Source organism: Rhizobium sp. M10, assembly GCF_002531955.1.
Taxonomy (GTDB): Bacteria; Pseudomonadota; Alphaproteobacteria; order Rhizobiales; family Rhizobiaceae; genus Rhizobium; species Rhizobium etli_C.
This window is the reverse complement of sequence record NZ_NWTA01000024.1, coordinates 1-55373: the sequence shown is the minus strand read 5'-3', so window position 1 is coordinate 55373 and position 55373 is coordinate 1. Positions and strand designations below refer to the sequence as shown.

Sequence of the window (55373 nt, the reverse complement as noted above, 5' to 3'; positions counted from 1 at the left end):
GCGGTCATCGGCGCCCGCTCCTTCGGCCCGGATCCCGATGTCATCGCCGCTCTCGGCCGCGAGGTGGTCGACGGCCTGCTCGAGACCGGCAACATGCCTGTGATGAAGCATATTCCCGGCCATGGCCGGGCGACGCTCGACTCGCACAAGGAGCGTCCGGTGGTCGACGCCAGCCGCGAGACGCTCGCTGCCACCGATTTCAAGCCCTTCGTCGCATTGAAGGATACGCCCTGGGCCATGGTCGCCCATGTCGTCTACCCCGCCTACGATAGGGAATTGCCGGCCTCCGTCTCGCCAATCATGCACGACGTGATCCGTAACGATCTTGGCTATGACGGCGTGCTGATCTCCGACTGCATCTTCATGGAATCGCTCTCGGGCACGCTGCCGGAGCGCGTGAGCCAAGTTCTCGATGCGGGCTTCGACATCGCGCTCCACAGCCATGGCGACGTCAGGGAAAGCGAAGCCGCCGCCAGAACCGCCCGGCCGCTGACGGACGCCGCGCTCAAACGCATCGCCGCCGGCAAGGCCCGCCTCGGCAATCTCAAGGTCGACGTCCGCGCCGCCCACCGCCAAGTCGAAGACATGTTTGCCAGCGCCTCGGTCTCCTGACCGGCGCGCCATCTCTCACCGCATAAGAAAAAGGGGAATAGAACATGAAAAAATATCTTCTCGCAGCCGCCGCCCTGACACTGCTTTCGGGCTCCGCCATGGCGCAAACGATCCTGACGGCCAATATCGAACCGGCGACGACCTGGGTGCGCAACTTCAATCCGTTCAACCAGACCTCGGCGCGCCAATCGACGCTCGATTTCATCTACGAGCCGCTGGTCATCTTCAATCGCTTCGACAGCAACAAGCCGGTCTATCGCCTGGCCGAAAGCTTCAAACTCTCCGACGATCTGAAGAGCATCGATTTCAAGCTGCGCCCGAACCTGAAATGGTCGGACGGCAAGCCGCTGACCGCAGCCGACGTCAAGTTCACCTATGACTACTTGAAGAAATTCCCGGCGCTCGATTTCGTCAGCATCTGGACCTTCGTCACCGACGTCCAAGCCGTCGACGGAGAGACGGTGCGCTTCACGCTCGCCAATCCGAGCTCGCTTGCCGCCGAGCAGATCTCGCAGCTGCCGATCGTTCCCGAACATGTCTGGAAGGACGTCGCCGATCCCGTCACCTTTGCCAACGAGAACCCGGTCGGCAGCGGCCCGCTGACCGAGGTACCGCGCTTTACCGGCCAGACCTATGACCAGTGCCGCAACCCGCACTATTGGGACAACGACCATCTGAAGGTCGATTGCATTCGCTTCCCACAGCTTGCCGACAACAATCAGATCCTGACGGCAACGGCCGACGGCACGCTCGACTGGGGCGTCTCCTTCATTCCGGATATCGACAATGTTTATGTCTCCAAGGACCCGGCGCATTTCCACTACTGGTATTCGCCGAGCAGCATGGTCGCCTTTCTGTTCAACCTGGAAACCGCGAACGAGAACAACAAGAAGGCCTTCAACGACCTGAAATTCCGCCGTGCCGTGTCGATGGCGCTCGACCGCAAGACGATGATCGACGTCGCCGGCTACGGCTATCCGACGCTGAACGAAGATCCCGGCCTGATGGGCGAGCTTTACAAGAGCTGGGCGGATCCGTCGGTCAAGGCCGACTTCGGCAAGTTCGCTACCTATGACGCCGACGCCGCCAAGGCGCTGCTCGACGAGACCGGCTACAAGGACAAGGACGGCGACGGCTTCCGCGACAATCCCGACGGCAGCAAGATCTCCTTCTCGATCATTGTCCCGAACTCCTGGACCGACTGGGTCGACACCGTCAACATCGCCGTCGAAGGCATGCAAGCGGTCGGCATCGACGCCAAGATCGAAACGCCCGAGGAAGCGGTCTGGACCGGCAACCTCATCAACGGCAGCTTCGATGCGGCGATCAACAGCCTGCCGGCCTCGGCCTCGCCCTACTACCCCTACAAGCGCGCCTTCAGCGCTTCGGACAAGGGCAAGACGCGCTTTACCGCGCAGCGCTGGTTCAATCCTGAGGTCGAGAAACTCGTCACCGAGTTCACCCATACCGCCGATCTCGCCAAGCAGAAGGAAGCGATGAACAAGGCACAGCGCATCGTCGCCGAAAACATGCCTGTCATTCCGGTCTTCAACAATCCGAACTGGTATCAGTACAACACCAAGCGCTTCACCGGCTGGTCGACCAAGGAGAACCCCTTCGTCAATCCGTCGATCTCGCGGACGAACCCGGCACGCCTCTTGAACCTGCTCGCGCTGGAGCCGACCAAGTAAAGGCATTGACCCGGGAGCGGCGATTCCAACGCCGCTCCCGTTACGACGGAGTTCCCATGGCTTTTCTGCTTCGCCGCCTCGTCTTCTACATGGCAGCCTTCATCGCGGCAGCGACGATCAATTTCTTCCTGCCGCGGCTGATGCCGGGCGATCCGGTGCAGATCATGTTTTCGAGCGCCGGCACCGAATTGCCGCCGGAAAGCCTGCAGGCGCTGAAGCTGACCTTCGGCTTCGTCGATGGGCCGCTCTGGCAGCAATATCTCACCTATCTCGGCAGCATCTTCACGGGCGATCTCGGCCGCTCGATCAAGTATTTCCCGCTGCCGGTCACCTCGGTGCTCGGCCATGCCCTGGTCTGGACCGTCGCCCTGATGGGGACGGCGACGATCGTCAGCTTTGCGCTCGGCACCTTGCTCGGCATCCTCGCCGCCTGGCGCCGCGGCAGCAGGTTCGATGTCGTCGTCTCCGTCGGCGCGATCTTCGCCACCTCGGTGCCGGCCGTCGTCACCTCGCTGATCGTTCTCTTCATCTTCGGCTTCACGCTCGGCTGGTTCCCGAACGGCTATGCCGCCGACCCGTCGCTCGATCCGGCCTTCAGCCTGCAGTATCTCGGCAGCGTCGCCTATCACGGCATCCTGCCGATGGTGACGCTCTGCACCGTGCTGATCGGCGGCTTCACCGTCACCATGCGCAACAACATGATCAACCTGCTCGGCGAGGACTATATCGTCATGGCCCGCGCCAAGGGCCTGTCCGACCGGCATGTGATGCTCTGGTATGCGGCGCGCAACGCCCTGCTGCCGACCGTCTCCAGCCTTGCCATCGCCATCGGCACCATTCTCGGCGGCTCGCTGGTGACGGAGGTCGTCTACAACTATCCCGGCCTCGGCAACATTCTCTACCAGGCGATCCTCGCCCGCGACTATCCCGTCATCCAGGGCCAGCTGCTGATCATGACGGCGACCATGCTGATCGCCAATTTCATCGTCGACGTCAGCTACGTCATGCTCGACCCGCGGCTGAAGGGAGCGTGAGATGAAGACCCTGCTTCGAAACCGCAAGGCGCTCACCGGCCTCGTCATCATCGCCTTCATCGTCATCGTCGCGATCGCAGCGCCGCTGCTGACCCAATACGACCCCGCCGCCCGCACCGGGCGGCCGCACCAGCCGCCGTCCTTCGACCATATTCTCGGCACCACCCGCATCGGCCAGGATGTTTTTGCCCGGCTGATCTACGGCGCCCGCACCTCGCTGGCCGTCGGCTTCGGCGCCGGCTTGTTGATCACCCTTGCCGGCACCGCGCTCGGCATCATCTCCGGCTATCGCGGCGGCAAGACCGACGAGGTCATCAGCTTCTTCACCAATATGGTGCTGGTCGTTCCCAACCTGCCGCTGCTGCTGGTGCTCGCCGCCTTCATCGGCCAGGCAAGCCCCGTCGTCATCGCCCTGATCCTCGGCGCCACCTCCTGGGCCTGGGGCGCCCGCGTCACCCGCGCCGAGACGCTCTCGGTCAAGCAGAAGGATTTCGTCAAATCCGCCGAGATGATGGGCGAGCCGCAATGGCGGATCATGACATTCGAGATCTTCCCCAATGTGATCTCCATCGTCGGCATCAATTTCATCGGCAGCGTCATCTTCGCGATCATCACCGAGGCGACGCTGGAATTCCTCGGCCTCGGCGATCCCCGGGCGATCTCCTGGGGCACCATGCTCTACAACGCGCAGAAGGTTTCGGCCCTTTCGGTCGGCGCCTGGTGGGATATTCTCACCCCCTGCTTCGCGCTCGCCCTCCTCGGCATCGGCATGTCGCTCCTGAATTTCGCCGTCGACGAGATCGCCAATCCGCGGCTGCGCACCGGCAATCATCTGAAGCGCTGGTCGCTGCTCGTCCGTTCCGGGGAGGGCCGCCTATGACGCAACCGCTGCTTTCGGTGAGGAACCTCACCATCGATTATATCGGCGAAGAGAAGGATTTCCGCGCCGTCGACGACGTCAATTTCGACGTCGCGCCCGGCGAGGTCTTCGGGCTTGCCGGCGAATCCGGCTGCGGCAAGAGCACCATCGCCTTCGCCATCAGCCGCCTGCACAAGCCGCCGGCGCTGATCCGCCAGGAGAGCCGCATCCTGCTCGACGGCCGCGACGTACTCGATCTCGACCAGCGGGCGCTTGCCGCCTTCCGCTGGCGCGAGGTCGCGATGGTTTTCCAGAGCGCCATGAATTCGCTGAACCCGGTGCTGCGCATCGAGGCGCAATTCTACGACCTGCTGCGCACCCATAAAGGCATGAGCCGCACGCAAGCGCGCGAGCGCACCGCCGAGATGCTGACGCTCGTTGACATCGCGCCGGATCGCATGCGCGATTATCCGCATCAGTTTTCCGGCGGCATGCGCCAGCGCATCGTCATCGCCATCTGCATGGCGCTCGATCCGAAACTCGTCGTCATGGACGAGCCGACGACCGCGCTCGACGTCGTCGTCCAGCGCGAAATCCTGCAGCGGATCAACGAGCTGCGCCGCAGCTTCGGCTTCTCCGTGCTGTTCATCACCCATGATCTCGGGCTGATGGTGCAGTTCTGCGATCGCATCGGCATCATGCTGTCTGGCAGGCTGGTGGAGCAGAACAGCGCCGAGGCGATCTACCGGACGCCTGAGCATGATTACACGAAGAAGCTCTGGGCCTCCTTCCCCTCACTTCATGGAGGCGTACGGCTATGAGCGAGGCCATCCTTGCGCTCGACACGGTGACAAAGACCTTCGGCCACGGCGCGTCCGCCGTTCATGCTGCCCGCTCGATCTCCTTTTCGCTGCGCGCTGGCCGGGCGCTGGCGCTCGTCGGCGAATCCGGCAGCGGCAAGACCACTTGCGCCCGCATGGCGATGCGCGAATATCTGCCGACATCTGGCCGCATCCTCTACAAAGGCCGGCCGGTCGAAACGGCGAATTCCGCCGAAATCGCCCGCTACCGCCGCTCGGTGCAGATGATCTTCCAGGATCCGTTCGCCTCGCTGAATCCCGCCCACACCATCGCTCACCATCTTCGACGCCCGCTGAAGCTGCATCGCCCTGATATCAAGGGGACTGATATCGACGCCACCATCCGCGAACTGTTGGAGCGCGTCAGGCTCGATCCCGATCTCGTCGCGCCGAAATATCCGCATGAACTCTCCGGCGGCCAGCGCCAGCGCGTCAACATCGCCCGCGCCCTTGCCGTCAAGCCGGAGGTGATCGTCGCGGACGAACCGACCTCGATGCTCGACGTCTCGGTGCGCCTCGGCGTGCTCAACCTTTTGAACGAGATGAAGCGGGAGATGAATCTCGGCCTGCTCTACATCACCCATGATATCGCCACCGCCCGTTATGTCGCCGAGGACATCGCCGTGATGTATGCCGGCCAGATCGTCGAATGGGGCAGCACCGCCCGAGTGATCGACAATCCGCTGCATCCCTATACCAGGCTGCTGCTCTCGGCCGTGCCCGATCCAGACGTCCGTTTCGAAGATCCGAAGGCGCGGCTGAGGCCCGACGAGGTCGAGGATATCCGCCGCCGTTCGGCCGCCCCGCAGGACGATGTCGTCGAAGCGGAGCCGGGTCATTTCATGCGAATGATCTGACGCCGGTTTGCTGGTTTCGCTCGTCTGCCTGTGCTAGGGGACGGCTCTTTGATGTGAGGCGAAACTGTCATGCTGCCCTGGATTCAACTCGATTCCGCGACCATTCCCGGCGAAGGCGGCGAGTTGCGCCTGAAGCAGCGCGGCAGCGAGTTCTCGATCATGCTCGGCGCCAACGAGCTGATGAACAGCCGCCTCAGCGGCTCGGAAGAGGCGCTGGCGACCCTCTCCTGGGAGCGGATCAAAACGCATGCGAAGCCGAGGGTGCTGATCGGCGGGCTCGGCATGGGTTTCACCCTGCGCGCCGCTCTTACCGTCCTTCCCGATGATGCCGGCGTCACCGTCGCCGAACTGGTGCCGGCCGTCGTCACCTGGGCGCGCGGGCCGATGGCCGAGGTGTTCAAGGGCTGCCTCGACGATTCCCGCGTCGGCATCCATCAGGGCGATGTCGGCGAGGCGATCCGCGCCGGCAAGAGCGCCTATGACGCGATCCTGCTCGATGTCGACAATGGACCGGATGGGCTGACCCGCAAATCCAACGACCGGCTCTACGATTTCGCCGGCCTGCGCGCCGCCCGCGACGCGCTTCGCCCCGGCGGCGTGCTTGCCGTCTGGTCATCCGGGCCGGATCCTGATTTCACCCGCCGCCTCAGGGACAGCGGCTTTTCCGTCGAAGCGGTCAACACCCGCGCCAACGGCAAACGCGGCGGCGCCCGCCACGTCATCTGGCTGGCGATCAAGCCGGCCCGCTGACGAAGATCAGCTGCCCGAAGCGATCCTGCGGGCGGCATTGATGGCGCGGCGGGCGCCGGCGCGCAGCTGTATGGTCTCGGCGCCGGCGATGACCAGATCAAAGCCGAACTTCAACAGCTCGCCGGCCCGCTCGCCATCGCCGGCATAGGCACAGGCGAATTTGCCGTGGGCGCGGCAGCGCGCAACCGCGTGCTGCATGGCGCTGTCGATCTCGGCCGCATTCGGCGCCACCTGATCGCCGTTCGACAGGGCGATCGAAAGGTCGGCGGGGCCGACGAAAATACCGTCGATACCGGTTACGCCAAGAATGCCGTCGATAGCATCGAGCGCGGCGCGGGTCTCGATCATGGCGATGGCGACGGTGAGCTCGTTGGCAGTCTTCAGATAGGCGTCCGGCGACAAGCCGCTATGGTTCAACGCCAGGGACGGTCCCCAGCTGCGCTCGCCGAGGGGCGGATATTTCGTCGTCCGGACCAGGGCTCGCGCATCCTCGGCGGAATTGATCATCGGCGCGATGATGCCGGAGGCCCCAGCATCGAGCAGCCGCGAGGCGGAGGCGAAATCGCCGACCGGAATGCGCGCGATGGCCGGTTTGCCGGCAAGACGGGCCTGAGCAACGGCATTTGCCGCCGACTGCATATCCCACATGCCATGCTGCATATCGAGCACGACGGCGTCGAAAGCTTCCTGCGCCAGATGATTGACGAGCATCGCGTCGGGGATGCCGACCCAGGCCGAGATCATACCGGCCTGGTGCTTCCTGATACGGTCGGCAAAACCGTCGATTTCAGCTGCGCTCATGCCATTCTCCTCATTTCGACAGGCCGCCAGCGGCCGGGTTGCCGCCAATCGGCAGCAGCAATTCATCCTCTGCGGCGAAGCCGCGAGATGCTGACCATCACGACGATGCCCGCCGCCGCCAGAATGGCGCCCCAGAGCATCCAGATCTTTTGGGCAATCATGAAACTCGATGCCGGATAGGGAAAATAGCCGCTTCCCTGCCCGATCCAGATCAAGCCGAACACGACCATAAGCAGGCCGACGACATATCCGATGGTTCGCATGCTTCAGTCACCTCCGCTATGGATTCGGCCCACAATGTCGATCGCCATCGCCGATGACAAGGCTTCTTCCGAGGAGAAATGCAACCGCTGCTAATCATTCTTCTCCACCTCATCCGACAGCCAGGTGCTGAGCCTCTCGCTGTGAACGTTCGGAGATCGCGGAGGCACCAGCCAGTAACCGCGGTCTCGCGCCTCCAGCGACGGGCCGGCTTCCAGCAGCATGCCCGCCGAAAGGAGCGTGTCGACGAGCCCCATCCAGCCGAGCGCCACGCCCTGCTCGCTCAGCGCCGCCTGAACGACCAACGAATAGGTGTTGAAGCTGATATCACCGCGGTCGGCGTGGGCGCCGCGCAGGACGGAGAATTCACCAAAATATGTGCGCCAGTCGAACCAGGGCGATGGCAGCGGCGCGTCGAGATGGATCAGCCTCGCTCCGGCCAATTGTCCTGGATCGTCGAAGGGTCCGTTGCGATCGAGGAACCCCCGCGTGCAGACGGGCACGACCCTCTCCGGCAGCAGAAGCGTGCCCACGGCACCGAATTCCGCCCGCGTCCCGAACACGACCGCGACGTCGGCCTCGTCGCGAAACCCGACCGCAAGCCTCTGCGTCGCGACGATCTGTATGTCCGTTTCCGGGTGCAGCAGGCGAAAGCCATCCATGCGCGGGATCAGCCAAAGCGCCGAGAACGCATAGTCGGTTCTGAGCCTGACGATCGGCCTCTGGGCTTCGAGGCGAAAACTGCGGGCGAGCGCATCGATATCGCCGACCGCCCTGGCGGCGATGTCCAGAAGCCGCTCGCCTTCGGCGGTCAATTCGACGCCACGATGCTGGCGGCGCAGCAGGCTGACGCCGAACTGCTGTTCCAGCCGGCGGATCTGGTAGCTGACGGCCGGCTGGGTCAGCCCGAGAAGCGTTGCAGCCGCCGAAAAGCTCCCGAGCCGCGCAACCTCGACGAACAGCCGCATCCATCCAAGCTCAGGTGGGTGATCTGACATAAAAATACCTTTGAGCAGCCATCGAAAAAAGCTGTCTTTACAGCCGTCATATTAGGCGCTTGAATAAAATCTTCAAATAGCAAAAGGGGAAACGACATGGCGCGCCCGAACATCCTCATCCTGATGGTGGACCAATTGAACGGAACCTTCTTTCCCGATGGTCCCGCCGATTTTCTTCACGCGCCGCATCTGAAATCACTGGCAAGCCGCTCTGTGCGTTTCGCCAATAGCTATACGGCAAGCCCGCTCTGCGCGCCGGCACGGGCGTCCTTCATGTCGGGACAGTTGCCGAGCCGGACGCGCGTCTATGACAACGCGGCTGAATTTGCCTCCGACATTCCGACCTATGCGCATCATCTGCGCGCGGCCGGATACCAGACGGCGCTGTCGGGCAAGATGCATTTCGTCGGCCCCGACCAGCTTCACGGTTTCGAGGAACGCCTGACGACGGACATCTATCCGGCCGATTTCGGCTGGACACCTGATTATACCAAGCCCGGCGAGCGCATCGACTGGTGGTATCACAATCTCGGTTCGGTGACCGGCGCCGGCATTGCCGAGATCACCAATCAGATGGAATATGACGACGAGGTCGCCTATCACGCCACCCGCAAGCTCTTCGACCTCTCGCGCGGTCATGATGAGCGCCCCTGGTGCCTGACCGTCAGCTTCACCCATCCGCACGACCCCTATGTCGCGCGCCGCAAATTCTGGGATCTCTATGAGGACTGCCCGGCACTCGACCCGGCGGTCGCGGCGATCCCTTTCGAGCGGCAGGATCCTCATTCTCAGCGCCTGATGAAAGCCTGCGAGCACGATGCGTTCGACATCAGCCAAGAGCAGATCAGGCGGGCAAGACGCGGCTATTTCGCCAATATCTCCTATGTCGACGAAAAGATCGGCGAGCTTCTCGGCGCCCTGGAACGCAGCCGCACGGCGGAGAACACCATCATCCTCTTCGTGTCCGACCACGGCGACATGCTTGGCGATCGCGGCCTCTGGTTCAAGATGAACTTCTTCGAAGGTTCGGCGCGGGTGCCGCTGATGATCGCAGCCCCCGGCTGGACGCCGAAGCGCATCGATCAGCCCGTCTCCACGCTTGACGTAACGCCGACGCTTGCCGGGCTTGCCGGAATCGATATCGCGTCATTGAAGCCATGGACCGAAGGCCAAGATCTCGCAGCCCTTGCGAAGGGCACCGGCAGCCGTGGCCCGGTACCGATGGAATATGCCGCGGAAGGCTCGGAAGCGCCGCTCGTCTGCCTCAGGGACGGGCGCTACAAGCTCTCGCTCTGCGAGAAGGACCCGCCGATGCTGTTCGATCTTGAGGCCGATCCGCAGGAGCTCGACGATCTCACGGGAAATCCGGCGCATGCCGAGACGCTGGCGCGGCTCATCGAACAGGCGGGCCGGCGCTGGAACCTTGCCGCTTTCGACGCGGCCGTGCGCGAAAGCCAGGCCCGCCGCTGGGTGGTCTACGCGGCGCTGCGCAACGGCGCCTATTATCCATGGGACTATCAGCCGCTGCAGAAAGCATCGGAGCGCTATATGCGCAACCACATGGATCTGAACGTGCTGGAGGAAAGCCAGCGGTTCCCGCGCCAGGAATAGCAGACGGTTCTAGGCCGTCCGGCGGGCCGGAGCCTCGCGCAGGAAATCCTCGATGAAGGTCTTTTGCAGCAGGATGCCGTCCCATTCGTCGGCGAAGAAGGGCGAATCATAGATCAGCGTTAAGGGACCGGCGTAACCGGCCCTTTCGCACATCTCCAGGCACTTGCGGTAATCCTTCGCATCGAGGCCGCCGGCATTGTAATCGGCTTTGGCGTGGCAGATTTCCGCCCGCCGCATGATATCGGCCAGACCGTCATATTTGGCGGGGGCTGACCAGTTGCCGAGGTCGCCGTTGAGACCGACCTTGCCATCCAGCCGGTCGAGCAGCCAGTTCATTTCGACCGGCGACGGTAAGAGGTCGAACCAGTTCTCGACGACGATGCGCACGCCGCTGCCTTCCGCCTTCTCGGCCAGCCAGTTGAGGTGGCGGGCCGCACGGCCGTGATTTTCCTCGCTCGGCTTCTGCTTGCCGGCGATGACGCGCATTCTCTGCGCCCCGAGTGCCGCCGCGATGCCGATCCACTCCGCCATCCAGCCGATGTCGCGCTCGGCCGTCCCGGCATGGCTCGGATCGCCGTCCTCGACAAGCAGCGTCTGGAACAGCACGTTCGAGGCCGCCATCGCATCGCTGAGTTCGCCGATATAGGCGGCATCGAGGCTCGGCAGATGGAAGGAGCAGATCTCCAGCCGGTGGACGCCGCGCGCCGCCAGCATCGCCGGCACGTCGATCAGCGCCGCGCCGCCGGGGCCGTAGGGTTCCTTCGGCGCCGCGCTCTTGTCGGGGTCGGGGCTATAGGCGTGGACCGCGCCGAGCAAGCGATGCAGCGACCATGTCGAAACCGCGAAACGTCCGTTTTGCAAATGCTGCATGTTCCCTCCTCCAATTCCTCTCGCGCCAGTCAGTGGCACAAAATCGAAATCAATCGCGAACTCAGTCAAAATCGCCGCGGATGACTGCCTCCGCGGCAAGCGCCGTTCCCAGCAATGCCTCGTCGCGACGGGCGGTGGCCGAAAGCAGCAGGCCGACGGGCATGCCCGCCTCGCCCGTGCCGCAAGGCACCGACACACCGCACCAGTCGAGAAAATTGCCGAACATCGTATTGCGCAACGTCTTGTTGTTCGTGGCGAAGAAGAGCTCGTCATCCTGTTCCAGCGGCGCGATCGGCGGCGCCACATGGGCGACGGTCGGAAAGGCGATCAGGCGGTCGCCGACGAAGCGGTCGACATCGGCAATGAGGCGGCGGCGGGCTTCGAGAAGGGCCATGTAATGCGGCGCCGTCGTCCTCGCTCCCAAGCGGGTGCGCATGACGACGCGATGATCCATGCGGTCCGCTTCCGGCCCCGCCAGCCGGTCCTGATGAAGGGCATAGGCTTGCGCAGTCACCAGCGGGCCGTACGTCGTCAGCAGATCGATGATCCCATCGAAAGCGGGGATAGTGATGCGTGAAATCCGGACACCTGCCCGTTGAAGGCGCTCCAGGGCTGCCTCGAAGGCGACGACGACACCCGGTTCGGCCCCATCGAAGACGATGTTTTCAGGCACGAGCAATTCCAGCCCCTGCAAGGAACGCTCAGCGACATCTGGCGCCGTCAGGCCGCACATCGCCGCATCGATCCAGACCGCATCCTTGACGGTGCGGCAGAGCGGTCCCAACGAATCCAGGCTTTTCGCCAGCGGATAGACACCGTCCATGGCATGGCGGCCGCGTGTCGCCTTGTAGCCGACGATGCCGTTGAGGGCGGCGGGAATACGCACCGACCCGCCGGTATCCGTGCCCATCGCGACCGGGACCAGTCCAGCGGCGACGGCCACACCGGCGCCGGAGGAGGAGCCGCCGGGGATGCGCGGGCGGTCGGCGCTTCGCGGATTGACCGGCGTGCCGTAATGCGGATTGATGCCGAGGCCGGAGAAGGCGAACTCGCTCATATTGGTGCAGCCGATGGCGATCATGCCGGCATTCCTCAGCAAAGCGACGACGGCCGCATCCCGCTCGGCCGGCGCATCCCCTGCCAGGACGCGCGAACCCGCTGTCGTCGTCCGGCCTTCGATGTCGAAAAGATCTTTCCAGGCGATCGGAATACCGTCCAGCAGTCCGAGCGAGCGCCCTTGCCGCAGCCGTTCGGAAGACGCGCGCGCTTCTTCCATCGCCCGGTCTTCAAGCAGCATGGTGAAGACGGCCTTGTCGGCGTAATTCGCGATGGCGTCGAAGACGGCCTCGGCCACATCGACCGGATCGGCTGCGCCGCCCTGAATGAGGACGGAAAGCTGGGCGACCGACATGGCGCCGAAGGATTTGCTCATGGGACCATCCAGACGAAATATCCCTCCGGATTACCGCGGATCATTTCGATGAGCCAGAGCTTCACGATATTTTGCATGCATTAGTTCGATTTTTTGAACACTGCGTTTGCAGATCGCCCCTTCAATTGCCGCGATTGAAGACACACATGATGCTCGCATTTGGAGTAGGATTCGGCACGAGGGTGAGGGTTTACCCTCGGGACGCGACTCTGCATGTGTTGCAGGAGTAATTAGAATGACAGATTGTGAAACTTTAAGCCGTCACCGGGATATGGTGACCGTCCACGTGAAAGAGGACGAAACGGCCGGCGCCGGTGAGCGCGATTATGCGGAACATGTCAGTGCCCAGAAACTGTCGGGCTTTGAGCGCGTTGTCATTGTCGGCGCATTGCTTGTCTTGAGCTTTGCGGGTTTTGCCGCATATTCTTCCGGCAATACCGATCCGATGACGACATCGGCTATTGCCGCCCCCGCCGGCGATAATCCGCCGCATCATCCGGCTTACGGCCATTGCCGCGACAGCAGCCCCTACGCTGAAAGGGTCTGCTGACAGCCCGGCCCCTTCGCCGGGCAGATAAGTTCGCCGGGCATGGAGCCCCTTGGCCCAGGCTGCAAAGACAGCAGGAAAAGGGAAAGAACCATGGCCGGTGATATCGACTTTAACCTCGACCGTTTCGTCGAAGCCCAGAACGGCATCTACCAACAGGCGCTCTCCGAGCTGCAGGCCGGGCGCAAGACGTCCCACTGGATGTGGTTCATCTTCCCGCAGATATCAGGTCTCGGCACGTCGGCGATGGCGGAAAAATATGCGATCCGTTCGGCCGAGGAAGCCGCCGCCTATCTCGCCCACCCCATTCTTTCAGGCCGGCTGCTGCGCTGCGTCGAGGCGATTTTATCGGTCGAGGGCCGATCGGCGCACGACATCCTCGGCTCGCCCGATGACTTCAAGCTGCGCTCATCGATGACGCTGTTTGCTGCGATCAGCGATCACGGCTCGCCCTTCCACCGGGCGATCGCGCGTTTTTATGACGGACAATTCGACGAGCGGACGATGGAGATCCTCAGCGCCAGGGAGTAGCCGCTCTGTTCTCCAGGGCGGCGATCTCGTCGGAGACCTCGCTCAATCGCTGACGCAGATCGCTGTCGGTGCCGTCATCGACCTCTTCCTCGCCGAAACAATAGCGCGCATCGTGAAGCTCCAGCTTGGCTTCAAGCTCGGCGCGTTTGGCATATAGGCGCTTGAGATAGACGTAGTTCATCTCTGCCTCCACATCGCCTTCCGGTGATGGAAAAACGGCATGGAGGCGGTAAGGTTCCCCGGAGGGTCAGGTGAAAGAGGCGATCGCCGCCCTGCAGGCCTTGGCGAAATGACCACAACAGCTGGCAGCACCCATCGCCTGGCGGCTGACGCGCGCGCCTTCGAGCAGCAGCGTCAGCGTATCGGCAAGAAGTTGAGGTTCGCGCGCACCGGCTGCGGAACAGAGCGCAGCCAGACGATCGCGCTGTTCGGCCTTGTGCCTCTCGATCATCTCGTGGGCAGGATGGCCCTCGCCCTTGAGTTCTATGGCGGCATTGGCGAGATCGCAGCCGGCGGGCTCGCCGTTCAGACACTGCGCCCGCATCTCGACCCAGGCGTCCAGCTGGGCGCCGGGATCGCCGGGATGGGCCGCCTCCAGATCCCGCCAGATGGCATCCGCCTTTTCGGAGGCGCGGCGCAGCGTCTCGCAGACGAGCTCGTCCTTCGAGCCGAAATGCCGGTAAAGCGTCATCTTGTTGGTCGATGCCGCATCGGCGATGGCATCGACGCCGATGCCGCGAATGCCGTGTTCGCGGAAAAGCTCCGAGGCGGTCGAGACGATGCGCTCCCGCGGAGGGATGCGATCTTCTAGAACGGCGGAGATTTCACTCGAAGTTTCTGATTTTTTTGCGGACGAAGTCCTTGACATCAATGTGACCGATCGGTAACAACTGTATTGTTACTTACCGGTAACACCACAGACCGCCAAAGTCAATGCCGAGGGCTTGGCGGCGCAAAGTGGAACACGGGCGACCGCCCACGAAAGGAGGACAAGCCATGAGAAAGACCAGAGACGACCTGACGATATCCGAAGCCCTCCGCGACCCCCTGATCGCCATGGTATTGCGCGCCGACGGCGTGAAGCTTGAAGATTTCAAGCAACTCCTGGAGACGGCCGCCGGCAACCGCGAACCGCGCCCGACGCCGGTCGGCAAAATGATCGGAGCACTCGCAAGCCGCGCCAACCTGCCGGCGATGCCCTGCTTCGGCTGAAACAACTTTCTGAATACCGGGGGATCTCTCCCTGCCCCCGACAAGGGCTGTCGTCATAAAGAGGCGGCGGCCCTTGCTGCTTGGTCGTAGTGGCCGGAAAGCGCCCTGAGCGTCGCCGCCACTGCCGATGTCGCCGCCGGATCGAGCCCGGAACCGCCAATTCCGTCCGACCTGCATCACAGGATCGGCTTGCCGCCGGTGACCGCGATTGTCGTGCCGGAGACATAGCTGGACAAAGGATCGGCCAGCATCACGTAGGCTGTTGCGAGCTCGGCCGGCTGGCCCGGCCGTTTCATCGGCACCTGCTTGCCGAAATTGCTGACGCTTTCCTCAGGAAGCGTTGAGGGAATGAGCGGCGTCCAGATCGGCCCCGGCGCCACGGCGTTGGCGCGAATGCCTTTCTCGGCCAGCAGCTGGGCGAGGCCGGCGGTGAAATTCTGGATCGCCCCCTTGGTCGTCGCATAGGCGAGCAATGTCGGATTCGGACTGTCGGAGTTGATCGAGGCCGTATTGATGATGGCGCTGCCGGGCTTCATATGGGGGACGGCAGCCTTGGTCAGGTAGAACATCGCGTGGATGTTGACCTTGAAGGTCAGTTCCCACTCCTCGTCGCTGATCTCGTCGATGCTCTTGAAGCTTGCCTGATGCGCGGCATTGTTGACGAGAATGTCGATACCGCCGAGCTCCTTGACCGCCGTGTCGACGATCTGCCGGCAATGAGCCGGATCCTGGATATCGCCGCTGACGAGCACGGCCTTGCGTCCGGCCTGTTCGACGAGCCGCTTCGTCTCGTCGGCATCCTCATCCTCGTCCAGGTAGGAAATCACCAAGTCGGCGCCCTCCCTGGCATAGGCGATCGCCACCGCCCGGCCGATGCCGCTATCGCCGCCGGTGATGATCGCCCGCTTACCCTTCAACCGGTCGGAACCGCGATAGCTTTTCTCGCCATGATCGGGAACGGGATCCATCTGTGCGGTAAAACCGGGCATGGGCTGTTTCTGGGACGGGAAAGGCGGTGTCGGATAATTCGTCATCATGACCTCCTGGGTTCGGGGTCAAACTCAGGCTGCGGCTTGTTGTTCCAAGCGGGATTACGACTGCATCGTTTTCGGATTCAAATGACCTCACGTCGAGACATCAGTTCTCGTCGCCATCGGGACGGCGTCCGATTTCGAGCGCCATCGCGCCCGAATTCAGAATCCTCCTCGACAGACCTCAAGCATGGTTGTAATGGCGAGGAATTACACGCATCACCCAATGAGACACCGAAATGACAACTGACGGATCAGTGCAGCCTCATGGCTTATGGCCACGTGTCAGGGACAGAGAGAGCGCTATTTATGTGACCAGAATGGCCGGGTTACCCACTTTTCTGCTGGGCATTTCCTATGTTCTGGGCCCCTATTTAGAATCCCAAATTTTTGATTTGCGCTCTGGCATCGAAATCTCGTCGGAGCTTTGTTAATCTTGACGGGCCTGCGCATACGCAGCGGCAAGCTGGGGTTGTTGCCATTTTCGGTTGCGATGGTTTTGCTGCATGCCTTGGGTAGGGTTTTGTGGGCCTGGATGTTCGTGCGAAACGGATACGAACCTGAAATGACTGCGGCATTTCTAACAATGTCGCTGATGCAAGTGCTGACGAGTCTTCTTATGATCAGTGGGCTGCGGGGATGGCGGTGGCTGAAGAATAATCCTTGAGTTTCCCTAGGGCTTCCATCGCTGGCGCACCCGCCCGAACGATCAACCTACAAGATGTTGCGATTTGCCACAGCGACCGCTATGCCATAGTAATGTAACATAATCGCAGTGTTAACGAGGTGCATGAATTGGACGGAAAGACATCACCCGCAGTTTACTCCGAAGATGAGGGCCATGCCGACGAAGCCGCCGGCAAGGGTGCGCGCCGCGCGCGCGTCAGCGGCATCGACCGGGCGCTTCAGGTGATCGATCATCTCTATGAGACGGGATCGCCGGCCGGCGTCTATGCCATCGCCAAGGCGGTGAAGGCGCCGCTGTCGACCGTTTACGTCATCGTCGACGATCTGGTCGAGAAGAACATGCTGACACGTCAGGCTGATGGTTCGATCTGGCTCGGTGCGCGGCTTTATCACTATGGCCTCGCCTATGCCCGGTCGCTGGACTTCATGAGCATCGCCACCCACGAGATGCACGACCTCTGCCGCCAGGCCGGCGAAACCGTGCAGGTCTGCGGCCGCGACGGCGATTATATGCTGGTGCTTGCCATGGCCGATGGCCCGAGCCACTTCCAGGTGGCATCGCGCGTCGGCACCCGGGTGCCGCTGAACTGGACGGCGTCCGGCCGCCTGCTCGTCGGCCATCTGCCGGAGCAGGAGCGCATCGAGCTCTTCAAGCGCTGCGCCCGCTCGTCCCCAACCGGCCGCGCCGAGATCGATCCGGGTACGCTGTCGGAAGCCGCCGCCAAGGCCTTTGAGGCCCGCCTGTCGATCCAGGCAGGGGAATCGGATTATGCGGTTGCCTGCATCGCCTCGCCGATCTGCGACCGCGACGGCCACTGCGTCGCCACCATTTCCATCGTGCTGCCGGAGCAGAAAGCCTTCTCCGACGAGAACCACTATACCGCGCATGTGCGCAATGCGGCGGAACGGATCGAAAAGCTGATGGGCTGGCGCAACCGCTGAGCACCTATACCTCGAGATCTGACGGCGTGGGCGCTATGTTGTCCCGCGTCTGAAGGAGTTCAAATATGGTCGTTCTGACAGTTCGAAATGTGCCCGATGAAATGCATCGTGCCTTGCGTCTGCGCGCGGCGATGAACGGCCGCAGTACCGAAGCGGAAGTTCGTGAAATCCTGGAAAATGTGGTGAAGCCCGAGCAGCGCATCCGCATGGGGGATGCGCTGGCTGAGCGCGGTCGGCAGTCCGGGCTGACCAATGATGATTTCACTGTGGTTAGCCAGCGACGGGCACCGGCGGAGCCGTTGAAGTTTGAATGATCGTCCACCAGCCCCTTTGGGGCCGCAGGGACTTACTGTCGATCAAACCGAGCCCCGCAGAGTAGATCCTACCGGTAGGAATACCCGTGGCTGTGACGCACCAGCTTACGCGCCCGCGGCACATAGCGGCTGGCGGCGAAGGCATCGGCGCCGATTACCGCGTAACGCGGCTCGAACAGCTTGTTGAGAACCGACACATCGCCATTGGAATCCGTCGCTTCGAGCTCGGAATCGACGAGATCGAAAATGGTGAATTCCGCCTGCGCGCCGACGGAAAGCCGGTTCTGCATCGGCAGCTTGATGACGGATGCCGGCGCATGGGTGACGGCCTCCACCACCTTGCCGAAGGGCATGCCGACGCTGAGCAGCTTCGACATCGTCGTCGCCAGGTCCCAGACCGGAAAATTCATCGAATGGCCGTGCAGATCGGTCGAGATCGAAAACGGCAGCAGCCCGCGGGCGATCGCCGCCTCGGCGACCTTGAAGGAGAAGGAGGCGCCGCCATGGCCGATGTCGAGGCGGATGCCCTCCGAAGCGCAGCGCTCGGCGAGACTGAAGAGATCCTCGTCCTCCATGATGCTCGAACCGGCCTTGCCGTTGAAGCAGTGGGTGACGACGTCGCCCGGGCCGAGAATCTCCAGCACTTCATCGTAGAGCGCCGGCGGCTCGCCGACATGCACCATCATCGGCACTTTGAGGATCTTGGCGATCTTCTTGCCGAGCTTGACGGGGGTCGCACCCCAGGAGCCGGTGATGACATGGCTGGCGCGCACCTTGATGCCGACGATGTGTTCGCTGTTTTCGGCATAGACTTCGAGGATGCGGTCGAGGTCGATATCTCTGATATCCCTGAGTTCGGCGACACGGTTGCAGGCGACAAGGCCGATCGAGCCGAGGTTCAGGAAGGCCCTGATGCGCTCGCGCGAGGGCTCGATGATATATTCGCGGAAACCGTGGAAATTCGCCTCGCCGGCCGATCCGGCATCGACAAGCGTCGTCACACCGCGCCCGAGACCGCATTCGGAGGGACGGATCGAAATGTCGGTGCCGCCATGCCAGATATGCACATGCAGGTCGATCCAGCCGGGCGAGACGAAGGCACCCTTGCCGTCGATGCGGGTGACATCCGGGGAGACCGCGAGCGACGGCCCGATCTCGGTGATCCTGCCTTCGGCATCGACGAGAATGTCGATCACCCCCTCGCCTGCGCCGGCACCGAAAGCCACCGGTTTGACATTGGTGAGGAGAAGCGGCTTCTTCGCCTGGTCGCCGGACATGATATGCTTTCCTTTCGAGGTCTCGAAACCTGTCTGCAGGTCACGATGAGAGGCAAATGGGGAGGGTGGGAGACGGCGCCATCTGCATCACATCGCGGCAATTACATAATTATGATACATGAGGCCTTATAATAGAATAAAGCCGGAGGCATCGCTGTCAAGAAAAATGACGCCCCGCTCGCGGTCAGCAATCGGACGTGGCGCGCCTCTTCCGAAGCGCGCGGGTTTCAAAGAACCGCGTTTTGTTCAATCCCGCAGGATCGAAAAGTCGAGCCGCTCCAACTGATCCGGGTCGGCGACGGCATCGATCGCGACGATGCTGTTCTCGTCGATCGTCAGCGTCACCGCGACGCGGATCTGGCCGTCAATGTGCACGACAAAGCCGAGCTCGCCGTCGACGATGGCCATTTCCGCCGCCTGCGCCCGGCCCTTGAAGGCCGCAGCGACGTCGGTCGCGCCGCGCATGGCGCCGATACCGTATCGGGCGGCCGTCGCATCCGGCCGGAAGACGACGTCGGGGGCAAGCACTGCAAGCAGCGCCTCAAGATCGCTGTTGCGGGACGCCGTCAGAAAGGCCTCGGCGATCGCCCGCTTGCGGCCAAGATCGACATCCGGCGCTTCGTCCATGCCCTGGACGCGGCGGCGGGCGCGGCTTGCGAGCTGCCGGGTGGCGGCGGAGGAACGGCCGATGATCGGCGCGATCTCGTCGAACGGCAGATCGAACATGTCGTGCAGCACGAAGGCGACACGTTCGGCAGGCGCCAGCGTCTGCAGCACCACGAGCAGCGCCAGACCGACGGAATCGGCGAAGGCTGCGTCGCGTTCGGGGTCCCCGCCCGGATCGGCGACCGCCGCATGCCCAGGCATCTCCAGCGGCTCCTCGCGCCGGCTCCTGCGGGCGCGCAGCATGTCGAGGCAGATGCGCGCCACGACCGTCGTCAGCCAACCGCCGAGATTGCCGATCCCGGTCGCATCGGTGCGGCTCAGCCGCAGCCAGGCCTCCTGAACGGCATCCTCCGCCTCGCTGCGCGAACCGAGCATCCGATAGGCCGCAGCCCTGAGATGCCCCCGGTTCGCCTCGAATTCATCGGCCAGCCATTTTTTCTCGTCCATGTGTCACATTCCTCCGCTGCGTTGCGTCAAGGCCATGACGAATGAAACCTGGCCGGTGTGACAGTGCCGGCGGATCGTCGAAGAGCAAACACAGCAAGGAGACATATCATGCAGGAGAGAATGGGAAATCCCGCCCTCGTCCTTCCCGCGGCCATGCAGGCGCTGACGGCGCTCGGCAAAGTGCCGGCGGAGGCCGGCCTTTCAGCGAAGCTGCTCGAACTCGTCAATCTGCGCGCCAGCCAGATCAATGGCTGCAGCGTTTGCATCGACGGGCATCCCAGGATCGCAAAGAAGCTCGGCGAGACCGATGAGCGGCTCTTTGCCGTCAGCGCCTGGCGCGACACGCCCTATTTCAGCGATGCCGAGCGGGCGGCCCTCGCGCTGACCGAGGCGGTGACGCGCACCAGCGACCGCGCCGATCCAGTGCCCGACGAGATCTGGGACGAGGCGACCCGGCATTACGACGGCAGGAGCCTTGCGGCCCTCGTCATCGCCATCGCCAACATCAATGTCTGGAACCGGCTGAACATCGCCACCCGCCAGATCGCCGGCGCCTGGAAGCCGTAAACGGCAATGACCCGGCAGCGCGTCATCCGCGCTGCCGGCCATCCTTTTATTTTCAGCTTTGCAATTCAGATGATACCGCCGCCGCCGGCAACGGAAGCCGGACGCTCGGCCGCCACCTTGTTGCGGTAGCCGCTGGCGCGGTAGGCGGCGATCGGGTCGATGGCGCCGCCGGCCCGGCGCCGGGCTTCGGCGAGGATCGGCTCGACATCGGCGCGATAGGCACGCTTCAGCGTTTCCGACGCCATCAGCGCGTCATTGTCCTGCTGGTAACCCTCGAGCGCCTTGCGGTCGACGATCAGCGCCTGCGCATAGGCGCGGCGGATTTCGTTGGCGCTGTTGATCAGGCTCTCGATCGGATCGGTGACATTGTGCGATTGGTCGATCATATGGGCCGGGTTGAAGTCGTTGACGCCGCGCTGTTCGGCATCGACCAGCTCGTTGAAAACGAGGAACAGCCGGTAGGGATCGATCGCGCCGGCGTCGAGATCGTCATCACCATATTTCGAATCGTTGAAGTGGAAGCCGCCGAGCTTGCCGAACTGGATCAGGCGGGCGACGATCATTTCGATATTGGTGTTCGGTGCATGATGGCCGAGATCGACGAGGCAATGGGCCTTCGGGCCGAGCGTCTGGGCGATCAGGTAGTTGGTGCCCCAGTCCTGCACGATCGTCGAATAAAAGGCCGGCTCGTACATTTTGTGCTCGGTGAAGAGCTTCCAGTCGTCCGGCAGCGCCTTGTAAATGTCAGCCATCGAGGCGAGGTAACGCTCGAACGCCTTGGTGAAATTGCTCTGGCCGGGGAAGTTCGAGCCGTCGCCGATCCACACCGTCAGCGCCTTCGAGCCGATCGCCTTGCCGATCTCGATGCATTCGAGATTGTGCTCGACCGCCTGCGCCCGCGTTGCCGCATCCGTATGGCTGAGCGAACCGTATTTGTAGGAATGGGCCTGTCCCGGCGCATCGGAAAAAGTGTTCGAATTCATTGCGTCGAAGCCGAGGCCGAGCGCATCGCCCTTGGCCTTCAATTCCCGTGCATCCGCCTTGTCCCAGGGAATATGCAGCGAGACGTTCGGCGTCGCCTGCGTCAGCTGGTTGATGACGGCGCAATCGTCGAGCTTGTCGAAGATGCCACGCGGCTCGCCGGTTCCGGGAAAACGCGCAAAGCGCGTGCCGCCGGTGCCGACACCCCAGGACGGAACGGCGACAAAAAATTCCGCAACCTTGCGGGTGATTGCTTCGATATCGACGCCGCGCCGATCGAGCGTCGCACCCAATGCGCCGTAATCGGCTTTCAGTGCCGCCACCCGCTTTTCATTTTCGCTCGCGACCAGATCCGGCGCAATCCTGAATTCAGCCATTGTTTCCTCCCACGTCGCGAACCACAGAACCGTGGTTTGCGTTCTAACGCTTGTATGTCTTCAAAACTCAGGAGCTACGATGGACATCGTCCGCATTCTTCTTGCGATCATCCTGCCGCCCCTTGGCGTATTCCTGCAGGTCGGGATCGGCCTGCATTTCTGGCTCAACATATTGCTGACGCTTTGCGGCTATGTGCCGGGGATCATCCACGCGATATGGGTGATCCTCCGAAAATAGTTAGCGCGTAAAACTCTGCACGTTGCCGGCATCGACGTTGATGATGTTCCCGGTCGACTTGGCCGAGAGATCGGATGCCAGGAAGTAAACCGCTTCGGCGATGTCTTCCGGGAACACGTTGAGCTTCAGCATGGAACGCTTGCGGTAATGCTCCTCCAGGTCGTCCACTTCGATCTTCGAGGAGGCCGCACGCTGTTCGCGCCACTCGCCGCTCCAGATCTTGGAGCCGCGCAGGACCGCATCCGGATTGACGGTGTTGACGCGGATGCCGGCATCCGCGCCTTCCAGCGCCAGGCAGCGGGCGAGATGGATCTCGGCGGCCTTCGCCGTGCAATAGGCGGACGCATTCGGCGAAGCGGCGAGCCCGTTCTTCGAGGCAATGAAGACGACGTTGCCGCCGAGCGCCTGCCGGCGGAACAGCCGGAAGGCCTCACGCGAGACGAGGAAGTAACCGGTCGCCAGAATGTCGATGTTGCGGTTCCACGTCGACAGCTCGGTCGTTTCGATCGGCGCCGAGGAGGCGATACCGGCATTCGAAATGAGAATATCGATGCCGCCGAATTCGACGCAGGACTCGGCGAAGGAGGCGATAACGGCGTCTTCCTTGGTAACGTCGAGCTTCACGGTACGCACGGCATCGGCGCCATATTTCTTCACGAAATCGGCTTCGGTCGATTCGAGCGCCGCCTGATCGATATCGGCAAGCACCACGCAGGCGCCCTCGCCGACGAGGCGCGCGGCCGTCGCCCGGCCGATGCCGCCGGCGCCGCCGGTGACGAAGGCCACCCGGCCGGCCAGGCTCTTCGGCTTCGGCATGCGCTGCAGCTTCGCCTCTTCGAGCAGCCAGTATTCGATATCGAAGGCTTCCTGCTCCGGCAGGCCCTGATATTCAGAGACCGTCGAGGCGCCGCGCATGACGTTGATGGCGTTGACGTAGAATTCGCTGGCGATGCGTGATGTCGCCTTGTCGCGGGCAAAGGACAGCATGCCGACGCCGGGAACGAGGAAAATCACCGGATTGGCGTCGCGCATGGCGGGCGAATTGTCATGCTTGCAGTCGTTGTAATAGCGGGCGTAGTCGGCGCGGTAATCTTCCAGCGCCTGGTCGAGACCGGCAATGATCGCGTCGACATCCGGCTTGGCGGGATCGAAATCGACGATCAGCGGGCGGATCTTGGTGCGCAGGAAATGATCCGGGCAGCTGGTGCCGAGCGCGCCGAGCGGGCGTAGATCCCTGGAATTGACGAATTCGAGCACTGCGTCCTGATCATCGAAATGACCGAGCTTGCGCTCCTGCTTGCCGATGCGGCCGCGAATCTCCGGCATCAGCCGGGCGGCGATGGCGCGGCGTTCGGCAACCGGCAGGCTCTGCGTGACCGCGCCGCCGAAAATCGTCTTGCCTTCGGTCTTTTCGGCAAACCAGACGATCGCCTTGTTGATGATCTCGAGCGTCAGCTCGTAGCAGGCCTTGGCATCATTCGCCCAGGTGAAGAGGCCGTGGCTTTCGAGCACGACGCCTTTGGCGTTCGGGTTGGCCTTGACGAAGGCTTCGAGATCGAGGCCGAGCTGGAAGCCCGGACGGCGCCAGGGCAGCCAGCCGATCTCGTTGCCGAAGATCTGCTGCGTCAATTCTTTCGAATTCTTCGACGCGGCAATGGCGATGATCGCATCGGGATGCATGTGATCGACATGGGTGAAAGGCACGAAACCGTGCAGCGGCGTGTCGATCGAGGCGGCGCGGCCGTTGAGGTTGAAGGTGCAATGCGGCAGGAAGCCGACCATGCGGTCTTCGTCCTCGACACCCTTATAGATGGATTTCAGCGATTCCAGCTTGTCCTGGTAGAGCGTGGCGAAACCATCGAGCTTGATCGTGCCGACGTCGCCGCCCGAGCCCTTGACCCAAAGCACCTTGACCTTGCCGCCATCAAGCGGATCGGTTTCCATCACCTTCGCCGAGGTGTTGCCGCCGCCGTAATTGGTGATGCGCTTGTCGGCGCCGAGCAGATTGGAGCGATAGAGCAGCTTGCCGGGCTCGTCGAGGCCCGCCGCGTAACCATCATCCCACCGGTTTTCCAGAAGCCGGACGTTCGCCGCCATATCATCCTCCCATATCAGGCTTGTCGGGGGCCGCAATCAGCACGCCCTTTCGCTCACGGTATCGCGCATCAAAAGTGCGCTTGTCAATCGAAAACGATCAAAATCGATTATGCTGCATCGCAATATGAAAATTTATGATCGTTTGTGATTGACAGCCTTTAACGGATACGAAATAAATATGACAAGAGGAGGAGCCCAATGCACGAACGCGAACGCCATCGCATCATCTTAAGCGCCGTTCAGGAAAAGTCCGTCGTTACGATCCAGGACATCTCCGAGCTTACGGAAGCTTCCGAAGCGACCATCCGGCGCGATATTGCGGCTCTTCATGTGCAGGGCAAGATCCGCCGGGTCCGCGGTGGTGCGGAAGCCGTGCACCCGCCGCAGCTCGGCAATCTTGCCGGCCGACCCTTCCGGGTTTCAGAATCAGTCAACATCGATAAAAAGCGCGCAATTGCACGCGCCGCCGTCGATCTCTGCGAAGCCGGCGACGCCATCATCATCAATGGCGGCACGACGACCTTCCAGATGGTGCATTATATGGCCGGCCATCGTCTGCAGGTCATGACCAACTCTTTCGCCATCGCCGAACATCTGGTGAAGCATTCCAAAAACACGGTGACGGTGCCGGGCGGCGCGATCTATCGCGAGCAGAGCCTGATCCTGTCGCCTTTCGACAATGACGCGATCCGCAATTTTTATGCGCGGCGCATGTTCATCGGCGCCCAGGGCGTCGGCCCGCTCGGCATCATGGAGGCGGATGCCCTCATCATCCAGAGCGAGCAGAAGCTGATGCACCAAGCCGACGAACTCGTCGTCATGGTCGATTCGAGCAAGTTCAATCGCCGGTCGAGCCTCATTCTCTGCGCGCTCGACCGCGTTTCCGTGGTCATCACCGATGACGGGATTTCGGAAGAGGCGGCGCGCATGGTCGAGAATGCCGGCGTCCGGCTCGCTGTCGCAAGCCCGGTGACCCAGGCTGTGAGGGAGGATTCCTCGTCGGTCGCATGAGGCGCCGCCGAGGTGTGGAAGTCTAATCTTTAAGGGAGGAAAGCACATGAAACTCGCAAAGACACTTGCGCTCGGCGTCGCGCTCGCCGTCGCCATGATGGCCGGTACGGCAACCGCCGCGGACATCAAGATCGGCCTCGTCGTGAAGTCGCTCGGCAACGGCTTCTTCGACGCCGCCAACAAGGGCGCCCAGGAAGCCGCCAAGGAACTCGGCGGCGTCGAGGTCATCTACACAGGTCCGACGTCGACGACGGCCGAAGGCCAGATCGAAGTCATCAACTCGCTGATCGCCCAGGGCGTCGACGCCATCGCCGTTTCGGCCAACGATCCGGACGCGCTCGTTCCGGCGCTGAAGAAGGCGACCCAGCGCGGCATCAAGGTCATCTCCTGGGATTCCGGCGTCGCACCGGAAGGCCGCATCCTGCAGCTCAACCCCTCGTCCAACGAGCTGATCGGCAAGATGTGCCTGACGCTCGCCAAGGATCATCTGGAAGGCGGCAAGGGTGACTTCGCCATCCTGTCGGCAACGACCACCTCGACCAACCAGAACATCTGGATCGACCAGATGAAGAAGCAGCTCAAGGATTTCCCGGGCCTCAACCTCGTCACCACGGTTTACGGCGACGACCTCTCGGACAAGTCCTATCGTGAAGCCGAAGGCCTCCTGAAGTCGAACCCGAACGTCAAGGTCATCGTTGCTCCGACGACGGTCGGCGTTCTCGCCGCTTCCAAGGTCGTCGAAGACAAGGGCCTTGTCGGCAAGGTCTACGTCACCGGTCTCGGCCTGCCGTCCGAAATGGCCGGCGCCATCAAGTCGGGCGCCACGAAGGAATTCGCCATCTGGAACCCGATCGATCTCGGCTATTCCGCAACCCAGATCGCCTATCGCCTCGTCAAGGGCGAGACCGACGGCAAGCCGGGCAGCGAGATCAATGCCGGCCGCATGGGCAAGATCAAGGTCGGCGACAACGGCGAAGCCGCCATGGCCGATCCCTTCGTCTACAATGCTTCGAACATCGACCAGTTCTCCAAGGTCTTCTGATCGTTAAGACCCCTTCTGGCCTGCCGGCCATCTCCCCCACAAGGGGGGAGATAATCTGAAGCAACGCCCCCGCCCATCGCGAGCCTCGGCATCGCGGTGGGTCAAGCCCCTCCCCCTTGTGGGGAGGGGTTGGGGAGGGGTTTTCAAGGTGAAACGAATGATGCACGCCGCAACGCAAAAGCACGAAACAAGCCCCATGCCAGACGCGCCCGCCATTCTGGAAATGCGCGGCATCTCCCAGATCTTTCCCGGCGTGAAGGCGCTCGACAATGTCAGCATCGCCCTTCATCCCGGCACAGTGACCGCACTGATCGGCGAAAACGGCGCCGGCAAATCGACGCTCGTCAAGATCCTGACCGGCATCTACCGGCCGAACGAAGGCGAGATCCTGGTCGACGGCCGGCCGACGAGTTTTGCCAGCGCCCAGGCTGCGATCGATGCCGGGGTCACCGCCATCCATCAGGAAACAGTGCTTTTCGACGAGCTGACGGTTGCCGAAAACATCTTCCTCGGCCATGCGCCGCGCACGCGCCTGCGCACCATCGACTGGCAGGCGATGAACAGCCGCTCGAAGACGCTGCTGACCGCGCTCGAAAGCAATATCGATCCGACCATCCGGCTGAAGGACCTCTCCATTGCGCAGCGTCACCTGGTGGCGATTGCCCGCGCGCTGTCGATCGAGGCCCGCATCGTCATCATGGACGAACCGACCGCCGCCCTTTCCCGCAAGGAGATCGACGATCTGTTCCGCATCGTCCGGGGCCTGAAGGACCAGGGCAAGGCGATCCTCTTCATCAGCCACAAGTTCGACGAGCTTTATGAGATCGCCGACGATTTCGTCGTCTTCCGCGACGGTCGCGCCGTCGGCCAGGGGCAGCTCAAGGACACGCCGCAGGACGAGATCGTCCGCATGATGGTCGGCCGCGACGTCGAGAACGTCTTTCCGAAGATCGATGTTGCCATCGGTGGCCCGGTGCTGGATATCCGCAACTACAGCCACCGCACCGAATTCCGCGACATTTCCTTTACGCTGCGCAAGGGTGAGATTCTCGGCGTGTACGGCCTCATCGGCGCCGGCCGCTCGGAACTGTCCCAGTCCCTTTTCGGCATCACCAAGCCGCTCTCCGGCAAAATGGTGCTCGAGGGGCGCGAGGTCACCATTCATTCGCCGCAGGATGCGATCCGCGCCGGCATCGTCTACGTGCCGGAGGAGCGCGGCCGTCATGGCCTGGCGCTGCCGATGCCGATCTTCCAGAACATGACGCTTCCTTCCCTCGCCCGCACTTCGCGCCACGGCTTTCTCCGGGCCGCGAACGAATTTGCCCTCGCCCGCAAATATGCAGAGCGGCTGGATCTGCGCGCTGCCGCCTTGTCCGTGCCGGTCGGCACGCTGTCGGGCGGCAATCAGCAGAAGGTCGTCATCGGCAAGTGGCTGGCGACGGCGCCGAAGGTCATCATCCTGGACGAGCCGACCAAGGGCATCGACATCGGCTCGAAGGCGGCCGTGCACGGCTTCATCAGCGAACTCGCCGCCGAGGGCCTGTCGATCATCATGGTCTCGTCGGAACTGCCAGAGATCATCGGCATGTCGGACCGTGTCCTCGTCATGAAGGAAGGCCTGTCGGCCGGAATTTTCGAACGCGCCGATCTGTCGCCGGAAGCGCTGGTGCGCGCCGCCACCGGCAATGCATGAGGTAAAAGCATGGCAAGACTGATCAGAAAACGCGAAACCCTGCTGTTCCTCATCATCGTCGTGATGATCGCGATCTTCTCGACGCGAGCAGCCGATTTCGCCACGCCGGACAATCTCGCCGGCATCTTCAACGATACCTCCATCCTGATCATCCTGGCGCTGGCGCAGATGACGGTGATCCTGACGAAATCGATCGACCTGTCGGTCGCCGCCAATCTCGCCTTGTCAGGCATGGCGATCGCGATGATGAACGCCGCATATCCGGGCCTGCCGCTCGTCGTGCTCATCCTTACAGCGATCATCATCGGTGCCGCGCTCGGCACGATCAACGGCCTCCTCGTCTGGCGTCTCGAAATCCCGCCGATCGTCGTCACCCTCGGCACGCTCACCATCTATCGCGGCATGGCCTTCGTGCTTTCGGGCGGCGCCTGGGTCAACGCGCACCAGATGACGCCGACCTTCCTCGCCGTCCCCCGCACACCGATCCTCGGCCTGCCGGTGCTGAGCTGGGTCGCGATCATCATCGTCGCGCTGATGTACATGCTGCTGCGCTACAGCCAGTTCGGCCGCTCCGCCTATGCGACCGGCGGCAATCCGACCGCGGCGGTCTATGCCGGCATCGATACGGGCCGGACGAAATTCCTAGCCTTCGTCCTCTCGGGTGCCTTGGCGGGTCTCGCGAGCTATCTCTGGGTGTCGCGTTATGCTGTCGCCTATGTCGATATCGCCAACGGCTTCGAACTCGACAGCGTCGCCGCCTGCGTCATTGGCGGCATTTCGATTGCCGGCGGCGTCGGCTCGGTCGCCGGCACGGTCCTCGGCGCGCTCTTCCTCGGCGTCATCAAGAATGCGCTGCCGGTGATCGGTATTTCACCCTTCACGCAAATGGCGATATCAGGCACCGTCATTATCCTCGCCGTCGCCTTCAACGCCCGGCGCGAGCGCAACCGCGGCCGCATCATCCTGCGCGACCGCGCCGCAGCCGATACGACAACGGAGGCCGCAGCATGAGCGCCGTTTCCACGCCGTCCGAAAAGCGGGTCATCCCCGACCGCCTCGGCACGCCTTTCCGCCGCATCATCGCAAGCTGGGAAGTGCTGCTCTTTGGCGTCGCCGTCCTGATCTTCATTTTCAATTCGCTGGCTTCGCCCTATTTCCTCGATGCCTGGAACCTCTCGGACGCGACCTTCAACTTCACCGAAAAGGCGATGATTGCCTTCGCCATGGCGCTGCTCGTCATCTCGGGCGAGATCGACCTCTCGGTTGCTGCCATCATCGCGCTCGCCTCGACGGCGATGGGAGCGGCAGCTCAAGCCGGCATCGGCACGCCCGGTCTTGTGCTGATCGGCATCGGCACCGGCCTTGCCTGCGGTATCTTCAACGGCGTGCTCGTCTCGGTGCTGAAACTGCCGTCGATCGTCGTCACCATCGGCACGATGAGCCTGTTCCGCGGCATTTCCTATATCGTGCTCGGCGACCAGGCCTATGGCAAATACCCCGCCGATTTCGCCTATTTCGGCCAGGGTTATGTCGTCTGGGTGTTCTCCTTCGAATTCGTGCTCTTCATCGTCGTGGCGATCCTCTTCGCCATCCTGCTGCACGCGACGAATTTCGGCCGGCAGGTCTATGCGATCGGCAACAATGATTTCGCTGCCCGCTTCTCCGGCATCCCGGTCGAGCGCGTCAAATTCATCCTCTTCCTGCTGACCGGCATCATGAGCGGTGTCGCCGCCGTCTGCCTGACCTCGCGCCTCGGCTCGACCCGGCCGTCGATCGCCCAGGGCTGGGAACTCGAGGTGGTCACCATGGTCGTGCTCGGCGGCATTTCGATCCTCGGCGGCTCCGGCAGGATCGGCGGCGTCGTCATCGCCGCCTTCGTCATGGGCCTCGTCACCTTCGGCCTCGGCCTGTTGAATGTGCCCGGCATCGTCATGTCGATCTTCATCGGCCTTCTGCTTATCATCACCATCGCCATCCCGATCATCGCCCGCCGCATCAAGCTCATGAGTTCCCGATGACATTGGAAAAACACGCCTTCAAGATGCAGCTCAACCCCGGCATGGAAGCCGAATACCGCAAGCGGCATGACGAGATCTGGCCGGAGCTGATCGATCTCCTGCACCAGTCCGGCGCCAGCGACTATTCCATCCATCTCGACCGCGACACCAACACGCTGTTCGGTGTGTTGACGCGGCCGAAGGACCATACGATGGCGAGCCTGCCGGAACATCCCGTCATGAAGAAATGGTGGGCGCACATGGCCGATATCATGGCGACGAACCCGGACAATTCGCCGGTTCAAAGCGACCTCGTCACCCTCTTCCATATGCCATGACCGCCAGCTCCTATCGCCGCATCGCCGTTCTCGACATCGGCAAGACCAATGCCAAGGTCGTCGTTCTCGACAGCGGGACGGGCGCCGAGATCGCCGTCCTGAAACGGCCGAACGTTACGATCAAGACCGGTCCCTACCCGCATTACGATATAGAGGCTCTCTGGTCCTTCGCGCTTGATGCCCTGAAGACGCTGGCGCGGGAACCCGGTTTCGACGCCATTTCAATCACGACCCATGGCGCCGCCGCGGCGCTGCTCGATCGGCACGGTCAGCTCGCCATGCCTGTGATCGACTACGAACACGAATATCCGCAAGCGATCCGCGATGCCTATACGGCCTTGCGCCCCTCCTTCGACGAGACCTTCTCGCCGCGCCTTTCGATGGGCCTCAATGTCGGCGCCCAGCTGCATTACCAGAGAACCGCCTTTCCCGAGGCGTTCGCTGAGGTCGCGACCATCCTCACCTATGCGCAATATTGGACGGGGCGGCTGACGGGTGTCGCCGCCAACGAGCTGACCTCGCTCGGCTGCCACACCGACCTCTGGAACCCGAAGACCGGCGACTATTCCTCGCTCGTCGACAGGCTCGGCATCCGCGCGCTGATGGCGCCGATCCGCTCCGCCTTCGATGCGCTCGGCCCGGTGCTGCCGGGGATTGCCGCGAAGCTTGGGCTCGCAGCCCCCGTGCCGGTCTATTGCGGCATTCACGATTCCAATGCCTCGCTGCTGCCGCATCTCGTCCATCGCGAGGCCCCCTTCGCCGTCGTCTCCACCGGCACCTGGGTGATCAATTTCGGCGTCGGCGGCGATCTCGATCACCTCGATGCCAAACGCGATGCGCTCGCCAATGTCGATGCCTATGGCCGGGCCGTCCCCTCCTCGCGTTTCATGGGCGGGCGGGAATTCGAAATCCTGTCGGCCGAAATCGGCCCTGTCGATGAAAAGGCGGCCCAGGCGGCGATCGGCCACGTCATCGAAAAGGGCATGATGCTGCTGCCCAACATCGCTCCCGGTTCCGGACCTTTTCCCGGAGAGACCAGCCGCTGGATCGGCGCTGAAGAGGCGAGCCGCGAGGAACGTTATGCCACCGCCTGCCTCTATCTCGCTTTGATGACCGATGCCTGCCTCGGATTGATCGGCGCCAAAGGCCCCATCATCGTCGAAGGGCCTTTTGCGCTCAATGAGACCTATCTGAAGCTGCTGGCCGCCCTTGCCGGCCGCGCGGTCCTCGCTCTTCCCGGCTCGACCGGCACCAGCCAGGGTGCCGCCCTTCTCACCGGCATCCGGCCGGTATCCGGCGCCGAGACGCATGTTCCGCCGGCCGAGATCGCCGGGCTTTCCGCCTATCGCGATCGCTGGTACGCGGCGATGGAATAAGGACTTTCCCCCAAGAACGGCCGAAGAGCCACTTGTTCATTGCTGCCCTGCCGTTAGTGTGCCACCTCGAAAATCAGCTCGAGGAGACAGCATGACAGAGGCATTCGATCCACGCGCCCTTGCCGCCAGACTGCACAGCCTGCGCCAAGCCGGCCGACAGGAGGAAACCGGCACTTTCACGCTGCCGGCCGATCTGCATCAGGCGATGGAGGCGCAGAATTTCCTGACTGCGGCCGACGGCATTTCCAGCAATGCCTGGAAGGTGACGGTCTCGCCGCAGGGTCAGGCGGTCACCGGTCCGCTGCATCCCTATGCCGAAGCCGCCTCGGGCGCGAGCATCCCCTGGTATCCGGGCATGAAAATCGAAACCGAGATCGCCGTGCGCCTCGGCAAGGATCTGCCGATCCGCACCGGCACTGCCTATAGCCGCGCCGAAGTGGTCGAGGCGATCTCCGCCGTCCATCTCGGCGCCGAGCTGCTGGTCAGCGCCGTCAGGGAAAGCGGCAGCATCTCCTTTCTGCTGTTTACATCAGACCGCCTCGGCAATAGCGGCTATGTGCTTGGCCCGAAGCTCGACAAAAGCGCTGTCGATACCGCCGGCGGTACGCCGCTCAAGGTCACCCATGCCGGCCGCACGATCTATGATGGTCCGGCGCAGCATCCGAAGGGCGACGTTCTCACTTGGCTCGTCGATTACGCCAATGACGGCCTGCGCCCGGAAACATCGCTGAAGGCAGGCGCGCTGATCACCACGGGCACGTTGAGCGGCGCGATCGAACTGGCGGAGCCAGGCGAGATCGATATCCTCCTCGGCGACAGCCAGCTCCGTTTCGCGGTGGCGAGGCCCTGATCGATCGCGGCTTGCCGTTCCCGGATCTGGACCTCATTCGGTGATTGTCATCCGGTTCCGCCTGCTGTAATAAACTTGAGTATTAATTGAAGGTTTATCTCCGGCCGCTTGGCCGGAGGCGGAAATGGAAATGACGTTTCAACCGCGGATGCAGAACAAGATCCAGGGCTTCTCCGTCATTGGCGGCGTGCATCGCCGCCAATGGAACGGCATCGTCGCCGATGTCTGGGACGTCGAATGCGCCGCTTATGCCGGCGGCTATTATGTCTCGCGGGATCCGCGGCTCTTCATCATGCTCGACAAACGCGGACCGGGCAATTCGCGCATCAAGCTGTCGCCGAAGGCCGAGGGCGCCGTCCAGGATGCGGAAAAGCGGCCGATCTCCTATGTGCCGGCCGGCATGGAAGTCTGGGCCGATCTCACCGGCGTGCATTCGGTGCGCCACCTCGACGTCCATTTCGACGCCGACACGATCAGCCGCCGGCTGATGGAGGATATCGACCCGCGTCGTCTCGGAAGCCCGCAGCTTCTCTTCTCCGACGAGCGCCTGCTGGCGCTGGCGCAGCTGGTCGCGGCCGAATGCCTCAATCCGGAGCCGCTGCACGATCTCTATGGCGACGGCCTCGCGCTGGCGCTGATCATCGACGTGCTGAAGCTTTCCAAGGCCGTGCCGCGCAAACGCAGCAAGCTCGCCTCCTGGCAGCTTCGCCGCGCCACCGACTTCATCGAGCAAAACTGCCTGCGCAACATCCGCCTCGAGGAACTCGCCGGCCTGACCGGCCTGTCGCAATCGCATTTCAGCCATGCCTTCAAGGCTTCGACCGGCATCGCACCGCATCAGTGGCAGACCAATGCCCGGCTCGACAGGGCCAAGCGGCTGCTCGTCGACAGCGAATATGCCTTGACCGCGATCGCCGCCGAAACCGGCTTTGCCGATCAGGCGCATTTCACCCGCGTCTTCCGCAAGCATGTCGGCAGCACGCCGGCCAGCTGGAAAAAGGCCCAGCTTGCCTAATTGCAACGGTCATCGAGCAATTGTTTGCGAGCCGGAGAATTGCCCAAAAACGTTCAAATTTCCCCGATCCGGACAAGCCGAGCCGGTAAAATTGAGTTAAACGCTCACCTTATTAAGGCTTCGCCGCGCCAGCGTCGCGGCACGAGTGGGGTAGACAAGACATGCGCGGGCAGACCAGGGGTCGCAATTTCAAGCTAAATCTGTTGGCAGGCGTTGCGATCGCCGGCCTGATGGCGGGCGCCGCCGCGGCGCAGGAGGCGACGTCGACGACGCTCGAACCGATCGTCATCCAGGGCGGCGGCGACACCGCGACCAGCCCCGTGAAAGGCTATGTCGCCAAGAACTCCTCCGCCGGCTCGAAGAGCGATACGCCGCTCAATGAAATCCCGCAGTCCGTCTCCGTCGTCGGCACCGAGGAAATGGACGATCGCGGCATCACCAACAAGATCGACGAGGCGTTGCTCTATACGCCGGGTGTCACCTCGCAGCCCTTTGGCAATGACGGCGACACCGACTGGTTCTATATCCGCGGCTTCGACGCCGGCCAGACCGGTGTCTTCTTCGACAATCTGACGCTTTTCAGCTACGGCTTCGGCGGGTTCCAGCTCGATCCCTTCATGCTGGAGCGCGTCGAAGTGCTGAAGGGCCCGGCTTCGGTGCTTTACGGCGGCGCCAATCCCGGCGGCATCGTCAATCTCGTCCGCAAGCGCCCGCTCGACGAGCCGCTCTTCTATACGGAGATCGGCATCAACAGCAACGGCAACGCCTTCACCGGCTTCGATGTCTCCGACAAGATCGGCGCCAGCGGAGCGATGAGCTACCGCATCACTGGCAAGGTTGCGGGTGGCGACAATTATTCGGATTTTTCCGAGGATTTCCGCGGCTTCATCATGCCGCAGCTGACCATTTCGCCGGATGACGCCACCAGCCTGACGGTCTGGGGCAGCCTCGCCGGCCTCGATCAGGTGCATACCGGCAACGGCTTCTTCCCCTATGTCGGCACCGTCGAGGATGCGCCGTTCGGCAAGATCGACCGCGACGCCTTTTATGGCGAACCCGACCTCGACGACGGCAGCTATGTGCAGAAGATGATCGGCGTCGAATTCGAGCATGAGTTCGACAACGGTATCAAGTTCTCGCAGAGCGCCCGCTACGGCCGGCTCGACAAGCACGAGATCGGTCCCTACCTGAACGGCTGGGTCGGCGGCGTGCCAACGGGTCCGGACTATCAGCTGGCGCGCATCGGTTTCGAGGGTCGCTCGGGCGTCGACACCTTCTCGATCGACAACCGGCTCGAAGGCGAAACCGACATCGGCGGCACCACGCACAATCTTCTCGTCGGGCTTGATTACACCTATTACCGTCTCGACAATTGGCAGGCCTGCTGCGGCTCCAATTCGATCAGCGCCACCGATCCCGTCTACGGCACGACGCAGGGCGCCAATTTCGTCTATGCCGACGGCATCGTCACCAAGAACCAGATCGGCGTCTATGCCCAGGACCGCATCCATTTCGGTGATGGCTGGCTGCTGACGCTGAACGGCCGCTACGATTATGTCGATATCGACCAGGATGCCGTGATCGGCACGACCTTCAGCACCAACGACAGCGCCGTCAGCGGTCGCATCGGCCTTGCCTATGAATTCGACAACGGCCTGACGCCCTATGTCAGCGCCGCGACTTTCTTCAACCCGCTGATCGGCACCGGCGTATCAGGCGCCCTGAAGCCGGAGGAAGGCGAGCAGTTCGAAGGCGGCATCAAATATGAGCCGAGCTTCATCGACGGCTCGCTGACCGCATCGGTCTTCCACATCACCAAGCGTAACAACACGGTCACCAATCCGGCGACCTTCGCCCAGAGCCAGCTCGGCGAAGTCGTCTCGCGCGGCGCCGAACTCGAAGGCAAGGTCAATATCAACGAGAACTGGAAGCTTCTCGCTTCGCTTGCCTATACGGACATGGAAGTGACGGAGAATGAGGCCAACCCGGCGCTCGTCGGCAATTCACCCTATATCGTCCCGAAGGTGACGGCCTCGCTCTGGGTCGACTATACGCTGACGGCGGGAGCTTTCGAGGGCATGAGCTTCGGCGCCGGTGTGCGCCATCAGGGCTGGTCCTGGGCCGATGAGGCCAATACCGAAAAGGTGCCGGCCGCCACCCTCGTCGACGCCGCGATCCGCTACGAGCGGGAAAACTGGGGCGCCGCGCTCAACGTCACCAACCTCTTCGACAAGGAATACGTCAAGGGTTGCGGCGGCCTGACCGTCTGCGGTTACGGCGATGCCCGTACCGTCACCTTCAAGCTCAGCAGAAAGTGGTAAGTTGACAATCTGAGTTTAGTTTTGCAGGAACCTGCTGGAAAAGGGAGGGCAAGCCCCTCCCGAACCCCGTTTGCAGCGACGAACCTGGAGCAGACCATGCTTTCGCCTTTTCTTGCCCTCTCGGGAATCGATTATGCCGTCGGGCCGAAATCCATTCTGCACGGTATCGACCTGACGCTTGCGCAGGGCCGCATCTACGGGCTGGTGGGGCCGAACGGGTCCGGCAAGAGCACGCTTTTGAAGATCATCGCCCGCCAGGTCGCGCCGAAATCCGGCGCCGTCGCCTTCGGCGGCAAACCGGCCGCCGACTGGGGCGCCCGCGAATTTGCCCGGCACGTCGCCTATATGCCGCAATTCACGCCGGCGACCGACGGGATGACCGTGCGCGAGCTGATAGCGCTCGGCCGTTTCCCCTGGCACGGCACGCTCGGCCGCTTCACCGCGACCGATCGCAGCAAGGTCGAGGAGGCGATCGTCCGCACCGAACTCGAGGATTTCGCCGATCGCCTCGTCGCCAACATGTCCGGCGGCGAGCGCCAGCGCGCCTGGATTGCCATGATGCTCGCCCAGGACGCCCGCTGCCTGCTGCTCGACGAGCCGACCTCCGCACTCGATCTCGCGCATCAGGCAAGCGTTCTCTCGCTGGTCAAGGAACTCAGTCACGAACGCGGGCTGACCGTCATCGTCGTCCTGCACGACATCAATCTGGCCGCGCGCTATTGCGATGCCATCATTGCGCTCAACCGCGGCCGGATCACCGCCGAAGGCACGCCCGCCGAGATCATGCAGACCGAGACGTTGCAGTCGATTTTCGGCGTCGGCATGGGCGTCTTTCCGCATCCGGTTCGCAACGAACCGGTGAGCTATCTGTTATAGGCATGGCCTTTCTGGCTTACTTCTCCCGCAGGCAATTTCTGGCCGGTGCGGCGGCCTCGCTCTCCGCCTCCGCGCCGGTGCGGGCAGCAGAGGGTGTGCGCGTCTCCACACTCGACTGGGCGCTGCTCGAAACCCTGCTGGCGATCGGCGCCAACGTCGTTGCGGCAACCGAATTGCGGCAGTTCCGCGAGGTCGCCGTCACACCTGACGTGCCGGCGGCGGTGGCCGATCTCGGCCTGCGCGGCACGCCGAATTTCGAGGTGCTGCGGTTTGCACGACCGGAGCTGATCTTCAATTCGAACTTCTATGCCTGGGCCGACGAGCGCATGCGCCTGATTGCGCCGGTGGAAAGCCATGCGATCTACAAGCCCGGCGAAAGCCCCTTCGCGCTGGCCGAGCAGGTAACGCTTGCACTCGGCGAGCGCCTGCAGCTTCCCGCCGCCAGGCAGTTGACCGAGGCGCTTTCAGCCCGGCTCGACCGCCACCGCTCTCTCTTTACCGCCGGCGACGGGCGGCCGGTCATCCCGATCAATCTCGGCGACGCCAGGCATTTCCGCGTCTTCGGCGCCGACAGCATGTTCGGCGAAGTGCTGAAACGCGTCGGCCTGACCAATGCCTGGCAGGGTGCGACCAGCTACTCGGCGGCGGCCCCCATCGGCATTGAGACATTGGCATCGATGCCCGACGCCTGGATCGTCATGATTCCCCCGCATCCGGCCGATGCTCTCGCTGCGCTCTCCAGCAGCGGCTTCTGGAATGCCTTGCCGGCCGTGCGCGAAAAGCGCGTGCTGATGCTCGGCTCGATCAATCCCTATGGCGCGCTGCCGGCCGCCGGCCGCTTTGCCGATCTGTTGGCGGAGGGGCTCGCCCATGCATGGAATGGTTAGCGCCAGGCCCGCACGACGCGCGGGCGCGCCTGTCATCGGCATCATCTTCGCCACGCTCTGCATTGTCGCCTTCGCGCTCCTCATCGGCACGCGCCCCGAGGTCCCGCACGGCGCTGCCGATGCAGCCGCGCTGAATGGGATGCTGTTCTGGCACGGCATCATGCCCCGCGCCGCGCTGGCCCTGATCGCCGGCGCCGCACTCGGCCTTTCCGGCGCATTGCTGCAGCGTGTGCTGCGCAATCCGATCGCCGACGCCTCGACGCTCGGCATCGCCGCCGGCGCGGAACTGGCAATGACGGCGGCCATGAGCGTCTCGCCTCTGCTCATCGGTTTACCGCGCGAGATGATCGCCTTTGGCGGCGGCATCGCGGCCGTCGCCATCGTGCTGGCTCTGAGCTGGCGGCGCGGGCTCGACCCAGTGACGGTGGCGCTTTCCGGCATGATCGTCAGCCTGATCGCCTCGGCGCTCAGCGTCACGCTGGTTCTTTCGCGCGGCGAATATGCCATGTCGATCTATATCTGGGGCGCCGGTTCGCTCAGCCAGCAGGATTGGAACGGCGTCCTGTCGCTCGGCCCCCGACTCATCGTCGGCTTTGCCGCCGCTTTGCTCTTGGTGCGGCCGCTGCGCATCCTCGCGCTCGACGACAGCGGCGCCAGGAGCCTCGGCCTCGCCCTGCATTCGACCCGCCTGGCGATCGTCACCCTCGCCGTCTGGCTCGCCGCCTCGGTGACCTCCGAGGTCGGCATCATCGGTTTTCTCGGGCTCGCCGCACCCGCGATCGCAAGGCTTGCCGGCACGCGCAGCTCCGGCCGGCTGATGGTGGCCGCGCCGCTGACGGGCGCCGGCCTGCTCTTCCTGACCGATTGCCTCACCCAGGTCCTCGGCCCCGGTTTTACCGATCTCGCGCCCACGGGCGCCGCAACCGCCCTGCTCGGCGGCCCGCTGCTGCTCTTTCTGCTGCCGCGCGTGCACTCCGTTTCAGCCATTGCCGCCCGGCCGGCCGAAATGCTGAACAGGCTCGCAAAGCCGATCCGGGCGCTTGCTTTGCTCTTCACGGCCCTCCTCCTGCTCTTTGCCGTCGTTCTCACTTTCGGCCCGGCCGATAACGGCTGGCATGTGGCGACCGGCGCGCTGTTTGCCGACCTCCTGCCCTTCCGCCTGCCGCGCACGATGGTAGCCGCCGGCGCCGGCGCCATGCTGGCGGCGACCGGCTTCATCATGCAAAGGATGACCGGCAATCCGATCGCCAGCCCCGAAGTGCTGGGCGTCAGCGGCGGCGCCGGCGCAGGCATCACCGTGGCGCTCTTCCTCTTCGGCTTCCCCTCACCCGTCACCATGCTGCTTTCCATGGCGATCGGCGCACTGGCAGCCTTCCTCGCCATGATCGCCATTTCCGCCCGCGCGGGGTTCTCGCCGGAACGCATGCTGCTTGCCGGCGTCGGCATCGGCGCCTTTGCCATGGCGATCGTGACGATGGTGCTCGCCCAGGGCGATATGCGCGGCTATATCCTGCTCACCTGGCTGTCCGGCTCGACCAACCGCGCCGGCGCCTTCGAAGCCTGGACGGCCATCCTCTCGCTCGCCGTGCTGACCGCACCCCTGCCCTTTCTCAGCCGCTGGCTGACGATCCTGCCGCTCGGAGCAGGCCTCGGTCGGGCTGTCGGCCTTCCTGTCGGGGCAAGCCGGCTGGTGCTCGCCATCCTCGCCGCACTGATGACGGCGATCGCTTCGTTCCTTGTCGGCCCGCTCAGCCTCACCGGCCTCATCGCGCCACATCTTGCCCGCCTTGCCGGCTTCCGCGCGCCGGGCCACCAGCTTGCGGCGAGCCTCATCTTCGGCGCCGGCGTGCTGATGGCGGCGGACTGGCTGTCACGCGTCGTCATCTATCCCTACCAGGTGCCGGTCGGCCTCTTCGCCGCGCTGATCGGCGGCCCCTATCTCGTCTGGCTGCTGTCGCGGAAGGAAGTTCAGCGATGATGGCTGACGGGATTACGGTATCGGATGCCGCAGGTCGCTGCTTGCTCCCTCTTCTCCCCAGCGGGGAGAAGGTGGCCCGAAGGGTCGGATGAGGGGGCCACGCGGTACACCCTCCATGCTGCCCTTCGCTTGCGCTCAGCGCATTCGCGGCTTTGCCGCTCACCCCCTCATCTGCCTGCCGGCATCTTCTCCCCGCTGGGGAGAAGGGAATCGTGGCGGCGCCTTGGTCCCTCGGCATAGGCTGGCCAATATAGGGCGCGCCGTCAGCGCTTACGCCTTTTCGCGGAACATCTCGATGATCGCCGAAAAGTCCCGTCCGCCATTGCCCTGCTTCTCGAACAGCGCAAAAAGCTGGGCCGCCTCGGCACCCATCGGCGTCGACGCGCCGCTCGCCAGTGCCGCCTCCTGCGATAGCTTGAGATCCTTCAGCATCAGCGCTGCGGCAAAACCCGGTTTGTAGCCGTTGTTGGCGGGCGAGGTCGGCACCGGTCCCGGCACCGGGCAATAGGTATTGATCGACCAGCACTGGCCTGACGAGGTCGAGGCGACATCGAACAGCGCCTGGTGCGAGAGGCCGAGTTTTTCGGCGAGCACGAAGGCTTCGCAGACGCCGACCATCGAGATGCCTAATATCATGTTGTTGCAGATCTTTGCCGCCTGGCCGGCGCCCGCCTCGCCGCAATGGACGATCCTCTTGCCCATGGCCTCGAGGATCGGCTTCGCCTTGGCGAAGGCCTCGTCCGAGCCGCCCGCCATGAAGGTCAACGTGCCGGCGCTCGCCCCGCCGGTGCCGCCGGAGACGGGCGCGTCGAGCGACAGGCAGCCTGCGGCCTTGGCCATCTCATGCGCCTTGCGGCTGCTGTCGACATCGATGGTGGAGCAATCGATCACCAGCGTGTCCTGCGCCGCCGTCTGCAGGATATCGGTCCAGGCCGTCAGCACGTGCCGGCCCTGCGGCAGCATTGTGATGACGATCTCCGCGTCCTTGACCGCCTGGCTGGCATGGCTTGCCGGCTTGACGCCGCTCGCCTCCGCCGCCTTCAGCACCGAGGCCGCGAGATCGAAACCGAGAACCTCGTGACCCCTCTTGACGAGATTGGCCGCCATCGGCCCGCCCATATTGCCAAGCCCGATGAATGCGATCCTTGCCATGGTCTTCTCCTATCGATTGTCTTCGAGGATCATCGCCGCCGCCTTTTCGGCGATCATGATCGTCGGCGAATTGGTGTTGCCCGAGGTGATCGACGGCATCACCGAGGCATCGGCGATCCTGAGCTTGCCGAGCGCCCGGAACCTCAGCCGCGGATCGACGACGCTGTCCCTGTCGGCGCCCATGCGGCAGGTGCCGACCGGATGGAAGATCGTCGTGCCGATATCGCCCGCCGCCCGCTCCAGATCGGCCTCGGTCTGATAGCTGGGGCCCGGCTTGAACTCCTCCGGCTTGAACCTCGCGAAGGACGGCTGCGCGACGATCTTGCGCGTCAACCGTATCGAACGGACAGCTATGTCACGATCGCGCTGCGTCGAGAGGTATTTCGGGCTGATCGTCGGCTGGGCGGCAAAATCCGGGCTCGACAGGTGCACCGAACCCCGGCTCTCCGGCCGCAGATTGCAGACGCTCGCCGTGATCGCCGGGAAAGGGTGGACGGGATCGCCGAACTTCTCCAGCGACACCGGCTGCACGTGATATTGCAAATCCGGCGTCTCCCGGTCCGGCCCGGAACGGGTGAAGATGCCGAGCTGGCTCGGCGCCATCGCCATCGGCCCGGAACGGCGGACGAGATATTCGAGCCCGATCGCTGCCTTGCCGATCAGCTTCGTCGCCTTCTCGTTCAGTGTCGGAACGCCGGTCACCTTATAGGCCAGGCGCAGCTGCAGATGGTCCTGCAGGTTCTCGCCAACACCCTTGACCTCGGTGACGACATCGACGCCCGCCCGCTGCAGCACATCGCCCCGGCCGATGCCGGAGAGTTCGAGAATATGCGGCGAGCCGATCGAACCGGCCGAAAGGATGGTTTCTCGGGCGGCATAAGCGCGTTTCGCCACGCCGTCGTGCTGGAATTCAACGCCGGCGACGGCCCCCTCCTCCACCAGCAGCCGCCGGACCTGCGCCTTGGTCAGCACGGTCAGGTTGGAGCGCTTGCGCGCCGGGCGCAGGAAGGCTTTCGAGGTGTTCCAGCGAATGCCGGAACGCTGGTTGACGTCGAAATAGCCGGAACCTTCATTGCTGCCGCGGTTGAAATCCGCCGTCTCCGGAATGCCGGCTTCTCTCGCCGCCTGCTGGAAGGCGTCGAGCACGGCCCAGCGCACGCGCGCCTTCTCGATGCGCCATTCGCCGCCGGCCCCATGCATCTCGTCGGCGCCGCGATAAAAATCCTCGGATTTGCGAAAGAACGGCAGGATATCGTCCCAGCCCCAGCCGGTGCAGCCCATCTGCCGCCAGAGATCGTAGTCGCGCGCCTGGCCGCGCATATAGATCATGCCGTTGATCGACGAGCAGCCGCCGAGCACCTTGCCGCGCGGATAGCTTAGCGCCCGGCCGTTCAATCCGGTTTCCGGCGCCGTGGTGAAGCACCAGTCGGTGCGCGGATTGTTGATGCAATAGAGATAGCCGACCGGGATATGAATCCAGTGGTAATTGTCGCTGCCGCCGGCTTCGAGCAGCAGCACCCTGCTCTTGCCGTCGGCAGAAAGCCGGTTGGCAAGCACACAGCCGGCGCTGCCTGCCCCGATGATGATGTAGTCGTAACGATCCATGTGCCCTGCACGAAGCCCCAGATGCCCCTGCCTCCCTCTCCCCGCGGGACGGGGAGAGGGAGAGTCGCATTGCCGCCGCAATCTCTTTGCCGGGAAGGAAATCGTTCCTGGGAAAGAGAGGTCCGCCCGTTCAGCGGCGATAGACGAAGCCCAGTTTCCGCCCGAGCCGCGAAGCGTAAAATTCGCCGATGATGCCGCGGCGGAATATCAGCACGCAGATCATGAAGACGACGCCGGTGATGATCGTCACCGGGAATTCCGACGTGGCGAGATAATTTTGCAGCGCCACGACAAGCCCCGCGCCGAAGAGCGGTCCGACCAGCGTTCCGATACCGCCGAGCAGCGTCATCAGGATCACCTCGCCCGACATCTGCCAGGCGACGTCGGTCAGGGTCGCGAACTGGAAGACCAGCGATTTCATCGCGCCCGCCAGCCCCGCCAGCGCTGCCGACATGACGAAGGCGCCGAGCTTGTAGCGCGCCACGGAGTAGCCGAGCGAAGTGGCGCGATTTTCGTTTTCACGGATCGATTTCAGAATCATGCCGAACGGCGAATTGATGAAGCGCCAGATGATCAGGATGCCGATGAGGAAAACGGCCAGCACGAAATAATACATATTGGTCGAGTCGTTCAGATCGATGAAGCCGAAGAGATGGCCGCGCGGCACCGACTGGATGCCGTCCTCGCCTTCGGTGAACTCCGCTTGCAGGCAGAAGAAAAAGAACATCTGCGACAAGGCCAGCGTGATCATCGCGAAATAGATGCCCTGGCGGCGGATGGCGAAGAAGCCCATGACCAGCCCAAGGAATGCCGCGCCCGCCACGCCGATCAGGATGCCGAGTTCCGGCGGCAGCCCCCATGATTTCACCGTATAGGCGGTGAAATAGGCCGCACCCCCGAAGAAGGTGGCATGGCCGAAGGACAGCAGGCCGGTATAGCCGAGCAGCAGATTGAAGGCACAGGCGAAGAGCGCGAAGCAGAGCAGCTTCATCAGGAAGATCGGATAGAAGAAGAACGGCGCCAGCAGCAGGAACACCAGCCCCGCAAGCAGGAAGCCCGCCTGCACCGAAAAGGCGGTCCGGCTTTTTTCCGTTCGGATGGTTTCAGTGATGTCAGCCATGTCAAGCATCCCGGCCGAAGAGGCCCGCGGGCCTGATGAGAAGCACGATCGCCATGATGACGAAGATCACGGTGTTGGAAGCTTCGGGATAGAAGACCTTGGTCAGGCCCTCGGCGATGCCGAGCATATAACCGGTCACGATCGCGCCCATGATCGACCCCATGCCGCCGACGACGACCACGGCGAAGACGACGATGATCATGTTCGAGCCCATCAGCGGCGAGACCTGGTAGATCGGCGCGGCCAGCACGCCGGCAAAGGCCGCAAGGCCGGCGCCGAGCGCGTATGTGAAGGTCAGGAGCATCGGCACGTTGACGCCGAAAACTTGCACCAGCACGGCGTTCTCCGTGGCGGCCCTGAGATAGGCGCCGAGCTTGGTCTTCTCGATCAGCAGCCATGTGCCGAGGCAGACGACAAGCGAGACGACGACCACCCAGCCGCGATAGATCGGCAGGAACATGAAGCCGAGATTGGCGCCGCCGGCAAGGGCAGGCGGCGTTGCGTAGGGCTGTCCGGACGAGCCGTAGAGATAGCGGAAGGTGCCTTCGACGGCGAGTGCCAGCCCGAAGGTGAAGAGCAGGCCGTAGAGCGGATCGAGATCGTAGAGCCGGCGCAGGAACAGCCGCTCGATGACCGCGCCGGCAAGGCCGACGATGACGGGCGCCAGGATCAGCGACGGCCAATAGCCGATGCCGGCATAGGTCAAGAGCAGATAGGCGACGAAGGCGCCGAGCATGTACTGTGCGCCATGGGCGAAGTTGATCACCCGGAGCAGGCCGAAGATGATGGCGAGGCCGAGGCTGAGCAGCGCATAGAACGAGCCGTTGATCAGGCCGATCAACAGCTGGCCGAGCAGCGCCTGCAGGGGAATGCCGAAGATCATCGTCATCTGGTCACACTCCCAGAACCTTGTGCAGCGTATCCATGCGCTGCGGCAGTTCGCCGACCGGGAATTCCGACACCATCTGCCCATGATCCATCAGATAGAAGCGATCGGCAATCCGGCTGGCGAAGCGGAAGTTCTGCTCGACGAGCAGGATCGTCATGCCGCGTCCTTTCAGCGTCTGCAGCACCTCGCCGATGCGCTGGACGATGACGGGAGCAAGCCCTTCCGTCGGTTCGTCGAGAATGAGCAGCCGGACGCCGGTGCGCAGGATTCGGGCGATCGCCAGCATCTGCTGCTCGCCGCCTGAGAGTTTGGTGCCGGGGCTGGTGCGGCGCTCGTAGAGATTGGGGAAGAGTTCGTAGATCTCGTCGAGCGTCATGCCGCCCTTCGCCACGACAGGCGGCAGCAGCAGGTTTTCCGACACGGTCAGCGTCGAAAAGATGCCGCGCTCCTCCGGCACGAAACCGATGCCGCGATGCGCCGTCTTGTGCAGCGGCACCTGCATCATGTCGCTGCCGGCAAAGCTGATCCTGCCCTTGCGGGCGCGCACGATGCCGGTGATGGTGCGCAGCGTCGTCGTCTTGCCGACGCCGTTGCGGCCGAGAATGGTGATCGTCTCGCCTTCGGCCACCCGCATGTCGACACCGTGCAGGACATGGCTTTCGCCGTACCAGGCATTCAGTCCCTGGACTTCGAGGAGAGCGGCCATCAATGCTCCTCCGTGCCCATATAGGCGACGCGCACGCGCTCGTCCTGGCTGACCGTGGCATAATCACCCTCGGCCAGAATCTCGCCGCGCTGCAGCACCGTCACATGCTGGCAGATATTGGCGACGACCGAGAGATTGTGCTCGACCATCAGCACCGCCCGGTCGCGGGCGACGTCGCGGATGATCGCCGAGACGACGCCGACGTCCTCAAGCCCCATGCCGGCCATCGGCTCGTCGAGCAGCAGCACTTTCGGGTCGAGCGCCAGCGTGGTGGCGATCTCCAGCACGCGCTTGCGGCCATAGGAAAGATCGGCGGCGATATGATCGCGCTCCTTGGAAAGCCCGACACTGGCGAGCAGCTGCTCGGCGCGCTCGTTCAGCCGGTCGAGCGCCGAAAGCGGCCGCCAGAACTGGGTGGAAAGATTGTTCGGCCGCTGCAACGCCACCCGCACATTGTCGAGAACGGAGAGATGCGGGAAGACCGCCGAGATCTGGAAGGAGCGCACCAGTCCCATGCGCGCCACCCTGTCGGGTGCCGTCCCTGTTATGTCGGTGCCCATCAGCGTGATCGTGCCTGCGGTCGGCTGCAGGAACTTGGTCAGCAGGTTGAAGACCGTCGTCTTGCCGGCACCGTTCGGGCCGATCAGCGCATGCACGCTGGCATCATGCACGTCGAGATCGACGTTCTTGACGGCCGTGAAGCCGCCGAAATCGCGGCGCAGGCCGCGGGCGGATAAAACCACCCGCGGCTTTCCCTGCGTTTCAATCGCGGAAACCGCCATTGCCCTTACTTCACCAGATCGCAGCCGCTCTTGGCGGGATCGATATAGGCTTCCTTGCCGGGAATCGTGGCGAGCACGTTGAAGTAATCCCACGGCTCCTTGCTGTCGGCCGGCTTCTTGACCTGCAGCAGGTACATGTCGTGGATCATCCGGCCGTTGGCGCCGACCGTGCCGCCGCGGCCGAAGACGTCGTCGACCGGCATTTCATGCAGCAGCTTGGCGACGGCTTCCGTCTCGTCGGTGCCGGCCTTCTGTATCGCCTTCAGATATTGCGTCACCGCCGAATAGGTGCCGGTATGGACCATGTTCGGCATCTTGCCGGTGCGGGCGAAGAACTTTTTGGCGAAGGCGCGGCTTTCGTCGTCGCGGTTCCAGTAATAGCCTTCCGTCAGCGTCAGGCCCTGCGCTGCTTCAAGCCCGAGGCCATGGACTTCGGCAAGCGTGAAGAGCAGCGCCGCCAGATGCTGGCCGCCCTGGGTGATGCCGAATTCAGCCGCCTGCTTGATGGCGTTCGCAGTATCGAGGCCGGCATTGGCAAGGCCGATCACCTTGGCGCCGGACGATTGCGCCTGCAGCAGGAAGGACGAGAAGTCCTGGGTCGACAGCGGATGACGGACGGCGCCGACGACCGTGCCGCCGCTCGCCTTGACGTATTCGCTGGTCTGCTGCTCCAGCGAATAGCCGAAGGCATAGTCGGCGGTCAGGAAGAACCAGCTGTCGCCACCCTGCTTGACCAGCGCGCCGCCGGTACCGACGGCGAGCGCATGCGTGTCGTAGGCCCAATGGAAGCCGTAGGGCGAGCAGGCCTTGCCGGTCAGATCCGTCGTCGCCGCACCGGTGACGATGTCGATCTTCTTCTTTTCCTTGCCGATCGCCTGCACGGCGAGAGCCACCGACGAGGTCGTCAGTTCCATGATCGCGTCCACCTGCTCGGTGTCGTACCACTGGCGGGCGATGTTGGAGGCGATATCCGGCTTGTTCTGGTGATCGGCATCGACGATCTCGACCGGCACATCAAGCACCTTGCCGCCGAAATCCTCGACCGCCATCTTGGCGGCTTCGACGGAAGACTTGCCGCCAAAGTCGGCATAGACGCCCGACTGGTCGTTCAGAATGCCGATCTTGACCTTGCCGTCAGTCGCGCTCTGCGCGAGCACCGCTGTGCTGCTGGCGAGCAAAAACGCAACTGATGCAATGAGATTCTTTCGCATATTCTCTCCTCCCAGAGATTAGCCAGATTACCGATCTGTTCAAATTTGGCCGGTCGCACTCCTCAGAACAAGCGGCCCTTGTCTTACGATCATGGAATTTCTCCCCCGAGGCAACGGGTGGTTTATAACTAATTCCAAACAGTATCTGTTCATTTTTGCACAGAAAGAGAGCTGCACAATGTCGATCCAGGCCTCGGGAGAGCAAAGAGTGAGCGTTCAGCGCTAGAACTAGGGCAGTTTCGACGGTTGTGCAGGGCTGGCAGCGTTCGACGAAGGACCAATCATCCGTCGATCCTTCGCCTCCGGCACATTCGGCGCGTTTCAGCCTGCCGTTATTTCCATTGCGTCCCATTCTCCGCTGCGCAGCCGTGGGGAGGCAAGGCGCCGCTGAAGGTTTCCTTGAGCTTGGCGCAGCCCCAGGCATTCAGCGGGCCCGGCATGGATGTGTTGAGCGTGATGCCGACTTCGTCATAGGGGCTGTCGGTGTTGGTAACGTAGCGATACCAGCGAAAACCGATGACGACGACGAATGCGATCGCGATCGTCAGCAGCAGGCGAACCAATTTTTTCATCAATAGTTCCTCAAAATGCAAACGCGGCCGTGTAGCATTCGCGCATAATGGCTGAAAGCACCCTCGCCGAGGCATCACCAGTTTCTCACCGGCGTCGTCTCGAATTCATCAAGGCCCAACCTTCGCCGGGATCTTCCGCCCGCGATTCCTCCATTCTTTACGTGATGTTAAAACGCAAATAAAAACAATGAATTGTTTCAATAGCACAAGACCGTGCTATGCGTTATTGGTTGTTGAACGAAAGAAATGGCGATGAACCATCCACCGCAGTTTACCTGGGACGATCTGCAGTTTTTTCTCGCCGTCGCCCGCACCGGGCAGCTGTCGACGGCCGCCCGCCAGCTGCGCTCCAGCCATGCCACCGTTTCGCGGCGCATCGACCGGCTGGAATTCACCCTCAAGGTCAAGCTGTTCGAGCGCAATCCGCGCGGTTATGTGTTGACGGCCATGGGCACGCGCTTCGTCGAGACGGCCGAGAAAATGGAGCAGGAGACCGAGCGGCTGCGCGCCGACCTCGCTGACGGCTCGATGGCGCAGCGCGGCCTGGTGCGCCTGAGCGCCCCGGAAGGTTTTGCCAATTTCTTCTTCGCCACCGTGCTGCATCGGTTTGCCGCCCAGCATCCGCATCTGTCGCTCGAACTGGTGACGATCCAGCAGATCATGTCGCTGTCGCGCAAGGAGGCCGATCTGTCCGTCGTGCTCGACGAGCCGAAGGGCGGGCCCTATTTCGCCGAGAAGCTGACCGACTATCATCTGCAGATTTACGGCTCTCGCGATTATCTGGCGAAAGCGCCCGCCATCACCTGCCGCGACGATCTGCTTGAGCATCCCTTCGTCAGCTATATCGAGGAGATGATTTTCGCGCCGGGCCTGGATTATCTCAGTGACGTGCATCCGCGCATCAAGCCGCAGTTCCAGAGCTCCAGCATCTTCGCGCAGCTGACCGCCACCCGAAACGGCCTCGGCCTCTGCATCCTGCCCTATTTCTTCGCCAGCCGTTATCCCGAGCTGGTGCGGGTGCTGCCCGCGGAAATCGACCTCAAGCGCCAGTACTGGATCACCTGCCATCGCGACCTGAAACAGGCGCCGCGCGTACGCGCCGTCATCGACTTCCTGCGTGAGGCGGTGCGCGGCAAGGATGCACGCTTCGTGCCGCCCTATGTCACCGCCGCCGGCCCGGCGCGCCGGTCAGAATCCGAAGCCTGATTACTTCAGAAATTCGGCACGGTGCGGCGTGAAGGCATCGATCAGCCGGCCCTTTTCCAGCGCCTTGACGCCATGGACGAGATTGGGCGGCACAATGAAGCTGCCGCCCTGCCGTAGCACCTCGGTCCGCCCGTCGATCGTCACCTCGAAACTGCCCTCGGCGACATAACTTGCCTGGATATGCGGATGCGAATGGGCCGCACCGACAGCGCCACTTTCGAAGGCCACCTCCACCATCATCATCTCCGGCAGATAGGTCATGATGCGCCTGGTAACGCCGGGCTCCGGATTGACCCATTCGGCGCCTTCGGCCGATACGAACAGATCGCTTGACGTCATTTCCGCCTCCTCGCTCCAGAATCGAACGCGGGCAAAGTGGAGCATGACGACGCTTTTGAAAAGATGGCGCGCCTCGTATTTTCGATAGGCTGGCTTGTGTTGACGCGGTCGGCTGGCGGGTCTATGCGACCTTGAGCGAGGAAGCCTGAATCGTGGGTGAGGAGACGCCGCCATGCAGCAGACGCGCGAGGTTTTCGACTGGGCCGATCCGTTCCGCCTGGTGGAGCAGCTGACCAACGAGGAGCGCATGGTGCAGGATACCGCCCATGCCTACGCGCAGCAAAAGCTCGCGCCCCGCGTCCTCGACGCCTTCCGCCATGAAAAGACGGATCCCGCAATCTTCCGCGAAATGGGTGAACTCGGCCTGCTCGGTCCGACGATTTCCCCCGATTACGGCGGCGCCGGCCTCGGTTACACCGCCTACGGGCTGATCGCCCGCGAGGTCGAACGGGTCGACAGCGGCTACCGGTCGATGATGAGCGTGCAGTCCTCGCTGGTCATGGTGCCGATCGAAACCTTCGGGTCTGAGGCGCAGAAGCAGAAATACCTGCCGAAACTCGCCACCGGCGAATGGATCGGCTGCTTCGGCCTGACCGAACCCGATCATGGCTCCGATCCCGGCTCGATGGCGACCCGCGCCAAGAAGGTCGAAGGCGGCTACAGCCTCACCGGCTCGAAGACCTGGATCTCGAACGCGCCGATCGCCGATGTCTTCGTCGTCTGGGCCAAGACCGAGGACGGCCTCATCCGCGGCTTCATCCTCGAAAAGGGCTGGAAGGGGCTTTCGGCCCCGGCCATCCACGGCAAGGTCGGCCTGCGCGCCTCGATCACCGGCGAAGTGGTGATGGACGCAGTTTTCGTGCCGGAGGAAAATCTTCTGCCCGGCGTCACCGGCCTCAAGGGGCCGTTCACCTGCCTCAACTCGGCCCGTTTCGGCATTGCCTGGGGCGCGCTCGGTGCCGCCGAGGATTGTTATGCCAGGGCACGGCAGTACACGCTCGAGCGCAAGCAGTTCGGCCGGCCGCTTGCCGCCAATCAGCTGATCCAGAGGAAGCTCGCCGACATGGCGGCGGAGATCTCGCTCGGCCTGCAGGGCTGCCTGCGGCTCGGCCGCATGAAGGAGGAAGGCCATCCGCCGGTGGAGCTGACCTCGATCCTCAAGCGCAACAGCTGCGGCAAGGCGCTGGAGATCGCGCGCGCGGCCCGCGACATGCTCGGCGGCAACGGCATCTCCGACGAATTCGGCATCGCCCGCCATCTCGTCAACCTCGAAGTGGTCAACACCTATGAGGGCACGCACGACATCCACGCGCTGATCATCGGCCGGGCGATCACCGGCATCGCCGCCTTCGCGAACTAAACTCCCGGCGCGGCAAGGCGAATTGCCACGCGCTTGACAATATGCAACCTTCCCTCTCGCGGCACGACGCCGGCAATGAGGGGGATCGCGCATGTTTCTTTTTCTTGCATTGCTGATCGGTGTCATCTCCGGCCTGCGCGCCATGACCGCGCCCGCTGCCGTCGCCTGGGGTGCAGCACTCGGCTGGTTCGACGTCTCGCAGACGCCGCTTGCCTTCATGGGTTACCGTTGGACGCCGTGGATCTTCACGGTTCTCGCCATCGTCGAGCTGATCACCGACCAGCTGCCCTCGACGCCGTCACGCAAGGTGCCGGTGCAGTTTTCCGCCCGTATCGTCACCGGGGCGCTCGCCGGGGCGACGATCGGCGCCGCCAGCGGCCTGCTCTTCGGCGGACTGATCGCCGGCGTGATCGGCGCGGTGATCGGCACCTATGGCGGTGCGGCCGTCCGCGCCAGGCTGGCCGCCTCCTTCGGCAAGGACCTGCCGGCCGCGCTCATCGAGGATGCCGTCGCCGTCATCGGCGCGGCGCTGATCGTGGTGGCCATGTCATGAAAAGCTTCGACGCCATCGTCATCGGCGCCGGCCAGGCCGGCCCGTTCCTCGCCGCCCGCATGGTCGAAAAGGGCATGAAGGTCGCACTGATCGAGCGCAAATTCCTCGGCGGCACCTGCGTCAATGCCGGCTGCATGCCGACGAAGACGCTGGTCGCCAGCGCCCGTGCCGCCCATGTCGCCAGAAGTGCTGCCGCCTACGGCGTCAATATTCCGGGCGACATCGCCATCGACATGAAGGTGGTCCGAGCCCGCGCCGAAACGGTGACGATGAATGCCCGCAACGGCCTGATCGGCTGGTTTGCCGGGATGGACGGCATGAGCGTGATCTATGGTCATGCCCGCTTCGAGGGTCCGAAGACCGTCAGCGTCAACGGCGACACGCTGAGCGCGCCGCGCATCTTCCTCAATGTCGGGGCGAGGCCCGTCATTCCCGGGCTGCCCGGCATCGATGACATCGACTACCTCACCAGCACCTCGATCATCCATCTCGACACGCTGCCGCGGCATCTGGCCGTCATCGGCGGCAGCTATATCGGGCTGGAATTCGCGCAGATGTATCGCCGCTTCGGCGCCGAGGTCAGCGTCATCGAGCACGGGCCGAAGCTTGCTTCGCGCGAGGACGAAGATATATCCGATGCGATCGCCGAGATCCTGCGTTCGGAAGGCATTGGCGTCCATACCGACGCCGGCAACATCGCCTTTGCTGGAAACGGCAATGGGGTGAGCGTCACCGCCGGCGCGGCGAAAATCGATGCGAGCCATGTGCTGATCGCCACCGGCCGCAAGCCGAATACCGACGATCTCGGCCTCGAGGCCGCCGGCGTCGCCACCGACAAACGTGGCTATATTACCGTCGACGATCGGCTCGCCACCAATGTCGAGGGCATCTTTGCGCTTGGCGACTGCAACGGCCGCGGCGCCTTCACCCACACGTCCTACAATGATTTCGAGATCGCCGCCGCCAATCTGCTGGACGGCGACGACCGCAAGCTGTCGAGCCGCATCCCGGCCTATGCGCTCTACATCGACCCGCCGCTCGGCCGCGTCGGCATGACGGAAAAGCAGGCGCGCGAGTCGGGGCGCAGGATCATGGTCTCGACCCGCCCGATGAGCCGCGTCGGCCGCGCCAATGAGCGCGGCGAGACCAAGGGCTTCATGAAAGTGGTGGCCGACGCCGAAACCAAGGAGATTCTCGGTGCGGCGATATTGGGCATCGAGGGCGACGAGGTGATCCACGGCCTGATCGACGCGATGAATGCCGGCACAACCTATCCCACGCTGAAATGGTCTGTGCCGATCCATCCAACGGTGTCGGAACTGATCCCGACGCTGCTCGGCGATTTGAAGCCGGTTTAGCCTTGACCTGACGCTTCGGAAACAGCTGGGGGCGGGCCGCCATGTCTATCGAACTGCTGATCGAGAATTACGGCCTGCTGGCAATCTTTCTGGGGGCTGCCTTCGAAGGGGAAACGGCCGCTTTCCTGGGCGGCGTGATCGCTCATCGCGGCCTGCTTACCTATTGGGCGGCAGCGTCTGCGGCAACCGCCGGATCCTTCGCCGGCGACCAGTTCTGGTTCTTTGCCGGCCGATACGCCGCCCGATGGAGCCTCGTCCGCCGGCTGCTGGAAAGACCGGCGCTTGCCCGCGTCACCCGGCTTCTCGAAACATATCCCACAGGCTTCATCCTTGCCTTTCGTTTTCTGGTCGGGTTGCGGACGATCAGCCCCGTCGTCATCGGGACGACTAGGATATCGACCGGGAAATTCGTCGTCCTGAATGCGGTAGCCGCACTGGTCTGGGGACAGCTTTTCACCGCGCTCGGTTATCTCTTCGGGCACGGAATCCAGCAGACATTGGGCCACCTCCCCCTTCACCGCCATCTGCTGATCGCGGTCGGAGCCGCGGCTGTTGTCGCAGCCGCCGCGCTTGCCCTTCGCAAGATGAGACCGAGCGCCGGGCACTCATAGACGTGGTGCGGCGCCCTACTCCATGACGATCTGCAGCTTCACGTCGCTCGGCCGCGCCTCGACGGCCCGGTCGAAGGCCTTGATCGAATCCTCGAAGGTGAAGGTCTCCGATATCAGCGGCTTCAGATCGACACGGCCCGAGCCGAGCAGCGCGATCGAGCGCTCATACTGATGGGCGTAACGGAACACCGTTTCGATGCGGATTTCCTTGGTCGTCGCCGTCGAGACGTCGAAACCAACAGGATTGACCGGCAGGCCGACGGCGACGATGACGCCACCCGGGCGCGGCAGCGCCATGATCGTCTCCCAGGCCTTCGGCGAACCAGAACATTCGAAGACGACGTCGGCGCCCCAACCGTCGGTCAGCCTGCCCACTTCTTCGATCAGATTCGTCTCGCGGATATTGACCGGGATGACGCCCTGATATTGCGCGGCGATATCGAGCTTCGGCTGGGCGAGATCGGCAACGATCGCCCGGGCGCAGCCGCCGGCAAGGGCGGCAATCGCCACCATCGTGCCGATCGGGCCGGCACCAAGAACGATGGCGGTATCGCCCGGCGCAATCTTGGCCTTGCTCGCCGCCTGCATGCCGACCGCGAAGGGCTCGACCATCGCGCCTTCGGCAAAGCTGACATTGTCGGGCAGCTTGAAGGTATAGTTGGCGGGATGCACGACCTCCGGCGTCAGCACGCCATGAACCGGCGGCGTCGCCCAGAAACTGACGGCGGGATCGATATTGTACATGCCGAGCCGGCTCGCCTTGGAATTCGGATCGGGAATGCCGGGCTCCATGCAGACGCGGTCGCCGACTTTCAGATGCGTGACGCCGGCGCCGACCTCGACCACCGTGCCCGCCGCCTCATGACCGAGCACCATCGGCGCGTTGACGACGAAGGGGCCGATCTTGCCGTGGGTATAATAATGCACGTCCGAACCACAGACGCCGACGGTATGAACCCTGATCTTGACCTGCCCCGGTCCTGTCTCCAGCGGCAGATCGATATCGCGAAGCGCAAGCTCATGCTGGCGCTCCAGCACCAGCGCACGGACTTTGGTCATGATCGGTTTCCTTCCCTTTTGCCCCCGCGATTCATCGGGTGCCGTCGACACGGACTATAAGACCGTAAGCGGCGGCAATTCAATCGCACCGGTCAAGCTTTTGCTCAACCGATGATGAAATGCCCATTTTCTATAATCCGAAAGATTCACGCTCCAAGACCTCCGTATGATTCCAGCCGAGGCCGACGGGGAGTACATTCTCAATTCGAGATCCCCGGGGTCTCCAGTTTGAGATCCCCCGGCGACGAGGACAGGCAGAGAGATGAAAAACGGCCCAACATTATCCAGGTCATTCCGGAAATTCTGGCAGCGGCTTGCGGACCTGATCGCCGCGCTGCCGAAAGGCCATCGGCCGCGGCCGGTGCGCCTTATCGCAAAAACTAGGGATCGAAATCCTCCTCCGCAGCGTTAATAGTGATGCGTCGGCGTGGCGTCACGGAAGCATGAGGGCTCCGGGCACATGCGGATCGGCACAAGGAAGACCATCATGAAGTCGATCGCGTCATTCTGTCTGTTCGCCTTCCTTCTTTTCACCGCAAGTGAAGCGTCCGCGGCCTTGGAACAAGCCTCGCTCCCATCGCAACAGCAGGAACAACAGCTCGTTCCTGCCAATCTTGAGCTCACCTTCACCGGCCCGGTCGATCTTGCCCGTTCGACGGCCGTGCTGTTCGATGCCGAGGGTACGGCGCTTCCCACAGGCAAGCCGTTTCTCTCCGGCCCTGAGGGATCGATCTTCAAAATTCCGCTCGATCCTGCCATGGCGCCCGGCCTCTATACCGTCGACTGGCGCGTGCTCTCGATGGACGGCCGCAGCGCCGAAGGCCGATACCAGTTCCGGGTCGATCCTTAATGCATGTCGCCCGGAAGTGTGCAGCGGTTCCGGGACAACGACATGCATAAAAACAAAGGGCTAAAG

At 63.0% G+C, this 55373-nt stretch carries 57 protein-coding genes and 1 pseudogene (1 of these 58 running past the window's edge); 35 read left to right on the top strand and 23 right to left on the bottom strand.

The annotated features are described in order from the left end of the window. From CO671_RS27480 to CO671_RS27450, 7 genes are all read left to right on the top strand, one after another. Positions 1 to 612, top strand: partial view of a glycoside hydrolase family 3 N-terminal domain-containing protein gene (locus CO671_RS27480; protein WP_097608587.1) — the 3' portion only. 411 nt of this gene lie to the left of the window's left edge; the window shows 612 of its 1023 coding nt (coding positions 412-1023); its start codon lies beyond the left edge, outside the window; its stop codon occupies positions 610 to 612. A gap of 44 nt (positions 613 to 656) precedes the next feature. Then, positions 657 to 2303, top strand: coding sequence for an ABC transporter substrate-binding protein (locus CO671_RS27475; protein ID WP_097608586.1), 1647 nt, complete (start codon positions 657 to 659; stop codon positions 2301 to 2303). A 56-nt stretch (positions 2304 to 2359) separates the two neighbouring features. Further along, positions 2360 to 3337 (top strand): ABC transporter permease, encoded by a 978-nt coding sequence (locus CO671_RS27470; RefSeq protein WP_097608585.1) that lies wholly within the window; start codon positions 2360 to 2362, stop codon positions 3335 to 3337. Position 3338: 1 nt separating this feature from the next. Next, a complete protein-coding gene (locus CO671_RS27465) occupies positions 3339 to 4217 on the top strand; it encodes an ABC transporter permease (protein ID WP_097608584.1) in 879 nt (292 codons plus the stop codon). After that, positions 4214 to 5017 carry an ABC transporter ATP-binding protein gene (locus CO671_RS27460; protein ID WP_097608583.1) on the top strand — a complete coding sequence of 268 codons (804 nt, stop codon included), beginning with the start codon at positions 4214 to 4216 and terminating at the stop codon, positions 5015 to 5017. Before CO671_RS27465 ends, CO671_RS27460 begins: the two co-directional genes overlap by 4 nt. Next, positions 5014 to 5913: an ATP-binding cassette domain-containing protein gene (locus CO671_RS27455; RefSeq protein WP_097608582.1), complete on the top strand. Its 900-nt coding sequence runs from the start codon at positions 5014 to 5016 to the stop codon at positions 5911 to 5913. The genes CO671_RS27460 and CO671_RS27455 overlap by 4 nt, the downstream gene beginning before the upstream one ends. 69 nt (positions 5914 to 5982) lie before the next feature. Next, positions 5983 to 6663, top strand: a complete 681-nt coding sequence (locus tag CO671_RS27450) for a hypothetical protein (protein ID WP_097608581.1) — start codon at positions 5983 to 5985, stop codon at positions 6661 to 6663. Positions 6664 to 6669: 6 nt separating this feature from the next. Here CO671_RS27450 and CO671_RS27445 read toward each other — a convergent pair whose 3' ends face one another. From CO671_RS27445 to CO671_RS27435, 3 genes are all read right to left on the bottom strand, one after another. Beyond that, a complete protein-coding gene (locus CO671_RS27445; RefSeq protein ID WP_097608580.1) occupies positions 6670 to 7464 on the bottom strand; it encodes an aldolase/citrate lyase family protein in 795 nt (264 codons plus the stop codon). A gap of 62 nt (positions 7465 to 7526) precedes the next feature. Further along, the gene (locus CO671_RS27440; protein WP_010032807.1) at positions 7527 to 7727 is read right to left on the bottom strand and encodes a hypothetical protein; all 201 of its coding nucleotides are present in this window, start codon (positions 7725 to 7727) and stop codon (positions 7527 to 7529) included. Positions 7728 to 7817: 90 nt separating this feature from the next. Continuing rightward, entirely contained in the window at positions 7818 to 8723 is a 906-nt protein-coding gene (locus tag CO671_RS27435; RefSeq protein ID WP_097608579.1) for a LysR family transcriptional regulator, read from the bottom strand. Between the two features lie 96 nt (positions 8724 to 8819). On the opposite strand from CO671_RS27435, the gene betC reads away from it, so the two are divergent. Further along, complete coding sequence (gene betC, locus CO671_RS27430; RefSeq protein ID WP_097608578.1) at positions 8820 to 10334, top strand: choline-sulfatase; 1515 nt, start codon at positions 8820 to 8822, stop codon at positions 10332 to 10334. 9 nt (positions 10335 to 10343) lie between these two features. Here betC and CO671_RS27425 read toward each other — a convergent pair whose 3' ends face one another. Together CO671_RS27425 and CO671_RS27420 are read right to left on the bottom strand one after the other, a co-directional pair. After that, positions 10344 to 11204 carry a TIM barrel protein gene (locus CO671_RS27425; RefSeq protein ID WP_097608577.1) on the bottom strand — a complete coding sequence of 287 codons (861 nt, stop codon included), beginning with the start codon at positions 11202 to 11204 and terminating at the stop codon, positions 10344 to 10346. A 61-nt stretch (positions 11205 to 11265) separates the two neighbouring features. Beyond that, positions 11266 to 12636 carry an amidase gene (locus CO671_RS27420; protein WP_097608576.1) on the bottom strand — a complete coding sequence of 457 codons (1371 nt, stop codon included), beginning with the start codon at positions 12634 to 12636 and terminating at the stop codon, positions 11266 to 11268. A 271-nt stretch (positions 12637 to 12907) separates the two neighbouring features. Here CO671_RS27420 and CO671_RS27415 point away from each other — a divergent pair, with 271 nt between their 5' ends. Both CO671_RS27415 and CO671_RS27410 read left to right on the top strand, forming a co-directional pair. Next, positions 12908 to 13186, top strand: coding sequence for a hypothetical protein (locus CO671_RS27415; protein ID WP_097582211.1), 279 nt, complete (start codon positions 12908 to 12910; stop codon positions 13184 to 13186). A 90-nt stretch (positions 13187 to 13276) separates the two neighbouring features. Then, complete coding sequence (locus CO671_RS27410) at positions 13277 to 13714, top strand: DUF1810 domain-containing protein (protein WP_097608575.1); 438 nt, start codon at positions 13277 to 13279, stop codon at positions 13712 to 13714. Here the strand turns inward: CO671_RS27410 and CO671_RS27405 are convergent. Together CO671_RS27405 and CO671_RS27400 are read right to left on the bottom strand one after the other, a co-directional pair. Next, positions 13698 to 13895: a hypothetical protein gene (locus CO671_RS27405; protein WP_010028403.1), complete on the bottom strand. Its 198-nt coding sequence runs from the start codon at positions 13893 to 13895 to the stop codon at positions 13698 to 13700. The two genes, CO671_RS27410 and CO671_RS27405, sit on opposite strands and share 17 nt — an antisense overlap. Before the next feature lie 66 nt (positions 13896 to 13961). Further along, positions 13962 to 14582 carry a TetR/AcrR family transcriptional regulator gene (locus tag CO671_RS27400; RefSeq protein ID WP_097608574.1) on the bottom strand — a complete coding sequence of 207 codons (621 nt, stop codon included), beginning with the start codon at positions 14580 to 14582 and terminating at the stop codon, positions 13962 to 13964. 128 nt (positions 14583 to 14710) lie between these two features. Here CO671_RS27400 and CO671_RS27395 point away from each other — a divergent pair, with 128 nt between their 5' ends. After that, positions 14711 to 14926 carry a hypothetical protein gene (locus CO671_RS27395; protein ID WP_097588444.1) on the top strand — a complete coding sequence of 72 codons (216 nt, stop codon included), beginning with the start codon at positions 14711 to 14713 and terminating at the stop codon, positions 14924 to 14926. A gap of 53 nt (positions 14927 to 14979) precedes the next feature. On the opposite strand, the pseudogene CO671_RS34300 reads toward CO671_RS27395, so the two are convergent. Together CO671_RS34300 and CO671_RS27385 are read right to left on the bottom strand one after the other, a co-directional pair. Next, positions 14980 to 15103 (bottom strand): annotated as a pseudogene (locus tag CO671_RS34300) (transcriptional regulator); the annotation flags it as partial. Next, on the bottom strand, positions 15103 to 15960 hold the full coding sequence (locus CO671_RS27385) for an SDR family oxidoreductase (RefSeq protein WP_097608628.1): 858 nt from the start codon (positions 15958 to 15960) through the stop codon (positions 15103 to 15105). The gene CO671_RS27385 and the pseudogene CO671_RS34300, both read right to left, overlap by 1 nt. 433 nt (positions 15961 to 16393) lie before the next feature. Here CO671_RS27385 and CO671_RS27380 point away from each other — a divergent pair, with 433 nt between their 5' ends. The 3 genes from CO671_RS27380 to CO671_RS27370 all read left to right on the top strand — a co-directional run bounded on the left by CO671_RS27380 (position 16394) and on the right by CO671_RS27370 (position 17900). Beyond that, entirely contained in the window at positions 16394 to 16624 is a 231-nt protein-coding gene (locus tag CO671_RS27380) for a hypothetical protein (RefSeq protein WP_141514497.1), read from the top strand. Positions 16625 to 16752: 128 nt separating this feature from the next. Continuing rightward, positions 16753 to 17586 carry an IclR family transcriptional regulator gene (locus CO671_RS27375; protein WP_097608572.1) on the top strand — a complete coding sequence of 278 codons (834 nt, stop codon included), beginning with the start codon at positions 16753 to 16755 and terminating at the stop codon, positions 17584 to 17586. A gap of 65 nt (positions 17587 to 17651) precedes the next feature. Beyond that, positions 17652 to 17900 (top strand): plasmid stabilization protein, encoded by a 249-nt coding sequence (locus CO671_RS27370; RefSeq protein WP_097608571.1) that lies wholly within the window; start codon positions 17652 to 17654, stop codon positions 17898 to 17900. 68 nt (positions 17901 to 17968) lie between these two features. On the opposite strand, the gene CO671_RS27365 is transcribed toward CO671_RS27370, so the two are convergent. Together CO671_RS27365 and CO671_RS27360 are read right to left on the bottom strand one after the other, a co-directional pair. Next, entirely contained in the window at positions 17969 to 19177 is a 1209-nt protein-coding gene (locus CO671_RS27365) for an amidohydrolase/deacetylase family metallohydrolase (RefSeq protein ID WP_097608570.1), read from the bottom strand. 246 nt (positions 19178 to 19423) lie between these two features. Next, on the bottom strand, positions 19424 to 20290 hold the full coding sequence (locus CO671_RS27360) for a sigma-70 family RNA polymerase sigma factor (RefSeq protein WP_097608569.1): 867 nt from the start codon (positions 20288 to 20290) through the stop codon (positions 19424 to 19426). Positions 20291 to 20398: 108 nt separating this feature from the next. Here CO671_RS27360 and CO671_RS27355 point away from each other — a divergent pair, with 108 nt between their 5' ends. Next, positions 20399 to 20857 (top strand): carboxymuconolactone decarboxylase family protein, encoded by a 459-nt coding sequence (locus tag CO671_RS27355; RefSeq protein WP_097608568.1) that lies wholly within the window; start codon positions 20399 to 20401, stop codon positions 20855 to 20857. 65 nt (positions 20858 to 20922) lie between these two features. Here CO671_RS27355 and rhaI read toward each other — a convergent pair whose 3' ends face one another. Beyond that, a complete protein-coding gene (gene rhaI / locus CO671_RS27350; RefSeq protein ID WP_097608567.1) occupies positions 20923 to 22215 on the bottom strand; it encodes an L-rhamnose catabolism isomerase in 1293 nt (430 codons plus the stop codon). Positions 22216 to 22294: 79 nt separating this feature from the next. Between rhaI and CO671_RS27345 the strand changes: the two genes are divergently transcribed. Beyond that, the gene (locus CO671_RS27345) at positions 22295 to 22453 is read left to right on the top strand and encodes a YqaE/Pmp3 family membrane protein (RefSeq protein ID WP_088689959.1); all 159 of its coding nucleotides are present in this window, start codon (positions 22295 to 22297) and stop codon (positions 22451 to 22453) included. On the opposite strand, the gene CO671_RS27340 is transcribed toward CO671_RS27345, so the two are convergent. Beyond that, positions 22454 to 24550, bottom strand: coding sequence for a bifunctional rhamnulose-1-phosphate aldolase/short-chain dehydrogenase (locus CO671_RS27340; protein WP_097608566.1), 2097 nt, complete (start codon positions 24548 to 24550; stop codon positions 22454 to 22456). Between the two features lie 198 nt (positions 24551 to 24748). On the opposite strand from CO671_RS27340, the gene CO671_RS27335 reads away from it, so the two are divergent. From CO671_RS27335 to fhuB, 13 genes are all read left to right on the top strand, one after another. Continuing rightward, on the top strand, positions 24749 to 25561 hold the full coding sequence (locus tag CO671_RS27335; protein ID WP_097608565.1) for a DeoR/GlpR family DNA-binding transcription regulator: 813 nt from the start codon (positions 24749 to 24751) through the stop codon (positions 25559 to 25561). Positions 25562 to 25607: 46 nt separating this feature from the next. Beyond that, positions 25608 to 26603 (top strand): rhamnose ABC transporter substrate-binding protein, encoded by a 996-nt coding sequence (rhaS, locus tag CO671_RS27330; protein WP_097582193.1) that lies wholly within the window; start codon positions 25608 to 25610, stop codon positions 26601 to 26603. 196 nt (positions 26604 to 26799) lie between these two features. After that, positions 26800 to 28296: a sugar ABC transporter ATP-binding protein gene (locus CO671_RS27325; RefSeq protein ID WP_245425040.1), complete on the top strand. Its 1497-nt coding sequence runs from the start codon at positions 26800 to 26802 to the stop codon at positions 28294 to 28296. 9 nt (positions 28297 to 28305) lie between these two features. Next, positions 28306 to 29307, top strand: coding sequence for an ABC transporter permease (locus CO671_RS27320; protein WP_097608563.1), 1002 nt, complete (start codon positions 28306 to 28308; stop codon positions 29305 to 29307). Continuing rightward, a complete protein-coding gene (locus CO671_RS27315) occupies positions 29304 to 30314 on the top strand; it encodes an ABC transporter permease (RefSeq protein WP_097608562.1) in 1011 nt (336 codons plus the stop codon). The genes CO671_RS27320 and CO671_RS27315 overlap by 4 nt, the downstream gene beginning before the upstream one ends. Further along, positions 30311 to 30631: an L-rhamnose mutarotase gene (gene rhaM, locus CO671_RS27310; protein WP_097608561.1), complete on the top strand. Its 321-nt coding sequence runs from the start codon at positions 30311 to 30313 to the stop codon at positions 30629 to 30631. Before CO671_RS27315 ends, rhaM begins: the two co-directional genes overlap by 4 nt. Continuing rightward, positions 30628 to 32007: an FGGY-family carbohydrate kinase gene (locus tag CO671_RS27305; protein ID WP_097608560.1), complete on the top strand. Its 1380-nt coding sequence runs from the start codon at positions 30628 to 30630 to the stop codon at positions 32005 to 32007. Before rhaM ends, CO671_RS27305 begins: the two co-directional genes overlap by 4 nt. A 91-nt stretch (positions 32008 to 32098) precedes the next feature. Continuing rightward, positions 32099 to 32857, top strand: coding sequence for a fumarylacetoacetate hydrolase family protein (locus CO671_RS27300; protein ID WP_097608559.1), 759 nt, complete (start codon positions 32099 to 32101; stop codon positions 32855 to 32857). A 130-nt stretch (positions 32858 to 32987) separates the two neighbouring features. Further along, a complete protein-coding gene (locus tag CO671_RS27295) occupies positions 32988 to 33872 on the top strand; it encodes an AraC family transcriptional regulator (protein WP_097608627.1) in 885 nt (294 codons plus the stop codon). A 161-nt stretch (positions 33873 to 34033) separates the two neighbouring features. Next, positions 34034 to 36193 (top strand): TonB-dependent siderophore receptor, encoded by a 2160-nt coding sequence (locus tag CO671_RS27290; RefSeq protein WP_097608558.1) that lies wholly within the window; start codon positions 34034 to 34036, stop codon positions 36191 to 36193. A 96-nt stretch (positions 36194 to 36289) separates the two neighbouring features. Then, a complete protein-coding gene (locus tag CO671_RS27285; protein ID WP_010028336.1) occupies positions 36290 to 37069 on the top strand; it encodes an ATP-binding cassette domain-containing protein in 780 nt (259 codons plus the stop codon). Between the two features lie 2 nt (positions 37070 to 37071). Further along, on the top strand, positions 37072 to 37956 hold the full coding sequence (locus CO671_RS27280; RefSeq protein ID WP_097608557.1) for an ABC transporter substrate-binding protein: 885 nt from the start codon (positions 37072 to 37074) through the stop codon (positions 37954 to 37956). Beyond that, entirely contained in the window at positions 37940 to 39934 is a 1995-nt protein-coding gene (gene fhuB / locus CO671_RS27275) for a Fe(3+)-hydroxamate ABC transporter permease FhuB (RefSeq protein ID WP_245425039.1), read from the top strand. The genes CO671_RS27280 and fhuB overlap by 17 nt, the downstream gene beginning before the upstream one ends. A gap of 270 nt (positions 39935 to 40204) precedes the next feature. On the opposite strand, the gene mmsB is transcribed toward fhuB, so the two are convergent. The 8 genes from mmsB to CO671_RS27235 all read right to left on the bottom strand — a co-directional run bounded on the left by mmsB (position 40205) and on the right by CO671_RS27235 (position 47971). Beyond that, a complete protein-coding gene (gene mmsB, locus CO671_RS27270; protein ID WP_097608555.1) occupies positions 40205 to 41086 on the bottom strand; it encodes a 3-hydroxyisobutyrate dehydrogenase in 882 nt (293 codons plus the stop codon). A 9-nt stretch (positions 41087 to 41095) separates the two neighbouring features. Continuing rightward, entirely contained in the window at positions 41096 to 42691 is a 1596-nt protein-coding gene (locus tag CO671_RS27265; protein WP_097608554.1) for a GMC family oxidoreductase, read from the bottom strand. Between the two features lie 130 nt (positions 42692 to 42821). Continuing rightward, on the bottom strand, positions 42822 to 43811 hold the full coding sequence (locus CO671_RS27260; protein WP_097608553.1) for a branched-chain amino acid ABC transporter permease: 990 nt from the start codon (positions 43809 to 43811) through the stop codon (positions 42822 to 42824). Position 43812: 1 nt separating this feature from the next. Beyond that, the gene (locus CO671_RS27255) at positions 43813 to 44700 is read right to left on the bottom strand and encodes a branched-chain amino acid ABC transporter permease (RefSeq protein WP_097608552.1); all 888 of its coding nucleotides are present in this window, start codon (positions 44698 to 44700) and stop codon (positions 43813 to 43815) included. Between the two features lie 4 nt (positions 44701 to 44704). Next, a complete protein-coding gene (locus CO671_RS27250; protein WP_097608551.1) occupies positions 44705 to 45406 on the bottom strand; it encodes an ABC transporter ATP-binding protein in 702 nt (233 codons plus the stop codon). Next, complete coding sequence (locus CO671_RS27245) at positions 45406 to 46188, bottom strand: ABC transporter ATP-binding protein (protein WP_097608550.1); 783 nt, start codon at positions 46186 to 46188, stop codon at positions 45406 to 45408. The genes CO671_RS27250 and CO671_RS27245 overlap by 1 nt, the downstream gene beginning before the upstream one ends. 5 nt (positions 46189 to 46193) lie before the next feature. After that, positions 46194 to 47399 (bottom strand): ABC transporter substrate-binding protein, encoded by a 1206-nt coding sequence (locus CO671_RS27240; RefSeq protein ID WP_097608549.1) that lies wholly within the window; start codon positions 47397 to 47399, stop codon positions 46194 to 46196. 332 nt (positions 47400 to 47731) lie between these two features. Beyond that, positions 47732 to 47971, bottom strand: coding sequence for a hypothetical protein (locus CO671_RS27235; protein ID WP_010028714.1), 240 nt, complete (start codon positions 47969 to 47971; stop codon positions 47732 to 47734). A 252-nt stretch (positions 47972 to 48223) separates the two neighbouring features. Between CO671_RS27235 and CO671_RS27230 the strand changes: the two genes are divergently transcribed. Next, on the top strand, positions 48224 to 49177 hold the full coding sequence (locus CO671_RS27230; RefSeq protein ID WP_097608626.1) for a LysR family transcriptional regulator: 954 nt from the start codon (positions 48224 to 48226) through the stop codon (positions 49175 to 49177). Here the strand turns inward: CO671_RS27230 and CO671_RS27225 are convergent, their stop codons facing one another. Continuing rightward, the gene (locus CO671_RS27225; protein WP_097608625.1) at positions 49178 to 49516 is read right to left on the bottom strand and encodes a cupin domain-containing protein; all 339 of its coding nucleotides are present in this window, start codon (positions 49514 to 49516) and stop codon (positions 49178 to 49180) included. It abuts the gene before it with no gap. Between the two features lie 172 nt (positions 49517 to 49688). On the opposite strand from CO671_RS27225, the gene CO671_RS27220 reads away from it, so the two are divergent. The 4 genes from CO671_RS27220 to CO671_RS27205 all read left to right on the top strand — a co-directional run bounded on the left by CO671_RS27220 (position 49689) and on the right by CO671_RS27205 (position 53398). Continuing rightward, complete coding sequence (locus CO671_RS27220) at positions 49689 to 50876, top strand: acyl-CoA dehydrogenase (protein ID WP_097608548.1); 1188 nt, start codon at positions 49689 to 49691, stop codon at positions 50874 to 50876. 91 nt (positions 50877 to 50967) lie between these two features. Further along, positions 50968 to 51429 carry a DUF4126 family protein gene (locus tag CO671_RS27215; RefSeq protein WP_097608547.1) on the top strand — a complete coding sequence of 154 codons (462 nt, stop codon included), beginning with the start codon at positions 50968 to 50970 and terminating at the stop codon, positions 51427 to 51429. Next, positions 51426 to 52787 carry an FAD-containing oxidoreductase gene (locus CO671_RS27210; RefSeq protein WP_097608546.1) on the top strand — a complete coding sequence of 454 codons (1362 nt, stop codon included), beginning with the start codon at positions 51426 to 51428 and terminating at the stop codon, positions 52785 to 52787. The genes CO671_RS27215 and CO671_RS27210 overlap by 4 nt, the downstream gene beginning before the upstream one ends. Positions 52788 to 52828: 41 nt before the next feature. Next, on the top strand, positions 52829 to 53398 hold the full coding sequence (locus CO671_RS27205; RefSeq protein WP_097608545.1) for a DedA family protein: 570 nt from the start codon (positions 52829 to 52831) through the stop codon (positions 53396 to 53398). A gap of 15 nt (positions 53399 to 53413) precedes the next feature. Here CO671_RS27205 and CO671_RS27200 read toward each other — a convergent pair whose 3' ends face one another. Further along, positions 53414 to 54457 carry an NAD(P)-dependent alcohol dehydrogenase gene (locus CO671_RS27200; protein ID WP_097608544.1) on the bottom strand — a complete coding sequence of 348 codons (1044 nt, stop codon included), beginning with the start codon at positions 54455 to 54457 and terminating at the stop codon, positions 53414 to 53416. 487 nt (positions 54458 to 54944) lie between these two features. Between CO671_RS27200 and CO671_RS27195 the strand changes: the two genes are divergently transcribed. Next, positions 54945 to 55307: a copper resistance protein CopC gene (locus CO671_RS27195; RefSeq protein ID WP_097608624.1), complete on the top strand. Its 363-nt coding sequence runs from the start codon at positions 54945 to 54947 to the stop codon at positions 55305 to 55307. Positions 55308 to 55373: the final 66 nt, after the last annotated feature.

Coding starts and splice junctions, on each gene's coding strand:
- CO671_RS27475 (WP_097608586.1), top strand. CDS start 657: ATGAAAAAATATCTTCTCGCAGCCGCCGCCCTGACACTGCTTTCGGGC.
- CO671_RS27470 (WP_097608585.1), top strand. CDS start 2,360: ATGGCTTTTCTGCTTCGCCGCCTCGTCTTCTACATGGCAGCCTTCATC.
- CO671_RS27465 (WP_097608584.1), top strand. CDS start 3,339: ATGAAGACCCTGCTTCGAAACCGCAAGGCGCTCACCGGCCTCGTCATC.
- CO671_RS27460 (WP_097608583.1), top strand. CDS start 4,214: ATGACGCAACCGCTGCTTTCGGTGAGGAACCTCACCATCGATTATATC.
- CO671_RS27455 (WP_097608582.1), top strand. CDS start 5,014: ATGAGCGAGGCCATCCTTGCGCTCGACACGGTGACAAAGACCTTCGGC.
- CO671_RS27450 (WP_097608581.1), top strand. CDS start 5,983: ATGCTGCCCTGGATTCAACTCGATTCCGCGACCATTCCCGGCGAAGGC.
- CO671_RS27445 (WP_097608580.1), bottom strand. CDS start 7,464: ATGAGCGCAGCTGAAATCGACGGTTTTGCCGACCGTATCAGGAAGCAC.
- CO671_RS27440 (WP_010032807.1), bottom strand. CDS start 7,727: ATGCGAACCATCGGATATGTCGTCGGCCTGCTTATGGTCGTGTTCGGC.
- CO671_RS27435 (WP_097608579.1), bottom strand. CDS start 8,723: ATGTCAGATCACCCACCTGAGCTTGGATGGATGCGGCTGTTCGTCGAG.
- betC (WP_097608578.1), top strand. CDS start 8,820: ATGGCGCGCCCGAACATCCTCATCCTGATGGTGGACCAATTGAACGGA.
- CO671_RS27425 (WP_097608577.1), bottom strand. CDS start 11,204: ATGCAGCATTTGCAAAACGGACGTTTCGCGGTTTCGACATGGTCGCTG.
- CO671_RS27420 (WP_097608576.1), bottom strand. CDS start 12,636: ATGAGCAAATCCTTCGGCGCCATGTCGGTCGCCCAGCTTTCCGTCCTC.
- CO671_RS27415 (WP_097582211.1), top strand. CDS start 12,908: ATGGTGACCGTCCACGTGAAAGAGGACGAAACGGCCGGCGCCGGTGAG.
- CO671_RS27410 (WP_097608575.1), top strand. CDS start 13,277: ATGGCCGGTGATATCGACTTTAACCTCGACCGTTTCGTCGAAGCCCAG.
- CO671_RS27405 (WP_010028403.1), bottom strand. CDS start 13,895: ATGAACTACGTCTATCTCAAGCGCCTATATGCCAAACGCGCCGAGCTT.
- CO671_RS27400 (WP_097608574.1), bottom strand. CDS start 14,582: ATGTCAAGGACTTCGTCCGCAAAAAAATCAGAAACTTCGAGTGAAATC.
- CO671_RS27395 (WP_097588444.1), top strand. CDS start 14,711: ATGAGAAAGACCAGAGACGACCTGACGATATCCGAAGCCCTCCGCGAC.
- CO671_RS27385 (WP_097608628.1), bottom strand. CDS start 15,960: ATGACGAATTATCCGACACCGCCTTTCCCGTCCCAGAAACAGCCCATG.
- CO671_RS27370 (WP_097608571.1), top strand. CDS start 17,652: ATGGTCGTTCTGACAGTTCGAAATGTGCCCGATGAAATGCATCGTGCC.
- CO671_RS27365 (WP_097608570.1), bottom strand. CDS start 19,177: ATGTCCGGCGACCAGGCGAAGAAGCCGCTTCTCCTCACCAATGTCAAA.
- CO671_RS27360 (WP_097608569.1), bottom strand. CDS start 20,290: ATGGACGAGAAAAAATGGCTGGCCGATGAATTCGAGGCGAACCGGGGG.
- CO671_RS27355 (WP_097608568.1), top strand. CDS start 20,399: ATGCAGGAGAGAATGGGAAATCCCGCCCTCGTCCTTCCCGCGGCCATG.
- rhaI (WP_097608567.1), bottom strand. CDS start 22,215: ATGGCTGAATTCAGGATTGCGCCGGATCTGGTCGCGAGCGAAAATGAA.
- CO671_RS27345 (WP_088689959.1), top strand. CDS start 22,295: ATGGACATCGTCCGCATTCTTCTTGCGATCATCCTGCCGCCCCTTGGC.
- CO671_RS27340 (WP_097608566.1), bottom strand. CDS start 24,550: ATGGCGGCGAACGTCCGGCTTCTGGAAAACCGGTGGGATGATGGTTAC.
- CO671_RS27335 (WP_097608565.1), top strand. CDS start 24,749: ATGCACGAACGCGAACGCCATCGCATCATCTTAAGCGCCGTTCAGGAA.
- rhaS (WP_097582193.1), top strand. CDS start 25,608: ATGAAACTCGCAAAGACACTTGCGCTCGGCGTCGCGCTCGCCGTCGCC.
- CO671_RS27325 (WP_245425040.1), top strand. CDS start 26,800: ATGCCAGACGCGCCCGCCATTCTGGAAATGCGCGGCATCTCCCAGATC.
- CO671_RS27320 (WP_097608563.1), top strand. CDS start 28,306: ATGGCAAGACTGATCAGAAAACGCGAAACCCTGCTGTTCCTCATCATC.
- CO671_RS27315 (WP_097608562.1), top strand. CDS start 29,304: ATGAGCGCCGTTTCCACGCCGTCCGAAAAGCGGGTCATCCCCGACCGC.
- rhaM (WP_097608561.1), top strand. CDS start 30,311: ATGACATTGGAAAAACACGCCTTCAAGATGCAGCTCAACCCCGGCATG.
- CO671_RS27305 (WP_097608560.1), top strand. CDS start 30,628: ATGACCGCCAGCTCCTATCGCCGCATCGCCGTTCTCGACATCGGCAAG.
- CO671_RS27300 (WP_097608559.1), top strand. CDS start 32,099: ATGACAGAGGCATTCGATCCACGCGCCCTTGCCGCCAGACTGCACAGC.
- CO671_RS27295 (WP_097608627.1), top strand. CDS start 32,988: ATGACGTTTCAACCGCGGATGCAGAACAAGATCCAGGGCTTCTCCGTC.
- CO671_RS27290 (WP_097608558.1), top strand. CDS start 34,034: ATGCGCGGGCAGACCAGGGGTCGCAATTTCAAGCTAAATCTGTTGGCA.
- CO671_RS27285 (WP_010028336.1), top strand. CDS start 36,290: ATGCTTTCGCCTTTTCTTGCCCTCTCGGGAATCGATTATGCCGTCGGG.
- CO671_RS27280 (WP_097608557.1), top strand. CDS start 37,072: ATGGCCTTTCTGGCTTACTTCTCCCGCAGGCAATTTCTGGCCGGTGCG.
- fhuB (WP_245425039.1), top strand. CDS start 37,940: ATGCATGGAATGGTTAGCGCCAGGCCCGCACGACGCGCGGGCGCGCCT.
- mmsB (WP_097608555.1), bottom strand. CDS start 41,086: ATGGCAAGGATCGCATTCATCGGGCTTGGCAATATGGGCGGGCCGATG.
- CO671_RS27265 (WP_097608554.1), bottom strand. CDS start 42,691: ATGGATCGTTACGACTACATCATCATCGGGGCAGGCAGCGCCGGCTGT.
- CO671_RS27260 (WP_097608553.1), bottom strand. CDS start 43,811: ATGGCTGACATCACTGAAACCATCCGAACGGAAAAAAGCCGGACCGCC.
- CO671_RS27255 (WP_097608552.1), bottom strand. CDS start 44,700: ATGACGATGATCTTCGGCATTCCCCTGCAGGCGCTGCTCGGCCAGCTG.
- CO671_RS27250 (WP_097608551.1), bottom strand. CDS start 45,406: ATGGCCGCTCTCCTCGAAGTCCAGGGACTGAATGCCTGGTACGGCGAA.
- CO671_RS27245 (WP_097608550.1), bottom strand. CDS start 46,188: ATGGCGGTTTCCGCGATTGAAACGCAGGGAAAGCCGCGGGTGGTTTTA.
- CO671_RS27240 (WP_097608549.1), bottom strand. CDS start 47,399: ATGCGAAAGAATCTCATTGCATCAGTTGCGTTTTTGCTCGCCAGCAGC.
- CO671_RS27235 (WP_010028714.1), bottom strand. CDS start 47,971: ATGAAAAAATTGGTTCGCCTGCTGCTGACGATCGCGATCGCATTCGTC.
- CO671_RS27230 (WP_097608626.1), top strand. CDS start 48,224: ATGAACCATCCACCGCAGTTTACCTGGGACGATCTGCAGTTTTTTCTC.
- CO671_RS27225 (WP_097608625.1), bottom strand. CDS start 49,516: ATGACGTCAAGCGATCTGTTCGTATCGGCCGAAGGCGCCGAATGGGTC.
- CO671_RS27220 (WP_097608548.1), top strand. CDS start 49,689: ATGCAGCAGACGCGCGAGGTTTTCGACTGGGCCGATCCGTTCCGCCTG.
- CO671_RS27215 (WP_097608547.1), top strand. CDS start 50,968: ATGTTTCTTTTTCTTGCATTGCTGATCGGTGTCATCTCCGGCCTGCGC.
- CO671_RS27210 (WP_097608546.1), top strand. CDS start 51,426: ATGAAAAGCTTCGACGCCATCGTCATCGGCGCCGGCCAGGCCGGCCCG.
- CO671_RS27205 (WP_097608545.1), top strand. CDS start 52,829: ATGTCTATCGAACTGCTGATCGAGAATTACGGCCTGCTGGCAATCTTT.
- CO671_RS27200 (WP_097608544.1), bottom strand. CDS start 54,457: ATGACCAAAGTCCGTGCGCTGGTGCTGGAGCGCCAGCATGAGCTTGCG.
- CO671_RS27195 (WP_097608624.1), top strand. CDS start 54,945: ATGAAGTCGATCGCGTCATTCTGTCTGTTCGCCTTCCTTCTTTTCACC.